Here is a 57,671-nt window from a genome sequence, read left to right as displayed (position 1 = left end):
TCTGGGATCGAAGGTGGGATTTTTCAGTTGAGGCAGCATCCTCATCCCCTTCTCCATTTCCGAAGAGCATAAAGGACATACCGGCGTGTAGTCGAACGTAAAATTGTCCCGCATCCAGCCGTTGCAATCCTCGCTGGTGCATGACCAGACCGGGGTGTTCTCCTCGGGAATTTCCTCCAACGGTTTTTTACGGTAGCTCATCATTTTCCTCCTCAAAATGGATGTTGGTCAACCAATTCGGCAAGCAGCCAAACGCCGCTTGTATGAGCTGAATAAAAACGGCTCCTGGCGCTATTGGGGCACACCAAGAGCGTTGAGCCTATCAAAAAAAATCACACATTGAAAAAAGTTCCATCCGCAAAAGCGGCACCCTTTCAATACGTGAAATATCACGTTTTCAAACCATCTATTGGTTCAATTATAACGGTTTTCCAAATAGAAAGCAAATCTCCTGATATTTCAAACCTCCTCCCTTTGCCGGGCTGGACAGACGCGCCGGAGAAAATTATAATGACTATTGAACTCTGCAGTTGAATCGTTCAGGGGTGCTGGAATCGGCCGGCTGAGATTGTATCCCTCCAAGATACTGACCCTTAAACCTGATCTGGATAATGCCAGCGTAGGGAGCCGTCATGGATGGAATGATTTTGGATGTTTTAAATTCCGCCCGCCGATCAGCGTCCCGAATCCGGGACGCTTTTTTATTGTCCGGACCTTATGGCCATAAAGCTTTCGGGCGCCTTCAGGTTATAGATGAACACAACTAGCGGAAATTTAACGAAATGAAGGAGAGAATGGCTGTGAAAAGAAAAAAACGGACTTCCCTGGCGGCGGCCCTATCCTGCCTCCTGCTGGTCCTGGCCGGCTGCGGCGGCCAAGCCGCCGGCGGCAGCGAAGGCAATCCGGCCGCGGGTGCCGCCGCGGACAATGGAGGGGCCAAGGCGCCGCGCGACGTTAAGCTCGTGCTCGACTGGAGCCCCAACACGAACCATACCGGTTTATACGTCGCCAAAGAGCTGGGATATTTCAAGGAGGAAGGCCTGAACGTGGATATCGTGCTCCCCGGCTCCGGCGGCGCGGAAGCGATGGTCGCTTCCGGCGAGGCGCCGTTTGGCGTCAGCGTGCAGGAGAACGTCACGCAGAGCCGGACGCAAGGCGTTCCGCTCGTATCGATCGCGGCCGTCATTCAGCACAACACCTCCGGCTTCGCCGCTCCGGCCGGCAAAAACATCAAATCGCCGAAGGATTTTGAAGGCAAAACGTACGGCGGTTGGGGATCTCCGGTAGAAGAGGCCGTCATGAAGTCGATCATGGACCTGGAAGGCGCCGACGTCGGCAAAGTCAAATTCCTCAACATCGGGGATGCCGACTACTTCACCGCCGTGAAGCGCGACATCGACTTCGCCTGGATTTTCTACGCCTGGACCGGCATTGAAGCGGAGCTCCGGGGCGAGCCGCTCGATATGCTGTACGTCAAGGACTACTCCGATAAGCTCGACTATTACACGCCGGTTATCGTGACGAACGAGAAAACGATCGCAAACGATCCGGAGCTGGTCAAATCGTTTATGCGCGCCGTGTCCAAAGGATACAATTACGCCGCCGATCATCCGGACGAAGCCGCGCAAATTTTGCTGAAGGCGGTGCCTGAACTGGACCATGACCTGGTCGTCGCCAGCCAGAAGTGGCTTAGCCCGAAATACCGCGATGACGCGGCCCGCTGGGGCGAGCAGAAAAAGGAAGTATGGCAGAACTACTCCGACTGGATGCACGAGCGCGGGCTGCTGGAGAAGCCGCTTGATGTCGGCGCCGCGTTTACAAACGATTTTTTGCCTGCCGAGTAAAAAGAAAAATAAACCCAAGAAAGGATGCTGAATTTTATGCCAAATGCACTGCTTAGCATTCAGATCATTCCGAAAACGCCAAACGGCGAAGACGTCATTCCGTATGTCGACCGCGCAATCGAGGTCATTCAGGCCTCCGGGGTCAAATATCAGGTGAATCCGCTGGAGACCACGATGGAGGGCGATTTGGACGAGCTGCTGGCCATCGTCAAAAAGATGAACGAAGCCGTTATCGAGTTTGGCAGCACCGGAATCATTTCGCAGATTAAAATCTCCTACAACCCGCAGGGCGTCAGCATGGATAAGCTGACCGCGAAATACCGCCCATGAATTTCCGCAGCCTGTGGAACAGCGTATGGCCGCCGCTTGCGGCGGTCATCCTGTTTTTGCTTGTTTGGCAAGGGGCTACGATCTTCTTCAATATTGATAAATGGGTTTTGCCCAGCCCGCTCGACATCGGCCGCGAAGCGGCTGCCGAGGCGGCCGGTTTAAGGGAGCATACCTTCGCTACGCTGCGCCTGATGCTGGCCGGATTCGCCATCGGCACGCTGGTCGGCCTGCTGGTCGCTTTTGCGCTGCATTATGTGCCGTTTCTGAAAGCATCGCTTTACCCGCTGATCATCTTGAGCCAAAACGTGCCCAGCATCGCGCTGGCTCCGCTGCTTATGATCTGGTTCGGCTTCGGCATGCTGCCCAAAATCATCGTCATTACGCTCGTCTGCTTTTTCCCCGTGGCCGTTGCCGCCATGGACGGACTGGACCGCACGGACCGGGTGATGCTGAACTACATGCGGATGATCGGGGCGTCCAAAGGCCAGATTTTTCGCAAACTGGAAGTCCCCCATGCCCTTCCCGCCATCCTCTCCGGCGTAAAAATCGCCGCGACCTATAGTGTGATGGGGGCCGTTATCGCCGAATGGATCGGCGCGGACAAAGGGATCGGCTACTATATGCTGCTGCAAAAATCGTCGTTTCGCACGGATAAAATTTTCGTTGCCATCGCCATCATCGTCGCCATCAGCCTGGCCATGTTCGTCTGCGTCGCCCTGCTGGAAAAATGGCTGGTCCGTTACAAGCCGGCGAACGGGAAAGATCATTAAAGCATGCGCCGTAAAAAAACAACCATCATCCGTTTGGCGGAAGAAAGGGGAGGTGCCCGCATGAATGCTCATATCGGAGAACAAACGGCTGCCCCGTTAGCGCTTGAGGTGCGCCATATCCACAAAACGTTTCGTGAACGTCGCAAGGAAGTTCCCGTCCTGCGGGATATTTCGCTGGAGGTGCGCGCCGGCGAATTCGTCTCTATCATCGGCCCGTCCGGCTGCGGCAAAAGCACCTTGTTCCACATTGTCGGCGGTTTGACCGCCCCCGGTCAAGGAGAGGTCTATTTGCAGGGCGCCAAGGTGACCGGACAGCGCGGCCACATCAGCTATGTGCCGCAGCAGCCGGCGCTGTTCCCGTGGCGCAGCATCGAGGACAACGTCGTGCTGGCGCGGGAGATCGCCGGAATGAAGCGCGCGGGCTCGCGGAGCGAAGTGCGGGAATGGCTGGAGAAAGCGGGGCTGGGCGGCTTTGAAAAAGCGTATCCCCATACGCTGTCCGGCGGCATGCAGCAGCGTGCTTCCTTCCTGCGGGGCTTGCTCGCTCCCCAGGAGGTGATGTGCCTGGACGAGCCGTTTAGCGCGCTGGACGCCTTGACGCGCAGCGACATGCAGCGCTGGCTGCTGGAAATGTGGGAGGAAAACAAACGCTCCGTCCTGCTGATCACACACAGCATAGACGAAGCGCTGATGTTGTCGGATACGATTTATCTGTTTTCGGGCCGTCCGGCCGGGGTGCTGCATACCGTCAAAGTCCCCTTTCCGCGCCCGCGCCGCGAGGATGTGGCCGAAGACCCGCTGTTCCTCGAGCTGAAGCGCGACATCGCCCAGCGCATGGCCGCGGAACAGCAGCGCCAAAATTAAAGCATCGAATAAATGTTCAGCATGTCGTCGGACAGCTTCATCAATGCGTGAACGATGTCGGGGTCGAATTGCGTCCCGCTGTGCCGCAGCAGCTCCAGCTTGGCCTCGCTCATCGTCAGCCTTTTCAGGCGGTAATGCCTGTCCGATGTCATGGAATCGAACGCGTCGACCACGGAACAGACCCGCGCGTTAAAAGGAATCTCCTCTTCTTTTAAGCCGTCGGGATACCCGCCTCCGTCCCAACGCTCATGATGCCATCGAACGACAGCGACAATATCCGGCCCAAAGGCCGGATTCACCTCCACCAACTCGGCGCCAACCACCGGATGAAGCTTGATGATATTCCACTGCCGCTGCGTCAAAGGCCCGCAATGCTCGATAATGTCGCGCGGTATCATCGTTTTTCCGATGTCGTGCATGAAGCAGCCCCGTATTAAACTGTCCTTCTCCGCCCCGCCGATGCCCAGCGGCTCCGCAATCTTCTCCGCAAGCATGGCTACCCGTACGCAGTGATGATAGGTTTCTGGATGTTTTCGCATGAGCATGTCAAACCACTTCACCGTATCGGGGTTATTATCCGTATACAAGTCATCCACGAATTCATTCGGACCAATCAACAAGTTTTGCCCCCTAAACCCTGTGTCGTCACTTGCCCGTCATATTCCTAGGTGGTTTTTCTAACATCAACGCTACAGGTCAATAAGAAAAAATCACGATTTTCCGTCAACTTTCACCGCGCATCACCTCATAATTTCAGAGCCAACGGTCAAAAAACGGTAAATGTCGTACAATAACAATTATGCGACATCAATCAGGAAGAAACTGGTCGAAATGTGGCAAGGATTGTAATTCATTTATGTTACATTATAGGACAAAAGAGCGAAATTTGCATTAAAATTAGTCCGAAAATAGAGAAAAAGAACTATTGTTTTTGTTCTATAAACTCCATCAGGCAGTCCTGAACGAAGTCAGGCGCCGCTTTTTTCATCTGCTCCACGGTGTGAAGATAGCGCTGTGTCGTGTTTATATGCGCATGTCCGAGCGTTTCTTGCACTTGCTGCAGCGACGCGCCCTGAAGCAGCGCCAGCGTTGCATTCGTATGACGCAGCCAGTGCGGTGTCGGTTCTTTACTGATGTTGCTCCGCTGAGCTGCCCGTTTAATGATGCGTTCGATTTGCCTTGGCGTAATCGGAAAAAGCCGCAACTCCGCTTCTGGTTCGTCACAATTCGACAAATTTTGAGCGTGTTGCTGATACAATCTCCATAACTGCGGGGGAATTTTGACCTCTCTGCTTTTTCCCCTTTTGGCGTGGGAAATCGTTAACCAGATCGAGGTCTCCATCGGATCGGTATGAAAGTCTCCCCACTTGATCCCGGTGAGTTCCGAAACGCGCAGGCCAAGCAGCACAAGGGACAGGCCGATGAGGTAATTCCGTAGGCTCTCTTTTCGCAAACTGTTCAGCAGCCTGCCTACTTCGTTCCGCGTCAAATAATGCTTCCGGCTCGTTACCACCGTCGTCGGGATGCGGATGTTTAGAGTCGGATTATGATCAAAAATTCCTATGCCCCGGTCGCTTCCCCATTTATAAAAAGACTTCAAAGGCGCTATGAATGCGGCGACGCTTGCGGGGGCCAACGGTTTTCCGGACTCGCGGTAAATGCCGTGCGTCAAATAAATTTTGTAAGCTTCGATTTCCCTCCAGGTCACATCCTTAAACGGCATGCCCGATAAAAAACGCCTGAATTGTTCCAACGCACGATAGTAATTCCTACGTGTATTCGGCGCGTTTGAGCAAGCGGTCAAAAACATTTGGATGATCTGCTCGTCGTGATAGTCTTGATTTGAAAAATGGAACGGATATTGTTCAGTAACTGCCGTCAAAAAATTCTGTTGCATTATCTTGTGTACCTCCTGTTGGCGATGTATAGTGTCGCATAATTGTTATTGTACGACATGAATAATCTTGTCATAAGAAAATATGTGAGATCACGGTAAAATCCGGTCGGCAAGGTAGTTTTCATGGATTGCAAAGCGGTGCTCCGCGCTGACACATGCCTACATAAAGAGGTATAATTAGGGGCATATACCACCGCTTGAAAGAAGGAGATAAAATGTCCTCCAAACTGCCGGGTTTACCGCTGGAAGCGCAGTGGCCGAAAATTGATGCTCACGTTCATATAGATTTGTATGACGAGGCAGACCGGGAGAAGCTGCTGCAGGAGATGCCTGAAGACAAGGTGGAGGCCGTGATCGCCGTATCGATGAACCTGGCTTCCTCCCGGCTCAATTTGTCTTTCGCCGAGCGATATCCCGGCCTCGTTTATCCGGCGTTCGGTTATCATCCCGAACAGCCCGTGCCGACCGAAGACGAAGCCGACCGGCTCTTGAACTGGATGGAGGAGCATGCCCGCGAAATGATCGCCGTCGGCGAAATCGGGCTCCCCTACTATCTGCGCAAGGAAGCTTTAGAAGAAGGCAGGCCTTTCGATCTTGAACCTTATCTTGAGCTGCTGGAGAGGCTGATGCTTGCGGCAAAACGCTGGAATAAACCCGTTGTGCTGCACGCCGTTTACGAAGACGCCGAGCTCGTCTGCGACATGCTGGAACGCCATGGGCTGACTCGGGCCCACTTCCATTGGTTTAAAGGGGCGGAGCATACGGTCCGCCGCATGGCGGATCGCGGCTACTACATCTCGTTTACGCCGGATATTCTGTATGAGCGGGACATTCAGGAATTGGCCGGCGTCTATCCGGCAGACCTGGTCATGGCCGAAACCGATGGCCCTTGGCCTTTTGAAGGGCCTTTCTCCGGCCGGCTCACCCGGCCGGCGATGGTGGGGCACGTCGCCGCCGCCTGGGCCGGCATTCACGGGATTGCCCCGGAGGAAGCCGCCGCAGGACTTTACCGGAATACCCGCCGTTTTTACGGGATATGACTATGACGTTTCCGCGGCGGCGTTCTTCTGGCGCCGTTTAGCGTTGGCCCAGGGGCCATGGACGGGCGGGCTCCCGCCTCGCTGCAGTTAGGCGCACTTTTGTCTCGCAACGGACCGGAAAGCCGCTATTCGCAAAATCCCACTAGCGTCGCACCCCATCTGATTTGACGTTTTCCAGCTGCACTAATATTCTAACGGTTGCCACAAGCGCTATTTGCTCCAATGTCGCCGTTTTCAAATTCTAACGGTTGCCATAGCGCTTATTTAGCTAAAACCCGGCTATTTGGGCTCAGATTTGAGCTGATAACAGCGCTCACAACCGTTAAAAGTTAGAAAGGGGCTTTTTTGGCAAAATAGCGACTAATACAACCGTTAGATTCCCGTGCACATTTTCGCCACACCACAGCAATGCCTTCGGCAAATCGCTAGTAAAACACGAAAAAACCTGCAAACACTCTGCAGGTTTTTTCATGGAAAACTATTTTAATTCAAATCCCCGCTCCCGTAAAAACTCACGCATGTGGAGCCGTGACGGTTGCGCGAGTTTTTCCGCCATCAGCACGGACCAAGGCGTATCTTTGGCCCCGCCTGTCCGCTCGCGCAAATACTTGGACATGTTTTCGTCATAGGCGGCAACGAGCTCTTCTTCCCGGGCAGCGTCATACCCGTTCCAATGCAATACGGCTTCCTGCGGAAGCCGCGGGCGCCTTCCCGGCTCCTGGTCCGGAACCCCAAGGCACATCCCGAATAAGGGGTAAACCAAATCAGGCAATCCGAGCAACTCGGCCACTTCGGCGCTCCGGTTGCGGATTCCGCCGATATACACGATGCCCAGACCGAGCGATTCCGCGGCTACGGCGGCATTTTGCGCCGCCAGCGCGGCGTCTACCGTGGGGACGATGAAGTTTTCCACCGAACCTTCATATGTTTCCTGTGAGGGAAGATGGCGCTCCGCCGCGTTTTTCAATCGCGACAAATCCCCGCACCAGACCAAAAATACGGGACACTGCTCCACGTAAGCCTGGTTGCCGCACAACGCGGCCAGCGTTTTTTTTCGCTCCGGGTCGTTCACCGCGATGACGCTGTAAGCCTGCACGTTGCTCGAGCTGGAGGCCATTTGCGCCGCGGCGACGATCGTTTCGACCTGCTCCCGGCTCACCGGCTGCCCGCTGAACTTCCGGATCGAACGGTGGGCCATAAGCAGCGATATCGTCTCGTTCGACTTATTCATGCTTTTTCACTCCCCATCCTGTTATAATAAACTGAACCGCCTGCATCTATTTTCCAGTCCCATTATGAAACTTTCATGACCGATAAGCAAGCCGGAGGAGACCCGTGCCGGACACCCTTCAAAAGGAAAGCCGTGCCAAAAGGTTGAATTAGCGGCAGCATCTTATTTAGACCATTGAGCGCATTTACAGAAACATCGAGACCGTGCTATACAGCAAATACACCGCCATTCCCCACACAATCAGCGCGGAGATCCGGTTGATGACCGCTTGAATCCGCCCGCCGCGATCGAGGCCCCCGAGCATCCTCCCCGCCATAGCCAGGCCGAAAAACCAGATCCAGGACACCAGAATCGTCGCCAGCGTGAACGACCATTTGGCGCTTCCTGCGTATCCGAGCGAACTCGTTCCGATCACACCGACCGTATCGAGGATCGCATGCGGATTCAGCAGCGATACCGACATGGCGAACATCGCCTGCTTGCGGGCGGGCAAGCCGGAACCCTTGTCATCAGTCTGACGCGGCGCGGTCCGCCAGATCGACCAGCCCATGTAGACCATAAAACAGGCGCCTGCCGCAAACAGTGCCGTTTTCAGCCAAACGGCCGACAGAACGATCACCGACACACCCAGCACTGCCAGCAGAATCAGCGCCGTATCGCATAAGGCCGCCGTCAAAACAGCCGGAAAAGCCCGGACCAGCTTGCGTCCCGAAGCTCCTTGGTTAAACACGAACACATTTTGGGCGCCCAGCGGCAAAATCAGTCCCAACGCCAGCACCAGGCCGTGCAAGGCAGCTCCCACCATAAGGCGCACCCCCTTCCTATCTTCTCAGACTTGACCGACGAAACTTATTGTACCTTGTAACCCGCCATCTGGCTCCATCCATTTGGTTGGCTATCAAACCAACCAAACCGTATAATGGAGTATAAAGTAACCGGGTAGGACAAGCGATTCCAACCGGATAGGAGGACCAAAACGCGATGGAGCAACCTTTATGGCAGCCGGACCGCCATTCGCCCGTTCCGCTGCACCGGCAGATCATGGAGCATTTCCGCGATAAAATCGCCGGCGGGGAATGGCCGGTAGGCACCCGCATCCCTTCCCAGCGCGAGCTCGCCAAAAGCCTCGGCGTCAACCGCAGCACCGTGGTCGCCGCATTGGACGAACTGACGGCCGCGGGGATGATTCAGGGCGGCAAAGGCGGCGGAACCCGCGTCACCAACCAAACCTGGGGCGTGCTGGCCGCGGCCCCTCCTCCGGATTGGAACAGCTACGTAAGCGCCGGGACGCAGCGCCCGAATCTTCCCGCCGTGCAGGAGATCAACCGGGCCGAATTCCAGCCCGGCATCATCCGGCTCGGGACGGGGGAGCTGTCGCCCGAACTGCTGCCGCAAGCGGAGATGAGCGAGCTGCTGCGGCGCATGGCGGACCGTATGCCCGGCCTGGGCTACGGGGAGCCCGCTGGGGATCTGCGGCTGCGCGAAGCCATCGCCGCCAGGCTGAAAAAGCTCGGAATCGCCGCCTCCCCCTCATCGCTGCTCATCGTATCCGGCGCGCTGCAGGCGCTCCAGCTCATTTCGGTAGGGCTGCTGCCGCGGGGGGCCACCGTTTTGCTGGAGCGGCCGTCCTACCTGTATTCGGTTCCCGTTTTCCAATCGGCCGGCATGAAGCTCCGGGGCATCCCGATGGACGCGGAGGGGCTGCGGGCCGATCTGGTCGCCGCCTATGCCAAACAGTATAATGGAGCCCTGCTGTACACAATCCCGACGTTCCACAACCCGACCGGCACGGTCATGAGCGAAAAACGGCGCCGGCTGCTGCTGGAAAGCTGCGAGGCCGCCCGGCTGCCGATCGTCGAGGACGACGTGTACCGGGACCTGTGGCTGGATGCGCCGCCCCCGCTCCCGCTCAAGGCGCGGGACCAAAGCGGCGGCGTTTTGTACGTCGGCAGCCTGTCCAAAACGCTGAGCCCCGGGCTGCGCATCGGCTGGATTGCCGGCCCCCCGCCCGTTGTCGAGCGGCTCGCCGACATCAAGATGCAGAGCGATTACGGCTCCAGCGCCCTGTCGCAGCAGGCCGCCGCGGAATGGCTGGAAAGCGGGATGTACGACGCCAGGCTGGAGCGGCTCCGCTCCGCGCTGCGGACCAGAAGGGATCAAGCTTTGTCCGCGCTGGAGAAACACTTCGGCGGCCTGGCCACCTGGGAAGCACCGCACGGCGGCTTCTACATTTGGCTGAAGCTGAATGCTTCCCTGGCGCCGCGTAGGCTGTTCGACGCCGCGCTGCAAGCGGGCCTCCTGATCAACCCCGGGCATCTTTACGACCGGGAAGCCAACGACCGGCTGCGCCTTTCTTACGCCTACGCCGCGCCGGGCGAGCTTGAGGAGGGCATCTCACGTTTAGCGAAGATCGTCAGATCGCTGTTGCGCTGATGAGCAGGACGCGACTTGAATTCAGCAAGGAATAGAATGGAATGGAATGGACAAAACCAGGCTGCCGAGAAACCTCGGCGAAAAAGATAAGAACAAAAAATGCCCCTATTTCGGCGATATCACCCATTTTGAGTACAATAGGGGAATTTTATGTCGCTATTTTCTCGAATCGCAAGGAAATACCCGCGGTCTGGACCATTCGCAGGTATATAAGGACAAAAATTTCCGTTAATGGCGATGAACATGGCAGGCTCCAAAAAATAAGAACATAAAGTTCCGCTATTTTGAAGGCCGACAGTTGGTAGTCATCGTCGTTCCAGCGGCCGGAAGCGGATCATCAAATGCCTGTATTCCCGCAGAAATTTCAACACTTACCAAAGCCGGCGGCAAAGCAAACAGGCCCTTCCCTGAATGGGAAGAGCCTGCCGCCCCTAATCTGGCCTAATATGTCCTAATCCGTCCTACTCCGTCCGGGTCAGCCGAACGGCCATATACGGTCTGCCGGGCAGGTCTACGCGGAACGTTCCTTCAAACGAACCGGCAACTTCGGTAATCGTCATATTCCACGTATCGATAATGTCCACTTTATACCGGACGCCCGGCCGCAATTGGAATATTCTGAACTTCGGCCGATTGAAGCCGAAATAATACATATAGTACTCATCGCGGATTCCCGCGCAAGGCAGGTCCCAATCGGACTTCACCGGCTCCCAGCGCTGCCCCGGCGCCTCCTCCACCAGCCGGCGCAAAAAGCCGATCCGCGCCGGGCTGTCGCCGACCAGCTTCCCGCCTTTGGACCACCATAATATCTCTTCAGCGTTCAGGTACGTTTCACCATGGCCGACATATCCGCCGCGGATCATCCCTTCCCAGCAGCGGCGCACCATTTCCTCGCCGGTGATATTGCCCCAGCCCTGGTCGATATCGCCTTCGTAGGCGCATTCGTCGATGACGACGGCCTTGCCCCAGCGCTCCCGCCACTCCAGGGTCGCTTCCGACGTTTTGTACACATCGATACGCTGCAGGCTGGAATGGGTCACCCAAGGCTTGCTGTGGTCATAGAAGGTAAGGCAGTTGTGATTGGACAGCAAATGTCCGTAGGGATCGTTCTCCTGGATAATTTGGGCGTAGCGTTCCCAATCCTCCGCGCTTTTCGCCCACATCAGGTCGTATTCGTTGGCCAGCGACCACCAGACATTCCGGTACGCCGCCAGACGGGCCACAATGTAGCGCAGATAAAGATCGTCTCCCTCCCGGTCCATTTCCGAAAATCCCCAGCGGTCGTACGGATGAAACAGAATTAGATCGGCCTCGATCCCCAGCCGCCCCAAATCGGCGATCCGCCGCTCCAGATGCTCGAAAAAGGCCGGGTTGAACACGCTGAAATTCCAGCCCTTCTCCAAAGAACCTTCATACGCATACAGCTGCGGTTCATTGCGGTTGTACAAATATGACTTGGGGAACACGCACATGCGTATTTTGTTGAAAGGCGATCCGGCCAGCGATTTCAGCGTCTCCTGTTCCAGCTCTTCTCCCTGGTGCGTCCAAGCATAACAGGTCGTGCCGAACGGCAAATACGCCGTACCGTCTTCATAAGCAAAATGGAACGTATCCTGCACGCGCACCGGACCGTGATTGCCGGCGGCAGGGGGATCGCAAACAAACGTCCCTTCCAGCCCGTCCAGCGCCTTGACCGTGCTCTCGGTCCGGTACGTCCACCCCCCTTCCCGGTCGGGCATCAGGCGGATTTTATAGCTTCCGTCCCCGTTGTAAAACCCCGGAACCCGCACAAAGCGGCTCCCACCGTCATAGCTGAACACTGCGGCCAACTCCACATCGGTATAGGGGTTGCCTTGCGACGGCCCTTTAAGCTCCAGCTCAAACACGTCCCACTTGGCCGCACGCTCCGGCGAGCTGACCACGCCGCCCCCTTCGACCCGCACGTCCGCAAGCCGGTCCTTCCCGCTCCCCGACTCGCGACTCGGCGCGGCGGCTTCGCCGGAAGGCACCCCAGCCAGTTCCCGCAGCAGCGCATCCCGTTCCCCGGCCGGAAACCCGAGCTCCATCCGCCGTTCCAGAAACTGCCCCAGCGTCATCATTTTATAAGTAAACGCGATATGCTCCTCTTCGGCAAGAAACGGAAAATACTTGAACAAGACCGATTTGGCGGGCTTGTCGGACCATATCCGTCCCATGCTGGTTTGCTCCATAATCTTCATATGCAACCTCCTAAAAGTTTTGTGAGCGTTACTTCTTTGAATAAGCTTCGAGCAAAACCTGCTTCGGAAACATAGGCTCTGGTTTTACGGGTCTCGGCGGGCTGCTCAGTTTGACCATCCCGTCCCATCCCGCCGTCCCATTCCGATCCGTTTCGATCGTGCAATTCCGTTTCGATCCGTTCAGATCCAATCCGTTCCGATCCGGTCGCTCGCTTGCTTTCTTACCTCCACCCCGCTTTCTAACCCTTCACCGCTCCGGCCATCCCCGACACAAAGTATTTTTGGAAAAATAAATACACGGCCAAAATCGGCACGATCGAAATCAGCACCGCCGCGCTAAGCAGCGTATAGTTCGTGGAATGCTGCCCCTGGAACGTAAGCAAGCCCGCAGTAACCGGCTGCATCGAATCTTTCGTGATAAATATTTGCGCCAGCAAAAATTCATTCCATGTGGACAAAAAGTCGAGAATCACCAGCGTAGCTATAGCCGGCATAGCAATCGGCAAAATAATCCGGAAAAACTTGCCCAGCTCCCCGCACCCGTCAATGTATGCAGCTTCGTCCAGCTCCTTGGGAATGGAGCGGAGAAAGCCCCGCAGCACCATGATGCCGAAGGGAATGCCGAAGCCGATATACACGATAAAAATGCCGGGATACGTATTTGCCAGCCCAAAGTGATTCAGCATCATGTTCAGCGGCACCAGCGTAGCCTGGAACGGGATCATCATCCCAATCAGAAACATGGCAAACAGCGCGTCCGCCCATTTAAACCCCATCCGGGTCAGCGCATATGCGGCCAGCGCCTCGACGAGAATGCCGAGCGGCACCTTCACAACCGAAATGAACAGGCTGTTGCCGATATAAGGCTTCATTTTATCCCAGGCCTCGGCAAAATTGCTCCACGCCAGCGTCTCCGGCAGAGCGTATACGGGATTTCGCATCAAATCGGCGTTGGACTTCAGCGCTGTCATGGCGATGAAAACAATCGGAACCAGAAATATCACCGCCAGGCCAAACAGCAATATATAGGAAACTGCCCGCGAAGCGGCGGATTTTTGCGTTTCTTCCATCGGAGACAACACCCCCTTTCCGTGAAAATCATACGTGAGATTTCCGGTTTGTGTAATATACGTAAGGAATGATCACGACCATCGCGACAAATACAAGGAACCAGGAAATGGCCGAGCCCACACCGATGTTGTTGAATTTGAAGGTCTGATAATACATCCAGGACGACAGCACCTGCGTGCTTTGGGCCGGTCCTCCCGCCGTCATGCCGTAGATGATGTCATATACTTTCATGGCATTAACCATCGTGGTCGCGAAAACGATCACAAAGGTTTCGCTAAGCAGTGGAATCGTGATAAAGCGGAAAGATTGGAACGGCTTCGCCCCGTCGATGAGCGCCGCTTCATAGCAGTCCTTCGGGATGCTCTGCAGCCCGGCGAGAAACAGCACCATCGGCAGTCCCACGCCCTGCCACACCGCGGCGACAAACACGGCGTACAGCGCCGTTTTAGGATCGGCCAGCCAAGGATGGGCCAGACTTCCAAGCCCGATCCCTTCGAGCACCGTGTTGATGAACCCCCGCGTCGGATGGTAAAGCCAAGTCCACATGAGTGCAACGATGATTCCGGACAATACATAGGGAAAATAAAATACACTGCGGAAAATCGATCTGCCCTTCAAACTCCTGTTGAGCAGCAGCGCCAGCAGCAGGCCGAGGCCGATAATGATCGTCAGCGAACCGGCCAGCCATAGCACATTATTTTTTAACGCGGTTCCGAATACCGTATCCTCCGTTAATAGATAAATATAGTTTTGCAGCCCGACAAACGTTTTCTTGGGAGAAATTCCGTTCCAGCTGTACAAGCTAAGCTGCAGCGTGTATAGAGAAGGTATGACAATAACGACAAGATAAATGAGCAGCGCCGGCAGCAAAAATGTCCACGGCTTCCAAGCCTTCAGTTTCATAAGCGCCTCCCTCCAAATCCGGTAAACGGCTTTCAGGGCGCGGCCGGCAGGCCGCTTCCCTGAAAGCTAAGCACCAAACGCCTATCGTTCTAGTTGTTTTTATACGACTCGGCGGCTTTCTGAATTTCCTTGGCCGCCTGCTCAGGCGTCCATTCGTTCAGCACGACGGCATCCTGAGCCTCAAACAGCTTTTGCACCACCGTCTGCGGCAAAGCCTGGTCCGCGATCAGGAAGTTGCCTTCCCCGATCATCCCGGCCATTTCGGAAGTGTGCGGCGACTGCGCGGATGTTTTGAACTGCTTCAGGGCCGGCGAACCGTACTGGTCGATATACTGATCCACAACTTCTTGACCGGTAATATATTCGCCCAGTTTTACGGCAGCCTCCTGCACCTTCGGATCGGAGCTTCCGTTGATTTGGAACATTTCCGCAAAGCTGGACATCCGCACCGGCTGCTGATCGTTCGGGAATTTAAAGATGCCGAACTGATTCGGATCGGCCCCCGCCTGGGCAAAGCTCAGATCAACCCATGCCCCCTCCAGCGCAAAACCTTGCTGCGCGCTGTAAAGCGGCGTCTCCGCTTCCTGCGGGTCCAGCGTAATGAAGCCTTTTTCGAAATAACCTTTATCGGACCATTCCTTCAGCTTGGCAAAAGTTTGCACCACGGCCGGGTCGTCCCAAGAAGCTTCCAGGGCGTTCAGCTTGTCATGGAGTTCCGGGCCGCCGTAAAGTTCGATCAGCTGCTCAACCCAACGCATCAGCATCCAGCCGCCCTTGCCGCCGACGGCAAAAGGTGTAATCCCACCCTCCTTCATCGTTTGCAGTTGGCCTTCAAACTCGGCGAACGTGGTTGGCGGAGTCAGGTTTAATTTGGTATACAGCTCTTTCGGATAAAATACCCCCAGCGAGGCGAGATGGAACGGTACGCCCGTGATTTTCCCGTCGAATTTGACCAGGTCGAGCGCCGCGGGGTTGTAAATCTCGTCCCATTTATGCTCGGCCGCGATTTGGGTCAAATCCATGGTGAGACCGTTTTCAGGATAAAATGAACCAAGCGACCCGCCCCAAGTAAACCACATGTCCGGCAGCGTCTTTGAAGCGGCGGCTACCTTGAGCGATTCCTTCAGCGGGTCGGTGCCGTAGAAGGTGGGCTCCACTTTGATGTCCGGATTTTTGCTCTCGAACTCTTTGATGATCGGTTCCAAATAAGCCTGTTGATCATTCAGCACCCAGATCGTCACGGCCGTCTGGGCCTTCTCGCCTCCCGCCCCGTTTCCTGCGGCGGCGTTCTTCGATCCGGCGCCTCCTCCGCAGGCCGATAACATCAATACGATCGCCGTCATCGCCGCCAGTACTGCCGTTAAGCGTTTTTTTCTCACAAGCGTCCCCCCGTTATATATGATGTAAGTTTTCGGTATGCAAGCGCTCCGCTTGTTTACCTGCTTTAAGTCTACTATCCGAGGGCCGCAGCCGGGTATAAGCAGCGTTTGTCATTTCGTACACTTCGCGTACGCATTATGGCCGTCCGCCGCCTTTCAATGACGGTCCGATAGACGAATCCTGTTTTTTGGTATCTTTTTTTGCACTAACTAACGGTTCCGGTATTCTAGCGGGGTCATCCCCACCCGTTCTTTAAACAGCTTGCTGAAATAATGCGGATTCGTGTAGCTGAGGATTTCGGCGATTTCATACACCTTTTTGTTCGTTTCCCGCAGCAGCTTCTGGGCGTGGATGATTTTGTTGCGGATCACGTATTCGCTGAAGCTTTCGCCCACTTCCCTCAGAAAAATGCGGCTTAAATAACCCGGGCTGATCGGAATGGAGTCCGCCACCTTCTGCAGCGTAATATCCTCCAGCAGGTGGCCATCCACATATTCCTTCGCCAGGCGGATATGCAAACTGTCGCTCTGCTGGTTCACCGGAAACTTCAATTCGGCTTCCAGGTAAGCCTCGGGAATGTGCTGCGGGTCCCCGTAAACGGAGCTAAAGGAATAGACGATCGAGGCGTTGAGCAGCTCGAAGATTTTGCTCCGCAGCCGCTCCAGGTACTGCTCCCTGCCGCAGCGGCCGCCCGCCCCCGACTTCGGCACGGCCGGCGCCAGCCAGATGATTTCCCGGCGGCCCCGGTGAAAGACGAGTCCGCCAAAGTCCCGGCCCACGTATTCTTCAATCAGATATCGGATCGAGATGAATTTCAGATGATCCTTGGCTTCCCCCGCAGCGATTTGATCCGCGGCATCGCCCCGCAGGCGGATAGCGGCAAGCCACAGCCCTTGGGACAGCGATCCTTCCGGCGCAAGCTCCGGCACCAGCATTTCCCGCGGATAAGTATACGTATCAAGCAGGGAAATCAGCCAAGCGTTGCGCTCCTCCTCCGGCCATGCCGGGAGCGTCCTGGACGTGTTTTGCTCCAGCAGCTTGACCGCTTTTTGCAGCGCCCCTTTCACTTCCTCCTCGTCCATGGTGGGCTTGTGGAGATAATCGAGCGCGTTCAAGCGAATCGCTTCCTTGACATAAGGAAAATCGTCATAACTGCTCAAATAGATCATTTGGATATGCTGCGGCCAATGGCTGCGGATATAGCGCCCCAGCTCGATCCCGTCCATGCCCGGCATGCGGATATCGGTCATCACGATATGGATCTCCTCCGACTCCAGCACTTTCACCGCCTCCTCGCCGTTGGCGGCTTCAGCTTTCCAGCACACGCCCTGCGCCTCCCAATCCACCATATACCGCAGCCCCATTCTGACGATGGGTTCGTCCTCCACAACTAGCAGATTCCACATTTCTAATCCCCCTTTTCAAGTCCCCCATTTTAGCTACTCAGTCCCCGGCTTCCTCCAGCCTTCCCGGTCCTGAAAACCCGGCTTTTTGAACTCGCGCTTCAACGGTTTATAGGGTATTGTCATGATCACGGCGGTCCCCGGCTCCAAGCGTTGAACGGCAAGGCCGTATTCTCTGCCGAACCACAGCCGGATGCGGTCGTTGACGTTGTTGATGCCGATATGGGAAGCTTCGTCCCCGGACCGCTCCTCCAGCAGGCGCGCGATCTGCTCCTCCGCGATCCCGACTCCGTCATCTTTGATTTCAAGGCAAAGCTTGCGGCGGTCACGCTCCAGCAGCGAAACTGTTACGCGGATCGCCAGCTTGCGGTCCAGTCCCCGGGAACCGTGAAAAATGGCATTCTCCAATATCGGCTGAAGCAGCATCGCCGGTACCCCCGCGTCCAGCAATTCTTCAGGCACGTCCCACTCGACGGCAAACGTATTGGTGTAGCGCAGATCCATCAATTGCTCGTAATCCCGCAGCAGATCGATCTCCTTGGACAAGGGCATGAGCTCATCGTTCAGCTTTAGATAGGATTGGAGCAAACGGTTCAGGGCATGGATCAGCTTGGCGATTTGCGGGGACTGCTGCAACATGGCCAGCATCCGGATCGAGTTGAGCGTGTTGTACAAAAAATGCGGCTGAATCCTCACCCGCAGCGCGTACAGCTCGGCCTTTCGCTTCTGCCGCTCCTTCTCCGCGATCGATTGGACCAACTCGTCCAGCCGCCTGACCATACGCGCGTAACTCAAGTGCAGCTGCCCGATTTCGTCATACCGGGTCGGCGCTTCCAGAACCTCGAATTTCCCGGTCTCGACGCTCCGCATGGAGCGGATCAGCCGGTTGATCGGGCGCGAAAGATTGCCGGCGAGCAGCCAGGATACGAGCGCCGAGGCTACCGTCAAAAGGGCGGCGATCACAAGCGTATATTTGCGTATGGTGTTGCTGCCCTGCAGGATCACCTGCTGGTTTTTGCCCACGTAGATCGTCCAGCCCAAATAATTGTTTTTTCTCACCACACCGCTGTACTTCACCCTCCGGTTATCGACCTTGCTCTCCGCCGTCCAGACGCCGCCGCTCGCGCCTGCGTCAAGCGGACGTTCCAGCAGACGCGCGGCAACTTGTTCATCCGAAGCGTAGATCAGCCGATGATTTGCGTCGACGACGGTCACGGCGGTATCCTGCAGCCCGGAGGAATCAATGATATTTTCGATGAAATCGGGAGAAATATGAATGGCGATCACCGCGAGCGGACGCATTTCCTCGTCCAGAAGCATTCTCGATACGGTGACGGCCTCGAACGATCCCCCTTCGAATTGCCCCACCTCATGCAAGCCCGAGACGACGAAGCCGCCTTTTTTCTCCAACGCCTCTTGATACCAGTCTTCCTGCTTCACGTCGTAGGCCCGGTTGATGGAGGAACTTCCACTGAGCTGATACCCGCTGATCCGGCCGTTGTTGCCGTACAGAACCATCGCTTTAATCGATTTGTTAATCGAAGGATACGCGCTCATTAAACGAATCAGCTGCCGCTGCGCGTTCAGCTCGGCCGACCCCCAGTCCTCTTCGGGAACGTAAGGCCGATTAAAAATTGTAAACGCTTCCGGCATATAGTAAGGCAAAATGCTGAAACGGTCGAAATCGCTGACTTGTTTCTGAATCGCCGAAATCAACTGTCCGGCAATAACCTGCAGATCCTGCTCCGTCCGCATCATCAAGGTTTCCGAAGACTTCCGGTAGGCGATCGTTCCCACCAGAAGCACCGGCAGACTGCTGACGACGATAAGCACGAGCAACAATTTTCTTTGATAAGATAAGCGCTTCCAAAACATGACTTCAACCCCCAGCTGTCAAAAGATATCCCGATCTTATCATAGAAAAGGAACAACGATACTCCCGAGCCGATCCCCCCTGCATGTTGTCCCCCATGCTGAGGGTTTAAAAGCTAAACCAAGCAACCCATTTAAGACTAAACAAAACCACCTATTTTAGTTCAAAACATAATTACGACCTAAAAATACAATTAATACGACGATTAGTCAATCATTATTCCTTAATTTAAGTTTATATACAAGGATAAACAACTAAATAGTTTAGAGGCCCAACTTTTGAGGCATGAGATTGACAAGCAGGCGTTATGGGATTGACAAGCAGGCGTTATGGGATTGACAAGTCGGCGTTGATATAACTGGCGATTCTAACGGTTGCCATAACCACTATTTGTTCCAGAAACATTGATTTCAAATTGTAACGGATGCCATAGCGCTTATTTCACTTAAATCCGGCTATTTTGGCTTAGAATCAGGCAAATAACGGCGATCACAACCGTCCCTCGTATTTAAGAAGTTTTCTCACGAATACTCACTTATTCGCAGGATTTCGCTACCTTGAAAAGCGAAGAGATGGGGGAGCTCCGGACAAAAAGCCGTGGTTTCTTGCAAAAGGGTGTGCAGGAACAGAAGTCGTGCATCTTTGCACTTCTCCAAAAAATGGTTTCCTGCACCCTCCACTCGGCCCCTGGAGGTTCACCCTCCCATGTCTCTACGGGTCTTCGCCCTTACATTCCTTCGTTGTACCTGTCCAAGGCGTGGAGACCGATTGCGTTTAAAAGATGGGTCATTTGCCCTTACGGTTGCGAAACTCGGTTCTGTGTTGCTTTCTTTGTTCGAATCCTGCGAACGAGTCAATCTTCGTATGACGACGGATTATCAGCCAGGCTCGGTTACGTCAATAGATTTAGGCTAGGCGACTCGGTGGACCGCTATCTCGGAGCGATACGGTTCCCCCTTCTGAACCATGCCAATGAGGATTCGAGCGAGTTTGCCGATTAACTTGGTGATTGAAGCCATCTTCTTCATTCCTTTCTTCAGGTTGTACTCATGCCATCGCTTAAAGTCCGGATGTTGGCCAACCAAGCCCAGCACGCCCAGGTAGAGATACTTGCGAAGCATGCTGTCCCCGCGCTTGGAGAGCTTGATCTGTCCTTTGAACTTGCCCGAAGTACGTTCCGCTAGATTCAGACCGGCCCGGCGCAGCAGTTGACGCCCATGGGCATAGTTACGCAAATCTCCGGCACAAGCCAGAAGGGCCGCGATCGTTATGGTTCCAAGGCCTTTAATACTTCGCAACTGCCCAGCTAGCGGAATACAGCCTAGTAACTTCTTGACTTCCTGCTCGATCTCCTCAAGCGACTTGACGGCATATTCATACGCATCCAGCAAACGCTGCAGGTCACGCCGCGCTTCTTCAAGTGCCTGTATATCGCCGATACTATGTGCAGCCACCAGAAGAAGCCGGGCGGCCTTCGCTTTGCCACTTACTCCGCCCGCACGTTTCATCCCTTGCTCACGCCAAGCTTCGATCACGTCATCCGTACGAAGACCCTGCAAGTCGGACGGCAACGGAAAGGCGCGGAGCGACGCCAGAGAACGCAAAACTGTCCAATCCGGGAAGACCGAACGGAATTCCGGAAACTTCAGATCGATCCAGCGGATAATGCGATTTCCCAGGCTCACCTGCTGCTTGACCCAAAATTCTCGATCACTCATAACCGCCTTGAGTCGTTTGAAAACAGCCGCCTCTGGCGTATAGTCCGTGTAGAAGCCTCGGCTAACTACGTCGGCAATGTTCAATGCATCCTTGGGATCGTTCTTGGACGGGCAATTGTCGCGATTTTCCTTATTACGATGCACTGTTACCGGGTTCACCAGTACCACCGTGATCCCTTGCTCCCGTAACCAATTCGCGAGATTGAACCAATAGTGGCCTGTGGGCTCCATGCCGACGATGAGTGAGGATAGATGGTGTTTGTCCTGTACGTCACACGTCCAGCGCAGAAGCTTCTCAAAGCCTTCCCGCGTGTTTGCGAACGACAGATGGCGTGGTGTCAGGACACGCCCCCGAAAATCGGTCACTTGGGCGGCATGAACATCCTTGGCGATGTCAATCCCGATGATCGCATGCTGCATGGTAATTCGTTCAATCCGTTGATTTGTGGTTTGAATTCGAGTAGACTTCATAGTAAGCGCCTCCTGATAGGTTTTAAGGGCTTTTGACCCGTCGACACCCCTATCATACGAGGCGCTCCTGTTTTTTTCAAAGACGAAATCTTAACCTACACAGGAATGTTTAGAATTTAGAAAAGGTCTTTTTTCGCAAAATAGCCGCTGCTACAACCGTTAGATTTTCGGCGGGCGATAGTATCGCTCGAAAACCTGAACTTTTGCGGGAATTCTGGAAATTATCAGGGATACTTGTTGTTGTCAGCCCTTTTTTAAAATGAACAATTTACATTTTATTGCAAAAGTGATATCATAAAAATATCAATACAATATGACTTTATTATTTTGAAGGAGTGTTCCCGTATGTATAAGGAAAAAGAAATGTCTTATTTGAACGGCTTTGCCGCCTTGCTGTTTATCCTGGCACTCGCGGCCGCCGGCGTCTATTTGATCTCGCTTTCCGGCGCGCTGCCCGTGATTGGCGGAATCGCCGCCTGCGCCATCGCCTTCGTGCTGCTCACCGGCCTTACGATCGTACAGCCGAACCAGGCGGCCGTCGTGACTTTTTTCGGACGTTATCTCGGCGTCATTCGCAAAAGCGGATTATACCTGGCTGTCCCGCTCTCAAGCCGCCGGAAAGTTTCGCTGCGAGTCCGCAATTTCAACAGCGCGAAGCTGAAAGTCAACGACGTGAACGGCAACCCGATCGAAATCGCAACCGTCGTTGTTTTTGCGGTCGTCGATTCGGCGAAAGCCTTGTTTGAGGTCGATGAATACGAAACGTTCGTGGAAATTCAGAGCGAAGCGGCCCTACGCCACGTCGCCAGCAAGTACCCTTACGACCAACCGGACACGGCAAGCTTCTCCTTGCGCGGCAATACCGAAGAAATCGCGGTGGAGCTGACCGATGAACTGCAAAACCGGCTGGCGATCGCCGGCGTTAAAGTGATTGAAACGCGCCTCACCCATTTAGCGTATTCGACCGAAATCGCCAGCGCCATGCTGCAGCGGCAGCAGGCCGAAGCCATCATCGCCGCGCGCGAGAAAATCGTCGACGGCGCCGTCACGATGGTGCAGATGGCGATCGAACGCCTGCAGGCGGGTCAGGTCGTGGAGCTGGACGATGAGCGCAAAGCCGCGATGATCAACAACCTGCTCGTTGCCGTCGTTTCCGACCGTTCCGCCCAGCCGGTCATCAACACAAGCACGCTTTACTAAAAGGACGCCAATCATAATGGCCAGCAAAAAAAGCTTCCCTCTTCGCCTTGACCCGATCCTGTATCAAGCTTTGGAACGCTGGGCAGCGGACGAATTCCGAAGCGTAAACGGTCATATCGAATACCTGCTGCGGGAAGCGTTGCGCCGTGAAGGCAGGCTGCCCTCAAACCGGGCGCCGGGCAAAGAGGAGGAGAAGCATGACGCAGACTAAACAGATTCGCAAACCGTGGTGGGAGTCCAAATCGGCGGCGCTTTTGAAGGAATTTGCCAAAACCGGCGGAGGCACGTACGCGGCCGCGAAACTTCATGGGCTGAAATATACGAGACAGCATGTGCGCGTCAGACTTCCCCACGAGCTTGGGGAATGCATCGTCACCTTGGCCGACCCCAGCTCCAGTTCCTCCGGCCAAGCGCATGTTATCGGCATAAAATACAGCTACCGGCCCCGCCGCAAGCTGGAGTTCGATCTTTGCTCCGCCAAGCGCCCGGCGCCCGGCTTGCTTTCCGGGCGTTTGCGGCCTGCCGCGCTGCCCGATTCCGCCTTGAACAAGCGGTTCCGCGCGCGGGCGTCGCACCCCGGCCTGCTGCGCCCCGTCCTCAAGCAGGACGGCCTGGCCGAGGCGCTGGAACTGCATCCGGGCGCGCACATCAAGCTCCGGCTCAAAGCGCACGAAGCGTCGCTAAGTTTTTCGGAAAGTGTCAAACACCCCGATGTGCCTGCGCTCGTCAGCAGTGTGCAGCTCATGAAGCTGCTCATCCAAGGGCTTTATGAGCAAGGGGTCATTTATGAAAAACCATAACCTGATTACCATAGAAAATAACGCCGCGCGGCGCCTCCGCTCCCCCGGTTGCATGTCTTCATGTTTTATAGCAGCTTGTTCACCGTATTCGCTAGATTCCAGCGATCTAAGCGGCATAAGCTTATTACCCACGCCCCTCTCATTGGAGAAATTCCAATAGATTGGCGGATACTGAACAACAAGCCCCAGGCGAAGCCGATATGGAACGGCTATCGCTTGGGGCTTGTTAATGCCAATCTCCTTCAGTTTCCTGCTTTGGCCCAGCCAACTGCCAGGCTTACAGCTTCACTCTTTGCAACCGCAGCGCGTTCAGCACCACGGATACCGAGCTGAGGGCCATCGCCGCGCCGGCGAGCCAAGGGGCGAGGAAGCCCACGGCCGCCACCGGGATGCCGATCGTGTTGTAAGCGAGCGCCCAGAACAGGTTCTGCTTGATGTTGCCCATCGTGCGCTTGCTCATCGCGATCGCGTCCGGCACGCCCTCAAGGTCGCCGCGCATCAGCGTCACGTCGGCGGCCTCCATCGCCACATCGGTGCCCGTACCGATGGCGATGCCGACGTCGGCCACAGCCAGTGCCGGGGCGTCGTTGATGCCGTCGCCGACCATCGCCACCTTCAGGCCGCGCTCCTGCAGCTTTTTGACTTCGGCGGCTTTGCCTTCCGGCAGCACCTCGGCGAGCACCTCGTCGATGCCGACCTCGGCGGCGATCGCCTTCGCCGTGCGCTCGTTGTCGCCGGTGATCATGACCACGTGAAGCCCCATCGCCTTCAGCCGCGCCACCGCGGCTTTGGACGTGTCCTTCACGGTGTCGCTCACGGCGACCATGCCGGCGTAGACGCCGTCCACGCTGGCGAGCAGCACGGTGTTGCCGGCGGCTTCCAGCGCCGTCATCTCCGGCAGCGCGGCGGAGACGTCGACGCCTTCCCGCGCCATCAGACGGCGCGTGCCGGCGAGCACCCGGCGCCCTTCTACGGCCGCCGCAATACCATGCCCCGGCACCGCCTCAAAGGCGGTCGCCTCGGGCAGATCCAGGCCGCGCGCCCGCGCCCCGGCAACGACCGCATCCGCGAGCGGATGCTCGGAGCTGCGCTCGGCGGCGCCCACGAGCCGGAGCAGTTCCGCTTCGTCCCAGCCCCCGGCCGGGACGACTTGCCGCAGCTCCGGCTGCCCCCGCGTGATCGTGCCGGTCTTATCCAGCACGATTGCGTCGAGCCCTTGGGCGGTCTCGAGATGCTCGCCGCCCTTGAACAGGATGCCGTACTCCGCGGCCCGCCCGGAGCCGGCCATAATCGACGTCGGCGTCGCTAGCCCTAGCGCGCAAGGACAGGCTATCACGAGCACGGCGATCGCTTTTTCCAGCGCTTCCGCAAAGCTGCCCGGCGCCACCAGGAAAAACCACACCAAAAACGTCACCACAGCGATCCCGACAACGATCGGCACGAAAATCCCGGAGATCACGTCCGCCACCCGCTGGATCGGCGCCTTCGACCCTTGCGCCTCTTCGACGACGCGGATGATCTGCGCCAGCGCCGTTTCCCTGCCGACCTTGGTGGCCTGAACGCGCAGCACGCCGTGTTTGTTCACGGTCGCCCCGATGACCGGATTGCCTGCTTTTTTCTCGACCGGAATGCTCTCCCCCGTCAGCATCGATTCATCTACCGCGGACGAGCCGCCGGCCACGATACCGTCTACCGGTATCTTTTCGCCCGGCTTGACGATCAGCAGGTCGCCCGGAACAACGGATTCAATCGGCACGACCGTCTCCACGCCGTCTTTGACGACAAGCGCCGTCTTGGCCTGCAGCCCCATCAGCGTTTTGATCGCCTGCGAGGAACGGCCTTTGGCCAGCGCTTCGAACCATTTGCCGAGCAGGATCAGCGTGATCAGGATCGAACTCGTCTCATAATACAGCTGGGGGGTATGCCCATGCGGCATACTCAGGGCGTCCAGGCTCAAATATAGACTGTAAAAATACGCCGCCGACGTGCCGAGCGCGACCAGCACATCCATATTGGCGCTGCGGCTGCGCAGCGCTTTGTAGGCGCCGACGTAAAAGCCTCGCCCGATGATGAACTGCACCGGCGTCGCCAGCGCCAGCTGGAACCAGGGGTTCATGAACAGCTCCGGCGTCCAGATCCACGAGGTGAAGGAGAAATGCCCGGCCATCGCCCACAGCAGCGGAAATGCCAGCACTGCCGACACGATCAGCTTGTTTCTCTGCTTGCGGATCTCCCGGGTCCGGATGTCCTCCGACTCCTGCTCCGAAGGCTTGGGAATGGCTCCGTATCCGAGCTTGCTAACTTTATCGATGATTTGCTCCAGCGATACTTGCCCCGGCTCATACGTCACCTGGGCCGTCTCCAGCGCCAGGTTCACGTTCGCCTGCTCCACGCCGGGAAGCCGGTTTAACCCTTTTTCGATCCGGGCCGCGCAGGCGGCGCAGGTCATGCCGGTAATTTGCAGCATCGCTTGATCGTTGGGGGCCGACAGTGCTTTTTCCATAGTGATTCCTCCATATTTGTTTGCGTTTCGCTTCAATGTACCCCCACGGGGTATATTTCAAACAAAAAAATCCCCGCTTATTCCGGGCCTGATCAAGCGGTTATCCGTATCAGACTCGAAGCGGTTTGACTCAACTTAGGTTTTTGCATTAAACCACGTCATATCCTTGTTCTTCGATCGCTTCTTTAATCTGGTCCACCGTCACTTTGCTTTCGTCGAAAGCAACCTCTACTTTTTTGCCCGCCAAATCGACCTTGCCAGTGGCGCCCAATCCCGCAACGGCTCCTTCTACCGACTTAACGCAATGATTGCACGACATGCCTTCCACGTTCAACGTAATATTTTGCATGATTCCTGCCTCCTAAATTTTTGATATTTTACTTCATTAACTTATTGACCGTCACCAGCAGCTCATCCACCACTTCCGTCTCGCCGGCTTGAATCCGTTCGATGACGCAGCTTCTCATATGTCCCTCGAGCAACAGCCGGCCGACGCTGTTGAGCGCGGACTGGACGGCGGCAATCTGATTCAGAACATCGTCACAGTAAGTATCTCTTTCGATCAGCCCTTTGATTCCGCGAATTTGTCCTTCGATCCGGTTCAATCGGCTGGTCAGGTTGCTTTTCAAGGCTTCGGAATGGTGGCTTCGCCGAACCGTTTTGCCCTCGGTTTTGCCCTCAGCTTTGCCCTCGTTCTGCACTCCGTGGTCTTCACAATGGTGTGTATGTTCCTGAACATTGTCCGCCATACGTCTTCTCCTTTCAAACCAGCATAACTTGTTGTGGTAAACTCATTATAATATACCCCCACGGGGTATGTAAAGAGGCAGATGCAATTTTTCTCAGCTTGCCCTGTAGCGCTTGATTTCACGCTTATTCCCTTGTTTGTTCCATAATTCAAGCCCTGTATCCGATAAAAAAGTTGGCGTTCAACAGAGGGATGCTTCGAGCGAAGATTTACAAGTGGTTGGAGCTTTACAAGTGGTCGAAGTTTTACGATCAGTCGAAGTTTAACGTTTGGTCGGAGCTTTACGATCAGTCGAAGCTTTACGAAATGCAAAAGTGCAGGCGAATTTCGTCGAAACTCCTCGAAACAGGTGGGTCAAATGCAAAAGTGCAGTTCAAACTCAGCCATTCAACCATATTTTACCATATTCACTCTACTCAACTGCACTTTTGCATTCCATACGTCTCGGGAGCAAGAAAATTGCGATATGAGATGCACTTTTGCATTTGATCCTTGCAAAACACTCCTTATTACTGCAAAGACTGCTTATCACCACAAAAACTACTTATCATCACAGAGGTTACATATCACCTCAAAGGCTTCTTATCATCGCAAAATCCTCTTCCTATCACCACAAGGCGCTTCTAAATCATCGGCCAAGCAACTAATGCCCCAGCTTCTTCAAGCCCCACATTCCCGTACTACACCTACTTTCCCTGCTATAACAAGCAAAAAACCCGCCGCCACCTTGTAAGGTGACAACGGGTTTTCCTGTACACAATTCCTGCACACAATTCCTGCACACAATTCCTATACTCGATTCCTGAACACAATGTTATTGATAACCCCAAATCATCGCGAACAAGGTGCCGAAAACGGTGACCAGGCCGACGAACAGGGCGTAACCGATGTTGGTAAACAGCGCGGCTTTTGTGCCGCCCTCGCTGATATGCATGAACAGGAACAGCTGCAGTGACATTTGGATCGCCGCGCAAATGAGCAGGATCGTGAGCCCCACCGCCATCGGCATATCCCAGAAAACTACCGACAACGCCACAACGGACAGAATCAGCGAAAATACATATCCCATGACGTGCTGAACAGGAAATAGCTTTTTCATGTCACATCATTCCTTTCAAATAAACGAAGCTGAAGATGAAGATCCAGACGACGTCGAGGAAGTGCCAATACAGCGAGAAAATAAACGATTTGTTCGCAGTATCCAGCGTAAAGCCTTCGCGTTTCACCTGAATCATCAACCCGGTGCCCCACAAGAGGCCCAGCGTCACGTGGGCGCCGTGCGTGCCGAGCAGAACGAACAAGCTGGACAGGAAGGCGCTCGTTTGCAGCGTCGCCCCTTCACCAACGTACGTCACGAACTCGGTAATTTCCACGCCGAGGAAGCCGAGGCCCAGCAGCAGCGTGATGATGAAAAAGGACATAAACGCCTTTTTCATCCCGAGCCGCATGCTGTGTACCGCCAGCCCGCAGGTGAAGCTGCTGGTCAGCAGCAGGAACGTTTCGGCGAGCACCGGCCCGATTTCGAAAATTTCTTTCCCGTCCGGGCCGCTGCCCGTACGGTTCCACAGCGTGAGGTAAACGGCAAACAACGTACAGAACAGCACGATTTCCGCGCCCAGGAACAGCCAGAAGCCGAAGATCCGGTTGCTGTTCTCTTCTGTCTGGTATTCAAGCGGCAAAGAATGATCTATTTTCATGCGTGTTCACCCCGCAATCCTGCTTCCGATTCTCTTCGCATCAAGGCTTCTTCGGTTTTTTTGATTTCCTTGACCGGAATGTGGCGTCCATGATCGCGCTCGAACGAACGCACCGCCAGCATGACGATTACGCCAAGGCCGGCAATGATCGCCGGAATCCACCAGCTGAACACCATGAAAAATCCGAAGAAGAAGAATATAATCCCCAAAATAATCGGCTGCCCGCTGTTGTTCGGCATATGAATCTCTTCGATTTTACCGTTGTACAGCGGCTTGCCGGTTTTCTTCGCTTTCCAGAACGGATCAAGATCGTCCACTTCAGGCACCACCGCAAAGTTGTACTCCGGCACCGGACTGTGCGTGCTCCATTCCAAAGTGCGCGCGTTCCAAGGGTCGCCGGTTTTGTCTCTTTCAGCGTACCGGAAGCTCCAGTAAATGTTGTAGACCAGCACGATGAAGCCAATCGCCAAACCGACGGCGCCGATCGAGGCGATCAAGTTCAGCGGACCGAAGCCGGTGCTTTCCGAATACGTGTACATCCGCCGCGTCATGCCTTTGAGTCCCAGGAAGAACAGCGGCATAAACGTGACGTTGAAGCTGATCGCGATGATCCAGAAGGCCAGCTTGCCTTGGCGTTCGTTCAGCCGGAACCCGAACAGCTTCGGGAACCAGTAGTAGAAGCCCGCGATCACGGCGAACACGGTGCCCGGAATCAGCACGTAGTGGAAGTGGGCCACCAGGAACATCGTGTTGTGGTATTGATAGTCGGCGCTCGCCATCGCCAGCATGACGCCGGTGACGCCGCCGATCGTAAAGATCGGGATAAAGGCGAGCGAATACAGCATCGGCGTCGTAAATTCGATCCGCCCTTTGCGGAGCGTAAACAGCCAGTTAAAGATTTTAACCCCGGTCGGCACCGCGATTGCCATCGTCGTAATCGAGAACACGCCGTTGACCATCACGCCATGGCCCATCGTATAGAAGTGGTGCGCCCATACGATAAACGACAGCAGCGAAATGACGACCATACTGAATACCATGGATTTGTAGCCGTACAGGTTTTTGCGCGAAAACGTCGCAATGATTTCACTATAAATCCCGAATGCGGGCAAAATAACGATATATACCTCCGGATGGCCCCAGACCCAGAACAGGTTGGCCCAGAGCATATCCATCCCGCCGTTGGCCATCGTAAAGAACTGTGAGCCGAACAGCCGGTCGAACATCATGAGCGCCAGTGCCACAGTAAGCACCGGGAATGCGAACATAATGATGACGCAGGTAACCAGCACTGACCAGGTAAACATCGGCATTTTCATCAGCGTCATGCCCGGGGCGCGCATTTTCAAAATCGTAGCGACAAAGTTGACCCCGGTCATTAACGTACCGATACCGGCGATCTGCAAGGCGATCGAGTAATAGTTATTCCCTACCGTCGGGCTGAACTCGATGCTGGCCAGCGGGAAATACGCCGTCCAGCCGGCATCCGGGGAGCCCCCGATGACGAAGGAGATGTTAAACAGCATCGCCCCGGCAAAAAACAGCCAGAAGCTGACCGCGTTCAGCCGCGGGAACGCGACGTCGCGGGCGCCGATTTGCAGCGGCACCACGACGTTCATGAGCCCGATGACAAACGGCATCGCCATAAACAGGATCATGATAACCCCGTGCGTCGTAAAAATCTCGTTATAGTGCTGCGCATCCAGCAGCCCGTTTTCCGGGACGGCCAGCTGGGCGCGCATCAGGAGCGCATCCACGCCGCCGCGGAACAGCATCAGCAGAGCGCAGATAATATACATGATCCCGATACGCTTGTGGTCGACGGTCGTCAACCATTCGCGCCACAGGTAGCCCCACTTTTTAAAATAGGTTAATCCGATGAGAATCGCCAGCGACGCAACAACGATGCTGACCATGGCGCCGTAAATCATCGGTTCCCCAGTGACGAAAAATTCGTCCCATTTCATGTTAAGCTACTCCCTTCCCGTTGATTAGTTATGCGTCGAATGATCCATCGTAGAGTCGTTCATGTCCGACATATCCATGCCGGGCATATCCATCCCGGAATGATCCATTTCGGAGCGGTCCATTTCTTCGGAACCCGTCGTACCTTCCTCCGAGCCGCCGTGATGATGCCCGGCGTTTTCGCCCTCCGGAGCCGGTTTGAACGACAGATGCGTGGACGAATACGATTTGCGGCCGACAAATTCCGTGTTCAGCAAGGAATCAAATTCCTGTTCCGTCAGCGCAGGGGCCGTCGTTTTTACATCCTTCACCCATTTGTCGAAATCGGACGGAGACATTGCCAAGGCTTCGAATTCCATATGGGCAAAGCCTTCGCCGGAGAAGTTGGAGTTTTTGCCCATGTAGGAGCCCTCATGCTCGGCAACGAGGTTAAGCTTGTTGACCATGTCGCTCATCGCGTATTTCTGGCCGCCCAGCTGCGGAATCCAGAAGCTAGTGATCGGCCCGTAAGAATACAGGCGGAACTCTACCGGCCGGTTCGTCGGGATATTTACGTAGTTTACCGTTTCAATACCTTCCTCCGGATAACTGAAATGCCATTTCCAGTTGGAGGACGCCGCATAGATCACCAGCGGTTTCTGGTCCTCGTAGCCTGCCGGCACCTTTTCCACGGCGGCCGTACTGCGGACCGTCACGACCGACAACACCGCAACGATGATGATCGGGATGGTGATCCAGGTGATTTCCAGCCATTTGCTGCCTTCCTCATGCGGCGGCTCATAATCCGCAGGCAATTTGGAAGCACGGTATTTCGACAGCATGTAGATGTACAGAACATAAACAACAAGCAAAATAAACGCCATCGTAATAATAGAGAAAATAATGACGTCAGATTGGGTCTTGGCCACCGGCCCTTTCGGATTCAAAACCGTTAACGAATCGCATCCGGACAGCAGCGCAAGAAGGGCTGAAAATACTACGAGCAGCAACCCTTTCCTTTTCATAGGACACCGATACCCCTTTCTTCATTGTGAACCTTCGTTATGAACGTTTTGAACGTTGTGAACGCCATCACGAACAAACCGTGACAGCTATCGTCTTTCAGCTAATTTAATGTTAGGGAAGGGAACAGCGAATAACAATTCATAGAGATAGTCATTTATGTAAATTATTTCTATTTTTGAGTGTGATAATAGTCCTTTACACCTCTAGCAATCCCAATTAAAGCTCGTTTTCGGCGAAATTCCGGCAAAAAACGCGATTTTGATAAATGTTCACAATGGGGGCTTGTTCTCGAATAGTTCGCAGAATTGTCATAATAGTTTTGATTATTCGTGATTTTATTCACATTATTCTCTCTTTTGTCCTCTTTGCTAACGCCGCAAAAAAAGGCCGCCCTCAGGATCTTTCAAGATCCGCAAGGACAGCCTGTTCTTATTTTTCGTACTTTTTTTGTTTAACGCACTACAGCAATTCTTTGCGAAGCTGCTCCGGCGATTTCGGCGACAGCAGACCGAACGGGATATCGAATACGGTTTTCGCCCCCGACTCCCCGGCTTGCGACAGCTTGTACACCGCGCGGGCGTATGCTACGAGCACGCTGGCCGTAAACTCCGGGTTGCTGTCCAGCTTCAGACCGAACTCAATCAGCTGCGTGCTGTCCTTACCCGTCCGTCCGCTTCTCAGCACCATGCCTCCATGCGGCATCGTGGAATGGTTTGCTTTAAGCTCTTCTTCGCTGATGAAATGAACGGTAGTGTCATAATCCGAGAAATAGTTCGGCATCGTTTTGATCTCATGCTCGATTTTGGCCAGGTCGGCCCCTGCTTCGGCAACGACATAGCATTCGCGCAAATGCTTCTCGCGCGTGGTCAGTTCCGGATTCTCGCCTTTACGGACACGTTCGACCGCCGCTTCTACCGGAATCGTGTATTGCTTGCCATCTTTGACGCCCGCAACGCGGCGGATCGCATCGGAGTGGCCTTGGCTAACCCCTTTGCCCCAGAACGTGTACTCTTTGCCTTCCGGCAGCACGGCTTCGGCAAGCAGCCGGTTCAAGGAGAACAAGCCCGGATCCCATCCCGTGGAAATCACGCTGACCGTTCCGGCCTTCGTCGCCGCTGCGTTGACTTTTTCGAAATATTCAGGGATTTTGGCATGCGTGTCAAAGCTGTCGACCGTATTGAACAAGGCCGCCAGTTCCGGTCCTTGCTCCGGCAAATCCGTGGCCGAACCGCCGCAAAGAATGAGCACGTCAATGTCGCCTTTATATTTTTCGATTTCGGAAATGTGCACGACGCCGCCGGCCGCCGCCACCTCATCCGGTTTTCTTCTTGAAAAAATAGCCTGCAGCTGGAAATCGGGATTCTGCTTTAGCGCCAGTTCCACACCCCGTCCCAAATTTCCGTATCCTACGATACCCGCTTTGATCTTCGTTGCCACTTGCCTTCCTCCTCCAAATGTAGACTCTTACCCATTGTAGCTTACCCTTGGCCTATTTTAAATAGTTAACACGTAAAGTTAGCATGAATAAGGACATTAAGTGTCTTTATTTCGGCGATCCCGTCCATTTGAGAGAAATAGAGGCATTTTATGTCGATATTTTCTTAAGATCGTAAGGAATGCCCGCATTATGGACTATGTATAGGAAAATAAGTACATAAAATGCCGCTAATGGGGATACACATGCTAGGTTTCGGATAATAAGTACATAAAGTGTCGCTATTTTAAGTGCCGCTATTTTGCAGGGGGACGGTTGGCCATTCCAATTAGCAGGCAGTCAGGCTGGTAAACGCTGATTTGGAGGTTGACCCATCGTTTAGACTGGAGAACAGACCCGCTTGAACCTTCACACAATCGACAAAAAATCAGATCAAGGTTAATCCCATATAGCCCGTTATAGTCATATTCAAGTTTTGACAACTATTGTAAAATAGTATTTATTGTGAAATTTATCATTGACTTTTTTGATAAAGGCAGGGGGATGAAGTTGAAATCACGATGGTGCAAATGGGCCTTGCTTATCGGGTTGGCGTGTTTCGTTGCGCTAGGCATCCGCCCTTCCGCCGTGCTGGCCCATGCCTACGTCGTTTCCTCGGCGCCTGCGGCGGATGAGACGCTGGACGAGGCGCCAAGCTCCGTCCGAATCGAGTTTAACGAGCCGATCGAAGCAAGCTTTTACGAGTTGGACGTGATCGGGCCGTCCGGCATTAGCGAGGCGGCGGGCGAGCCTGTGTTCGATCCGGAGCAGCCGACCCGGCTAAGCGTTGAGCTGAAGCCGGATCTGCCGGAGGGAGTGTACGCGGCCAAATGGAGAGTCGTTTCCGGCGATGGACACCCCGTCTCCGGGACGATTTCTTTTCAAATCGGGCAAGGGGCTGCAAACAGCGTACCCCAGCACAGCGCAGCCGATCAGCGCAGCTTTCCCGGCTGGAGCCTGCTGGCGGTCCGTTGGCTGTTTTACGGCGGTATGGCCTTGTATTTGGGAACTCTTGCGTTCCATTTATGGCTGCTGCCAGCCGGAAAACGAACAAGTGTGGTGCGGGAACGGCTAAAACGGCGCAGCCGTATGGCACTGCTGCTCGGATACGCCGCGGCCGCGGCCGGCGTTCTGCTCAGCCTGCCGCAGCAGACCGCCAGCGATGCCGGTGGCGGCTGGAGCAATGCGTTCGATCCCGACAGACTGCGGGAGACGCTGACTTACACGAGCTTTGGCGAGATCTGGGAGTACCAGGCCGTGCTGCTCGCCGTATTGCTTGCGGCAACCATACTCCTCCTGCGCGCCTTCAGCAACAAGACCTGCCCGGGCAGGCTGCTCCTTGCCCTCGCTTTCGCGGCCGGCCTTGGCCTGCTGCTCGCCAAAGCTTTTATCGGCCATGCGGCCACGGCCTCGGTGAAGTCCGCCGCCGTCACGGCGGACTTTCTGCACTTGGCCGCCGGGCTGATCTGGCTCGGCGGCGTGGGCGCGCTGGCGTTTTTGCTGCCGGCCGCTGCCGCCCGGCCGAAGCCGCTGCCGGCGGAGGCCCTCGCCGGGTCAGCACACGCACCTGCGACGACGGAGCCCCTCGCCGGGTCAGCACGCGCACCTGCGCCGGCGGAGCCCCTCGCCGGGCCAGCACGCGCACCTGCGCCGGCGGAGCCCCTCGCCGGAACGGCACACGCACCTGCGCCGACGGAGCCCCTCGCCGGGTCAGCACGCGCACCTGCGCCGGCGGAGCCCCTCGCCGGAACGGCACGCGCACCTGCGCCAGCGGCGGACCCGGCGGCGGACCCGGGCGCGGCTACCGGCGGCTTGTCCGGCAGGTCGGACGCCCCGCCCTCGGCTACCGCCGCGGATTCGCCGCAACAACCGCTTTATTGGCACGCGGTCCGGCGCTTCTCCATGCTGGCCGCCGGCTGCGTCGCCGTCCTGATAGCTACCGGCGTGTACGGAAGCCTGCTTCATGTGCCTACCTGGTACGCGCTTTTTCATACGGACTACGGCAAGGTACTGCTGGCGAAAATACTGCTGACCTTGGTTTGCCTGGCGCTGGGGCTGTCGGCTTTTCTGCGCGGACGCAAGCCCTCCCGGCCGCTGGGAGCCGGGGTTTGGACGGAATTCGCCCTCGGCTTGGCCGTTCTCGTGCTGGCGGCGCTGCTGGCCAATCTGCCGACCGCCGCGGCCAACCCCGGACCGGCCAAGCTGACGAACCAGCTCCCGGACGGGTCGCGCGTGACGATCAACATTACGCCCAATCTTGTGGGGGCCAATACGTTCCGTGCGGAAATCGTCGGGTCTGACGGCCAGCCCCGCCGGGATATCGAACAAGTTACGCTGACGTTGACCTCCAAAGAAATGGATATGGGCGCCGCCGAAATCAGGTTTTCCGGCCAGCAGCTTGGCAGCGATCTGCCCCAAGCTCAGGCTGACGGGATCATTACGATGGGCGGCCGCTGGAATATCCGGGTCCATATCCTGCTGAAATCGCTGGACACCCTGGATTACGATACGGAGCTGCGGGTCGGCAGTAAATAATCCACTAAATCATTAATGCAATGAATAAAAGGAGAGGATCAACATGTTTAGAGCCATTCCATTACGTATACACCGTTTATGGTTCGCTGTCGCTTCAGCGGCCGCGGCCACCCTGCTTTTCGCCGGCGTCGCCAGCGCGCATGTGACCGTCAGTCCCGGAGCATCCGCCCCCGGGGCCTGGCAAACGTACACCATCAAGGTCCCCGTCGAAAAGGACATCCCCACGGTCAAGGTTGCGCTAAAAATACCGGACGGCGTTGAGTTCAAGCAATACCGGCCAATTCCGGACTGGGACGTCGAACTGACCAAAAACGATGCCGGCGCCGTGACGGCGGTCACCTGGTCCGCCGAGGACGGCGGAATCGGGCCCGGTGAATTCCAGCAATTCGACTTCGTGGCCAAAAACCCCGGCAAGGCGGCCGAAGTGGCTTGGGACGCCTTCCAGTATTATAGCGACGGCAGCGTGGTGGAATGGACCGGCGGCGAAGGCGCCGATTATCCGCATTCGCTGACGGTAATCAGCGCGGAAGCTGGAGGCGCGGCGAACGCCGATGCCGGGCACGGCCACGACAGCAACGCGGGCAGCGCGAGCGGCGCGCCTGAAGGCGCAGGCACAGGAGCAAGCGGCGGCACAAACGGCGAGGGCACTGGGGCGAGCGGCGACGGCGCAAACGGTGCCGGGAACGCGAACGCCGGTAGTGCGAACGCCGGGAAAGCTGGCGCCCAAAGCGGCAGCACCAACGCGGACGCAGCCGCAGCCAATTCCGCCGCGGCGCAAAACTCCGGCACGTCCGGGCTTGAAACGGCAACTCTGGTGGTCTCCATCGCCGCCCTGCTCGTATCGCTGGCCGCATTGTGGCTCACCCTCCGCTCTAAGCGGAAACCGGCTTGACCGTTGACGCTGCGCCATGAACCTCCGTTGCTTCACGGCCGGATAATCATAGTTGTATTCTCATGAAGCATTTACTATAATTTTGTATTAACAATATGGAGAGGAGGCGAAAAGCGATGAGAACGGTAGTTGCACCTGCTTATACGGAATTATCTGTAAAAAAATCCGGCAAATCGGGCTTTAACGGGACCCGTCTGTCCATTTTCCAGCAGCGTTTTTACGTCCAACCTTATACCAAACCCGGGCCGGAATCGCTTTTCGCCACCTTGCTGTAAATCCGAATAAACGCGGAAGCAAAACCAGGCGCCGGCTTACGGCGCCTTTTTGTATGCATATTAACATATTGGAGTGAGAGACCTGAGCAAAAAAGCAGTAGATTTTGCCTCCTAAAAATAGAAATCCATTATTTTTAGGAGGCGTATCATCATGAAACCAAATATGAAGTCCAAAGCAGCATCGACGCTTTTATTAGCGATATTCGCACTCTCTGTTCTTGTGGCCGCGATCACCGTGGATATGGTTAATCCGGTGCTCTCTCTGATCAGCAAACAGCTGGAGGTGTCGGAGGCTCAAGTAAGTTGGGTAGTCAGCGGCGCAGCGCTAATACTGGCGATCGGAGTGCCATTTTACGGGCGAATGTCGGATTACTTCGAGCTCAAGAAGCTGTTTGCTTTCGCCGTATCGGTCCTGTCGTTGGGAAGTTTGCTTTGCGCTCTCGCCCCGAACCTGCCCCTCCTCGTTTTGGGGCGGATGGTTCAAGGCGCCGGGATGTCGGCTATCCCGGTTCTGTCCGCCATCACCATTTCAAAAGTGTTTTCACCGGCAAAACGAGGGGCGGCGCTTGGCGTCATAGCCGGATCCATTGGGGTCGGCACCGCGGGAGGCCCGATTTTCGGCGGCGTCGTCGGTCAATGGCTAGGCTGGCAGTCGCTGTTCTGGTTTACGTTTCTGCTATCCGCAATGATCGTGATCGGTACGCTCCGCGTATTCCCGGCGATCCAACCGGAGACGGAAGCCGCACCGCGGCGAAATTTTGACCTGATCGGAGGAATATGGCTTGGACTTTCGGCCGGATTGCTTCTTTTTGGCGTGACCCAAGGTGAAGCTGCCGGTTTTGCTTCGTTTTCTTCCTTCGGCAGCCTGGGGGGATCGCTTCTGGCTTTAGCGGGATTTATCCGGCGCATTGCCACCGCAGAGCATCCATTTGTACCGCCGGCCTTGTTTAAAAACAGGTTTTATGTCAGCGCGGTAATTGTGATTTTCTTTGCGATGTTCGCTTATTTTGCCGTACTGGTTTTCGTTCCGCTGTTGGTTGTGGAGGTAAACGGACTTTCTCCCGGACAAGCGGGGATGATCCTATTGCCTGGAGGCGCGGCCGTGGCGGTTCTATCGCCGTTAGCGGGCCGTCTTTCTGCTCGCTGGGGCAACAAACGTGTGATTATTTCCGGGGTGGCGGTGATGGGGATTTCAACCTTTTACTTGTCCGCCTTTGCCGCAGGTGCTTCTCCCGTTTGGGTTTGTCTCGGCGTTATGGGCGTGGGAATCGCCTTTGCGCTTACGAATTCCCCCGCCAATGACGCGGTCGTATCCGCGCTGGCCAAAGAACAGGCCGGTGTGGGCATGGGCATATTCCAGGGGGCTGTATACCTTGGAGCAGGTGTGGGAGCCGGCATGATCGGGGCTTTTATTTCCGCCCGCCGGGAAGCCGTGAATGCTCTGAATCCCCTGTACCTGCTGGACGCCGTCTCTTATTCGGACGCCTTTTTGGCGGCGACCGCCAGCCTGTTTATTGCCTGGATAGCCGCCCTCGGCTTGCATCACGGTAAATAAAGCAAAAACAGCGGTATTCCAAGACTTCATGCCCGAAGCCTGGATGCCGCTGTTTTTTGGTGGCAAAGGGCGATAATCCGGCAAACCACCGCGTTACTTCACGCCAAGCGGCCTCTTGTCCACCGGCCCGCCTCCGGCGGATTTTCGTTCCGGCGCCACGCCCAGCAGACAGAGCAACGCAAGCAGCATCCCCAGCGAAGCGCTGACGAACAGCGCCGGGTAACCGAACGCGTCGATCAGCCAGCCGAGCAGCGGCGGCGAGGTGATGGCGGCCAGCGATGATACGAAATAATAAATCCCTGTGCGGGTGCCGATGCTCTCCTCCGAGCCGGTCGCCACCACCCACGGATACGAGTTGATGTTAATGAACGCCCAAAAAATCCCCCCGACGATCAGCAGTATCCGCAGCCAAAGCACGGACTCCACGAAAACGACCGCGCCGAAAACGACGAACAGCCCGGCCGCCCCCAGCGAAATGATCGGCTTCTTACCGAACCTGGCGCCCAGCCAGCCGCTCGGCAGCGCAAACGTCAGGAACGCCAGCGAGAAAAACGTAAGCGAAAACGACGCTTCGCTGTCGCTCATGCCGAGCTGCTTGGTGCCGTACAGCGTAAACAGCGCTTCCACGCCTTGATACGCCACAAACCAGAAAAAAATCGCCGCCAGGATCAGGACGGTCGTTTTGTCCAGTTGGTCCTTGATCCGCACCGGGCGTTTTGGCTCGGCGGATACGGCGGATGAGGCAGATGCGGCAGATGCGGCCCCACCCCCGGCTCCTGAAGAAGCATAAACCGCCGGCTCCCGGATCACCGCCTTCAGCACCACCATGCAGACGAGCATCACGATCCCGGCAAACAAAAAGGGCACGTAAGAGCCGATCCCGTACAGCTTGGAGCCGAGGCCAAAAGCGAGCACCGAACCGATTCCGCCCATCAAGTTGATGATCCCGTTCGCTTTCGTCCGCAAATGCTCCGGCGTGATGTCCGGCATCAAAGCGACCGTCGGGGCCCGAAACAAGCTCATCGACAAGTTCATCAGCACCATAAACAAAACGAGCGTAACAAAGCCGGTATGCAGCGGTATCAAAGCCGCAAATACGGCGCCGAGCGGCATGCCGATCAACAGATAAGGCATTCTGCGCCCGAACCTGGTAATCGTTTTGTCGCTGCGGTGTCCAATCCATGGCTGCAGCACGATGGCGAAATAGTTGTCGATCGTCATCATGAACCCGATCAAAGCGGCGCTTTTCGCATAATCGTCCAAAAACAGCGGCACAAATGCGTTATACAGCGCCCAGGTCAAGCTGATGCTGAAAAAGCCCAGTCCCAGCAGCCATGTTTTTTTCATCCGCTCACACTCCTAGTTTGGCCAGCAGTTCGGCCAGGACATCGGGATAGTCCGTAATGATGCCCGCCACCCCGGCCTGAATCAGCGCGCGCATCACTTTGGGATCGTTCACCGTAAACGGGTGATAAGCGACCCCGGCCTCTTTGGCCGCCGCAACCAGCTCCGGCGTGAGCGCATACTGGTACGCATGCAGCGCGTCTGCCCCGATCCGCTTCGCGTAATCCCAAGGCTCGTACAACCCTTCCATATACAAAATGCCGGTGCGGATGTCCGGAGCGATTTTTTTGCACTCGACCAAAGAATAATGATTAAAGCTGGAAATGATCGTCCGCTCGGCCAGGCCAAAACGCCGCACGGCGTCGATGACTTTTTGTTCGATGCCGGGATACAGCACAACGCCTGTTTTCAATTCCAGATTGATGATTGTATCCGTACCTCGCACCAGTTCCAGCAGCTCCTCCAGCGTCGGGATGCTTTCCCCCGCGTAGTTCTTGTGGAACCAGGAGCCCACCTCGCATTGCCTCGCTTCCTCCAGCGTGATGTCCTTGATCCACTCCGGCGTCCCCGCCGTCCGCTGCAGCGATTCGTCGTGGATGAGCACAAGCTTCCCGTCCCGGGTCATTTGCACATCCGTCTCGATTCCGGTAGCCCCCAGTTCAAGGGCCCGGGCAAAAGACGCCATCGTGTTCTCCGGGCAATGCCCCGCCGCCCCGCGGTGCGCAAAGTTGATGATCTCGGCCAATGGTGATTCCTCCTTGGGATATTTACTTAAAATTATTATAATCCATCCTCCCAATATAATCCTGCAATGTTAGACCCATATTAAAATGGGCGCCACCCATGGCGATCCGATTGGAAATATCCAACTAAAGTTGAAAATTTGGCATAGATGCGCGGCCTGATTGGATATATCCAATAGAATGGAGATTCAATGGCAACTGCAGCGGTTTGATTGGATATTTCCAATAGATGCGGCTCAGCAGGATACAAAATGGGCAGCTTGAGCGAAATCTATTGGATTTTTCCAATGAGAGTGCCAAATTGTGTTTGATATCCGGCGATCTATTGGATTTTTCCAATGACGATGCGAAACAAAGGGTACCGGCGCCAACACCAGCGACGAAAAAACCGGAGAACCCGCACCGCCTTCCAATCAGGCAGCCGTTCTCCGGTTTGCGCCCCAAGGTATGCTCCTTGCCCGCCCTCTCCTATTCCACCTTCATCCACGCCCGCAATTCGGCGTTCAGCGCCTCGGCGTCGCGGAGCGCCCGCTGATCGTTCAGTATGTCTCCCGGCTTGCTGCCTTGGCCGATGATGTACCCCGCAAACGGCATGCCAACGAAGTCGAACGTATACTGCAGCTGTTGGATGACCGGCAGCGCCTTGATCCGCGGGTTATCCCCGCCGACCACGACGGCGTAAGCCGTTTTGCTTGCGAGCGCCGCTTTGAAAGCGTAGCGCGGATCGCGCAGGCTTTGCGACCAGCGGTCGATGAAGTTTTTCAAAATGCCGGAAACGCCGTACCAATACACCGGGCTGGCAAACACAAGCACGTCGTGCTCCAGCGCTTCCCGGATCATCTCTTCATAATCATCGTCGACCGGATCGAACCCGCCCTCCCTATGCCGTTGATCGTGAATCGGTTTGATCTGTTTGGCGCGCAAAACGATATTCGTATAGGGAATCCCCTCTAATACCTTGTTCGTTAATTGCTCCGTATTGCCCCCACTCCTGGTGCTGCCCTGCAAAACAGCGATGCGCATGCCCACACTTCCTTTCCCTATCTACTTTTCAGCCTATCCGCTCATTTTCCGAATATACGCCTACCCTATTTTTATACGATGTTTTACATCTTTATGACATTGAGATGCAATTGCTGGCGCTTTTTCACGAATTGTGAATGAAGGATGTCCGCCCCGTTCCGCAATATAATCCCCGACCTTGCGCCGAGGAACCAACCCGACCAAGGTCCAGTTCACAAACCGTCTCAGGCCCGTTATGTCCGGCCGCAAATCCCGCTAGAATAAAAGCATGAACAGCGGAAGCAACACGAACCGCCAACCCGATTTTAAAATTAATGTTCAAAAAGCCGGCTTGCAGCCTTACTGCTTTCGTGATCCAAAGCCGACTTTTTGAATCACCTCAAATAAAAGAAAGCGAGTGGTTATTTATGAGAAAACTTTACCGTTCCTCCACGGACAGACAAATTAGCGGCCTGTGCGGCGGCATCGCCCAATGGCTGGGGGTCGACGCAACGGTCGTGCGGCTCGTCGCCCTGATCGCGGTCTTTTTCAGCGCCGGAACCGTCGTCGCCCTGTACCTGATCGCCAGCCTGATCGTGCCGCGAGAACCGTTTGCCGGACTAGGATACGACGAACCGTTCACCAACTACTAATCGAAAACTAATCTAAGGAGAGATGATCATGAGCAGCATTTTTGACAGAATCGCCAACTTAGCCAAAGCGTCCATACACGAAGTGTTAAACAAAATGGAAGACCCGGTGGTCATGACCGGACAGTACCTGCGCAACCTGGAAGACGACCTGAACGATATGGAAAAAACGATCAAGGAACAGCAAATGAACGCTGCCGTGCAGGAAAGAAAAAGCGCGGACATCGCCCATTTGGCCAAGCAAAGCGAAATCCGCGCGCTGACCGCGCTGGAGAGCGGAGACGAAGTTACGGCGCAGCACGCCGCGGCGGAGAAGCTGCGCTACGAGGAGCAGGCGCAGCAATACGCCGCCGCCGCCAGCGAAGCCCGCGAGCGCGTGAAGGAGCTGGAGCTTCGCCTGGAAGAAGGCAAGGCGGAATACGACCGCCTGAAGGAGAAGCGCAACGAGTTGGCCGCACGGGCCCGCAAAGCGCAAGAGCGGAAAGCGGAGCAGAAGCCTAGCATCAGCCGCGGCATTGAAAGCGGCACGGCGGCCCGCGGCTTCGAACGCATGGAAGAGAAAATCCTGGAATGGGAAGCAAGCGGCCAGCTTTCCGGTTCCGGTTACGGAACCTCCCCTGCCGCCGCCGGCGCAGACGCCGGCATTCCTACCCCCGCCGTCAACGCGGAGCTGGAACGCCTCAAGCAGCAGCTATCGGCCCGGCACTCCTGAGCCGTTCATATAGAAAACCGCCCGGTGTAATCACCCGGGCGGTTTTTGCGCGTTGACAAGCCAACTCCCGCGAAATGCAAAAGGGCATGCGAATTTCGTCGAACTCCCTCGAAAATGGTTCGCCAAATGCAAAACTGCAGTTCATTTCCGGCCAAAAGATACTTTTATATCCCACGGCCCGAAAACAGATGCACTTTTGCATCTCAACCGCTCCTAAATGGCGTATGTCGGGAAAATCAACTGCACTTTTGCAGTTGATCCCGTATTGATCCAGTGGAGCGGCGTTACTGCCAAAAAAACAAACGGGGAGGCAAAACGCGCTGCCTTAAAAGAAAAAAACCGGCAAGGCTTGAATGCCTGCCAGTTTTTTTTCGATTCGGCGCCTGCAAAATTATTTCCCTTCTTTGCCGGACTTGAACACTTCGCCGATCGCGCCCAGGCTGCCGAGCGTTTCGATCGCGTTGGACGGGATGAACACTTTGTTCGCCGGTCCTTTGGCCACTTCCTTCAAAGCGTCGAAGGACTGGTAAGCCAGCACCTCTTCCGTCAATGCGGCATCGCGGAGCATTTCGATCCGCGCCTTCTCGGCTTCCGCCACCGCCTGAATCGCCTTCGCTTCCCCCAGCGCTTCCAGTTCCTGCGCCTGCCGCAAGCCTTCGGCTTCGCGAATGCGCGCTTCCTTGTCGCCTTCCGCCTTGAGGATTTTGCTCTGCTTGTCGCCTTCGGCGCGCAAAATCATGTCCTGCTTGGCGGCCTCGGCTTCGAGCACAATCGCCCGTTTGTTCCGCTCCGCCTTCATTTGTTTGTCCATCGCTTCCTGAATGTCGATCGGCGGCTTGATGTCGATCACTTCGACGCGCTCGATCCGCACGCCCCACTTTTCCGTCGCTTCATCCAGCGCAATGCGGATTTCCGTCGAAATTTTTTCCCGGCCGGACAACGTTTCATCGAGCTCCAACTTACCGATAATTTGCCGCATCGTAGCGGTGGTGATGTTCCGAACCCCGTATACGTAGTCGGAAATTCCATACGTAGCTTGTTCCGGATCGACCACCTGATAGAAAATAATCGTATCGATTTCCACCTGAACGTTGTCCTTCGTAATTACGGTTTGCGGCGGCACGTTCGTCTGTTGAATCCGCAAATCATGATACAGGCGAACCTGGTCGATCACCGGAATCAGGATGTTCAACCCCGGCGTCAACAGCCGGTGGAATTTACCGAGCCGTTCGACGACGCCCACCCGCTGCTGCGGCACAATTTTGATCGTAAGCGAAATAAAAACGACCACGACGACAACAATAATTACAAGAATAACCCACGGCATTAAGAAATTTCCTCCCATCGTTCTACCTCGATAATCGTACTGCTGCGCTTCAGCACCCGCACCCGCTCATCCCTGCCGATCGGCACGGCGGACTTGGCGCTCCACGTGTCTCCTCCAACCTTGACGATGCCGTATTGCCCCTCTTCAATCGGTTCCACGACGATGCCCTGTTTGCCTACCAGCTCGGTGCCGACATCCTTAAACCCTTTCGATGCGCGAAACTTTCGCGACAGCGGCTTGGTAAATATGGTCAACCCTAAAGCGACCAGACAGCCGGCCACCACCTGCAAAACATAAGCCTCGGGGGCTATCCAAGCCACGATCGCCGCCACCAGCGCCCCGATGCATAACCACAGCAAATAAAACGTCAGCGTCATCATCTCGAACACCAGCAAAGCTCCGGCGGCGATCAGCCAAATGGCCCACATTTCCATCCCCCTGTTGCACCACCTTTCCGCATTATAATTATATATACGGCGACCATACCAAAAAGTATCAAGAAATGGAATGGTTATTTAGCAATTTTGCGCATAATCGAGGAAATTCCCGGTTTTTTGGAGGAAATTGTTGCTTTTTTGTCATAATACGCCGTGCCGCTTCCTAAGTCTAATTCCCGTCAGGTGCTGTGGAGGTTCTGAGATACTGTCCGGTTAAAGATTCGCCGCAAGCCGCAATATCCCTGGGCACGCCTTCATACAATACCCTGCCTCCCTCCGCCCCCGCGCCGGGGCCCAGGTCGATGATCCAATCGGCCTGGCAGATCACTTCCGGGTGATGTTCGATGACGATCAGCGTGTTGCCCTGGTCGGCAAGGCGGTTCATCACGCGGATAAGCCGGTCGACGTCCGCCAGATGCAGCCCGGTGGTCGGTTCATCCAATACGTAAATATTGCCCCGTTCCTCCAGTTCAGCCGCCAACTTGACCCGCTGCAGTTCTCCGCCCGACAAAGTGCTGAGGGGTTGCCCCAGCGCAACGTAATCGATCCCGGTTTCCCGCAGCCTTTCCAGCGCCGGCAAGATCTCTTTTTCTTGAAAAAAAGACAGCGCCTCGGCGACGGTCATAGTCAAGATGTCGCCAATATTCCGGCCGCGTAGCAGGTAGGACAGCACTTCCTCGCTGAAGCGTCTCCCCCCGCAAGCTTCGCATACGGTCGCCACCGTATCCATAAAAGCGAAATCGGTGTAGATGGTTCCGAGCCCCTTGCAGGCCGGGCAGGCCCCTTGCGAATTAAAGCTGAAAAGCGCGGGGCTGACCCGATTCGCCTTGGCGAACCGCTCCCGGATCGCATCGAATATGCCCGTAAAGGTGGCGATATTGGACCTGTTCGAAGCGCCGATCGCCCCTTGATCGACGACGATCGCTTCGGGATAAGCCTGCGCAAACGCACGGCGGATCAATGTGCTTTTGCCCGATCCGGCCACTCCGGTAACGGCGGTCATCACCCCTGCGGGGACCCGGACGCTTACCTCTTTCAAATTGTTGAGGCTCGTGCGCGGAATTTCCAGCCATCCGGCAGGCTGCCGGACCTCGCTTTTGAATGAAAGCCGGCGCTTCAGCAGCCGGGAGGTCAACGTATCCGCCGACATCAGCCCGCCGAGTTCTCCCTCGTAGACGATCCTTCCCCCGCCCGTCCCGGCGCTCGGTCCCATTTCCACGATATGATCGGCGATCCGGATCACGTCCGGGTCATGCTCCACGATCAGCACCGTGTTGCCTTTATCCCTTAATTGCCGCAGCAGCCGGTTGATCCGGCCGACATCGTGGGGATGCAGACCGCTGCTGGGCTCATCCAAAATATAAAGCAAATCGCTCAGGCTGTTGCCGAGTTGGCGCACCAGCTTGATCCGCTGCGATTCCCCGCCCGACAGGCTGGACGTTTCCCGGTTCAAACTCAAATAACCGAGCCCGATCTCGATCATGTCGGCCAGCCGTTTGACGATCGCCTCGGTCACCGTGCGGACCAGCGGTTCGCGGACAGTACGCACAAAATCAATCAGCTCGTTGACCGGCATGCTCGCGCAGTCCGCAATGTTTTTGCCGTTGATTCGGCATGTCAGCACGTCGGGCTTAAGTCTGCCCCCGCGGCACGCCGGGCATATCCCCTCGGACGCGATCCGTTTGATCGCTTCCTTGTAAAGGGCGTTATCCCGGCCATCCTTGTGCAGGAAAGACCGTTTGATACGGGGGACGACGCCTTCGTACAGCGAAGTCGGCGGCCACTCTTTCGTCGGATTCGCCGGTTTGAACCCCGTTTTGTACAGCAGCGTATCCATTTCTTCCTCGGTGTAGTCCTTCAGCTTTTTGTCGTTGTCGAACAGTCCGGTGGCGGTATATCTTTTCCAGCGGAAATCGCCGGGCTGAAAGGTGGGAAACAGGATCGCTCCCTCGTTCAGCGATTTTTCCTTGTCGATCAAGCGGTCGATTAGAATCGTTTTCGCTTTGCCCAGCCCTTCGCATTCGGGGCACATCCCCTGCGGATTGTTGAAGGAAAAAACGTCGGAATAGCCGACGAAAGGCTCTCCCTGCCGGGAAAACAGCAAACGCAGCAGCGCATAGATGTCCGTGGCCGTGCCAACGGTCGATCTGGCGTTGCCGCCGAGCCGCTTCTGATTGATCACAATCGATACCGGCAAATTGGTGATGCTCTCCACCTCGGGCTGCCCGTAATGGGGCAGCCGGTTGCGAACGAAGCTGGAGTAAGTTTCGTTCAGCTGCCGCTGTGATTCGGCCGCGATCGTATCGAACACGAGCGCCGACTTCCCCGAACCGGACACGCCGGCAAACACCGTAATCCGTTTTTTGGGAATGGAGACACGAACGTCCCGCAAATTTTTTTCTCTGGCTCCGATAACATGAATGCAATCGTGATTGTGCATGTTTTCTTTCCTCCTCTGGATGATTCGCTTAAAATAGAATAAATTAAAACCATGACAAAAGTTGTCATGGTTTTAAAATTCGGAGGGAATCGCATGTCCAAAGCAAAACTGTTGTTCGATCTGATCATGTATGTCAACGCCAAGCGCAGCTTTACCGCCCAGGAAGTCGCCGACGAATTCCGGGTTTCCGTCCGCACGGCCCACCGGTATTTGACCGACCTGAGCGAAATGGGCGTCCCGCTCTACACCGAGCCGGGCCGAACCGGAGGCTACCGCTTGCTCCGCGGCAGGATGCTGCCGCCCGTCATGTTCGACGAAGACGAAGCGTTCGCCGTTTTTTTTGCGTTTCAAACGTTGAAGTATTATCCGTCGCTGCCCTTTGACATCAACGTAAAATCCGTCTCCCGCAAACTGTACGCGAACCTGGCCGACGATATGAAGCGCAAAGTGGACCGCCTGGAGGCGGTGACCGCGATTTGGAACCATAGGCGCAGCGTCGCTTCGCCGTTTTTGAAACAAATTATCGATGCGGCCGCGGACCGGCATGTGCTGAAAATCGGGTATGCTTCGAAGAAGGGGGACACGGAGCGGGAGGTTGAGCCGCTAGGGATTTATGCCCACGACGGCTTCTGGTACATGCCCGCCGTCGACCGGAGCACCGCCGATATCCGCCAGTTTCGGACAGATCGCCTTTTGTTTGCCGAAGTGCTGCCGGAAACGTTCGACCCGCCGGTTAGTCTGGCCGACTGGTTGGAGCAGCTCTCCGGCCAGCCTTTAAAAAAGCCGGTGCGGCTATACGTCGAGCTGACCCGGGAAGGCATGCGGCAGTGCCGCAGCCAGCCTTGGCTGGAACCGTATATCACGGCGGCCGATCCGGACCACGGCTATATCGATGCCGTGATCGACGAGAGCGAAGCCGAGTTCACCGCCATGTATTTTTTCCAGTTGGGACCCGACGCCAAAGTGCTGGAACCGCGCGAAATCGTCGAGCGAATCCGTGAGCGGGCGGGGGCGCTGGTCCGTCATTATGGATAAGGACGGCTAAAAGCAGATAAGGAGGATGAAGATGGATAAGGATGGTTATGGATGGTTATGGATGGTTATGGATGGTTATGGATGGTTATGGATGGTTATGGATGGTTATGGATGGTTATGGATGGATGAAGACGGTGAAGTCGGTGAGGCCGGTAAAGGCGGGTAAAGCACTAGCGCTGCTACAAACATCTGACATCTGACATGATAACATTTCTAACCGCAAATCGAATTTTAACGGTTACCACAACCGCTATTTGTGCCAAAAACGTTGATTTCAACTTTTAACGGTTGCCACAGCGCTTATTTCACATAAAACCGGCTATTTCCACCTATATTAAGGCAAATAGCGGCGTTCACAACCGTTAGAATTTGGAAAAGGCCTTTTTTCGCAAAATAGCGGCTGCCACAACCGTTAGATTTCCGGCGGGCCCAAATTCCGACTCGATAACCTGAGCTTTTGCGGAAAATCTGGAGTTTCAGGGCTACAAGTTGTCTTGTTCGAAATTTAATGCAACGCTAGTGCAGATAAAGACAGATAAAGGTGGATAAAGGCGGATAAAGGTAGATAAAGGCCGGCTCCCTGACGGGAAAACCAGCCTCTTCGCGGTGAAGCTCGCCCTCCCGTCGGCCCTCCCGTCTACCCGGAAAAAACGGCGTTGGCGGCATACCAATGGATGATTTCGTTGCCGTACAAGTACACGAGCAAGGTACCGAAGGCCAGATAGGGGCCAAATGCCAACGTCTGACCGTGCTGCCTGCGGCCCAAGGCCTGCAGCAGCAGAATCGCCACGGCGCCGGTGACAGCCGCCGCCAATAAAGCGAGGAGCACGCCGGGGAAACCGACGGCCCAGCCGAACACGGCCAGCAGCTTGACGTCGCCCATCCCTATCCCCCGGCCGGGGGTGAGGGCAGCGACAAGCAGCAGCAGGCCGCTGCCGCCAAGCGCGCCCAGCGCATGGCTCCACAGCGGGCCGCCGCCGGCCAGCGGCACGGCGGCGAGCAGCGCGGCGCCAAAGCACAGCAAGGCGCCGTTGGGGATGATTCTCGCGGTCAGGTCGGTGACCACGATCAGCACGGCCAGGGCGGTCAGCAGCAGGCCGACCGCCCATGCGCCCGATGCACCGAAACGCAGGTGCATCAGGGCGAACATCGCCGCCGTGGCGAGGGCGGCGGCGATGTCTCCGGCCCGGCGCCGCCGGCCGGAGGGGGTGGCGCCGCCGCCGGCCACTGCCGCAGCGCTCACGCGTGCGCTTCCGCTTTCACGCACGCTGCCTCCGCCCGCGCCGCCTCCACCCGCGACGCCTCCGCTCGCGCCGCTTCCGCCCGCGCTGCCTCCGCTCGCGCTGCCTCCGCTCGCGCCACTTCCGCCCGCGACGCCTCCACCCGCGACGCCTCCGCCCGCGCTGCCTCCACCCACGCCGCTTCCGCCCGCGACGCCTCCGCCCACGCCGCTTCCGCCCGCGACGCCTCCGCTCACGCCGCTTCCGCTCGCGCCGCCTCCGCTCACGCCGCTTCCGCCCGCGACGCCTCCGCTCGCGCTGCTTCCGCTCGTGACGCCTCCGCCCGCGACGCCTCCGCTCGCGCCGCCTCCGCTCGCGCCGCTTCCGCCAGCGATGCCTCCGCCGGCGGGCAGCAAGCCCCGCCGCGCCACCAAGCGGCGCCCGAGCCGCGCCAGTCCGACGCCCACGGCCAGCCCGGCGATAAAGTTAAGCGCCGCCAACATTATCGTTTCCATAACCTCTCCCAAAACAGTGCCGTATGTGCCATGGCTGCCAGCATATTTTACTAACCCCCTAAAATAGGCTCAAACCCAAAAACGTAGCTTGTCCACACAATCATTAAAACTTCCAGTGAAAAATATAAGGACAAAAAATGTCTTTATTCCGGCGATATCCATCCTCTTGAGAGAAATAGAGGTAATTTATGTCGCTATTTTCTCCAATCGCAAAGAAATGCCCGCGTTCCAAACAATTCCTAGGAATATAAGGACAAAGAATGCCGCTATTGGGGATGAACATGGCGGGCTCCGGATTATAAGTACATAAAGTACCGCTATTTGGAAGGCCGACGCTTTGTTCGCACCAGTAGCCGCCTATCAAGCACCGATTTCTAGGTTCAGCAATTAGGCCACTACATTCGCCTGGTGTTAACGGTTCGACGGTTCGACCCCTCCCCCGCGGCTGCGCCTTTCTGATCGTCAAGCACCGTTGGTGGTTTTGAGCCGAAATTCCCTATAAGTTAAACATCGGTATAAACAGTATGATCATACAGCAGCGCGGCAAACGAAGGCAACAAGTCAAGTCAAGTAAGGTAAGGTAAGGTCAAGTAAGGTCAATTCAAGTAAGGTCAGGTCGAGTCGAGTCACGACCAGTTCACTCCCCGCCTCAATCGGTCCATTGTCATCTCTCTTCCTCCGCTTCGCGGATAATCTCCTGAAGGGTGGTGTGTCCCTTCAGCACTTTTCCAATACCGTCCGCCAACAAGGTGGTCATGCCCGTTTCCCGCGCCAGCCTCCGCAGTTCCTTTGCGGATTGTCCGCTTGCGATCCCGGAGCGCAGCTCGTCGCTGACAAACAGCACTTCATGCACTGCCATCCGGCCCCGGTAACCGCTTTTTCCGCAAGCGGCGCAGCCCGTTCCGCGATACAGCTTGTCCGCTTTGAAGCCCAAACGCTCAAGGTATAGAAGCTCCTGCATATCCGGCGCGTATCCGGTTTTACAATCGGGACAAACGCAGCGGACCAGCCGTTGGGCGACGACTCCGATCAGCGAGGAGGCGATCAAGTGCGGCTCGATCCCCATCTCCCGCAGCCGGACGAGCGCGCCGACCGTATCGCTTGTATGCAGCGCCGACAACACGAGCTGGCCGGTTAATGAAGCGCGGATGGCAATTTCCGCGGTTTCCGCATCGGGGATCTCCCCAACCATGATAACGTTCGGATCCTGCCGCAAAATAGAGCGAAGGCCTTTGGCGAACGTTAATCCGGCCGCGGGATAAACCTGCATCTGATTAACGCCGTCAAGTATGTATTCCACAGGGTCTTCGAGCGTGATCACGCTCGTCTCTTCGCGGTTCAGATGCTGCAACACGGAGTAAAGGGTCGCCGTTTTCCCGCTCCCCGCCGGTCCCGCCAGCAAAATCATGCCACGCCGCTTTCCGGCCATGCGCCGGAACAATTCGAGATTTTCCCCGGTCATGCCCAGCTTGTCCAGACTTTGTATCCCTCCGGATGGGTCAAACAGGCGCATCACGATTTGTTCTCCGTGCACCGTCGGCAGCGATGACAGGCGGACATCGATCGGTTTGCCGCCGACCGACAGCTTGATGCGTCCGCTTTGAGGCAACCGGCGTTCTTCAATGTTCAAATGGGCCAAAATTTTCAGCCGGGCGGTGATGACGCTCTGCATCGATTTCGGAATGGAGCGCCCTTTGCGCAGTTGTCCGTCCACGCGGTAGCGGACCGTCAGTTGGGCGTCCATCGGATCGACATGGATATCGCTGGCGCCAAGGCGCACCGCCTGTTCGATCATTTGCTGAACGAGGCGGACTACCGGGGAGTCTTCGTCCAGTATCATCGAGTCTTCCACCTCGATCTGGCTGCTCCCCGCCCCTTCGTGCCCGGAATCCTGCTGCCCGTATAGCCGGGCGATCCCCCGCTGCAATTCCCCCCTTGAAATAATAGCCGGTTCGATCGTAAAACCAGTGCTTATCCGCAAGTCTTCAATAACGAATAAATCCAGGGGATCGGCCATGGCGACCATTAGCTTCCGGCCGTCCACGCGAATCGGCAGCACCTGGTGCCGCTTGGCCATCTGCTCCGAAACGACCTCGGTCAATTTGGGGTCGGTCTCAAGCCTTGCCAAGGTGGCGTGCGGGATGCCAAGCTGAAATTCCAGCGCCTCGATGAGCTGATGCTCGGTCAGGACCCCCTGCTCCAGCAGCACATCACCGAGCTTTTTGCGGGAACGCTGCTGCTCTTCCAGCGCGGTTTGCAGCTGCGCTTCCGTAATCATGCCGGATTCCAGAAGAAGTTCACCCAATCTTTTTTTGATTGTGTACATGGCTTACCCCATCTCCATGGAAAATTTATCATATAAGCTTCGGTGCTGAAAACCGGCCTTTTTGAACACACACTTTATGTGTTGCATACACGAAACTTCGCGAACAAAACCAGTTCTTAAGTCCCATAAAAAAACAGCGCAAATTGTCGCGAGATTACCCATCCGCTGAATATTTATGTGCTTCGGCATAGTTACGATTATAAACCTTTCAATTATTCAGCGCTATCATTCGATAGTATATTATACCTATTTCGGGCAACGGCGATCCTCGCAAAAAACGTCTATCAACGTCCCTTTAAGTCCGGTAGAGTTTACACCCAGCCAGATTTGCTTAAGGTCTGGAGCTGAGTTTATCGATTTTCATGGGAAGAAGGACGGGCCGATGGGATGGGATCAACTGCAAAAGTGCATTCCATTTTCCGCATATTACCGTTTTAGAGTGGTTGAAATGCAAAAGTGCATCTCTTTTAGGGCGATCCGATAAAAAAGTAACTTTTGACCCGATATGAACTGCACATTTGCATCTGAACCACCTGTTTCGAGGAATTTCGACGAAAATCGCCTGCACTTTTGCATTTCGTGCGACTTCCCCTCGGCATAGCGTGCTACTCCCCTTCTGCATAGCGTGCGACTTCCCCTCGGCATAGCGTGCTACTCCCCTTCTGCATAGCGTGCTACTTCCCCTCCGCATAGCGTGCTACTCCCCTTCTGCATAGCGTGCTACTTCCCCTCCGCATAGCGTGCTACTTCCCCTCCGCATAACGTAAACGTGGCGAGAGTGGCATATAGTTCCTTCCACACAAAGATTTCAACACGTTCAAGTTCCCGAATCACGGCTTGGAGCCCCGCACTTAAAAAAAGCCGCCCCCGGAATGGAACCGCCCCATCAAAAGGGGCTGTTCACAAACCGGGAGCGGCTTTTATCAGCGCTTTATTACGCCTGCACGGCATCCAGATCAACCGAGCGCTTGAACGCTTCGGAGTCGTTTTCGCCAAGAATTTTGCCGGTGATGACACCGGCGGCGATGGAGTCGTTGACGTTCAGCGCCGTCCGTCCCATATCGATGAGCGGTTCGACGGAGATCAGCAGACCCGCCAGGGCGACCGGCAAGTTCATCGTCGATAGCACGATGAGCGAAGCGAAGGTCGCTCCCCCGCCGACGCCGGCAACGCCGAACGAACTGATGACGACGACCAGGATCAGCGTCAGGATGAAATCCCAGCTCGCCGGATTAATCCCGACGGTCGGGGCGATCATGACGGCCAGCATTGCCGGATAAATTCCGGCGCAGCCGTTTTGCCCGATCGTCGCTCCGAAAGAGGCCGACAGGTTGGCCACCCCTTCCGGTACGCCCAGCCGCTTCGTTTGCGTCTCGACGTTAAGCGGAATCGTGGCGGCGCTGGAGCGCGACGTGAAGGCGAACACCAGCGTCGGCAGCACCTTGCGCACATACTGTACCGGGTTGTACCCGAACAGGGCCAGCAGGATCAAATGGATGATGAACATGACGATAAGAGCTACGTAAGACGCGCCCACGAACTTGATCAGCTTGAGGATTTCCTCCGCGCTGGTCGTTGCCGTCACGTTCGTGATTAACGCCAAAATCCCGTACGGGGTCAATCGCAGCACCAGCGTAACGATCCGCATGACGACCGCGTAAACGGCATCCACCATTTTGCGGAACGTATCGGCCTGCTCCGGTTTTTTCTTATCCAAACCAAGTACGGCCACCCCGATGAAAGCGGAGAAAATGACGACCGCCAGCGTTGAAGTGCTGCGCGCTCCGGTCATGTCCGCAAACGGGTTTGTCGGGATAAAGTCCAGCACCTGCTGCGGAATCGTTTTATCCGCCACATCGCCGAGACGCTCCTCAAGCGCCGCGCCGCGTTGTTGTTCGCGTTCGCCGGCCTGAATTTCGATCGCCTTCAGATCGAAGCTAAGGCTCGTCACGATGCTGACCGTGGCGGCGATCGCCGTTGTGATCAGCAGCACGGCGATAATCAGGGCGCTCATTTTACCCAGGTTTTGTCTCCCTTTCAATTTCATGATGGCGGAAATGATCGACACCATGATCAGCGGGATGACCACCATTTGCAGCAGCCCGACATAACCGCGGCCCACCAGGTTAAACCAGTCGCTGGACCCGGAAATAACGTCCGAGCCCGCCCCGTACGCCCACTGCAGGATGACCCCGAACACAAGCCCGAGCCCAAGTCCGGTAAACACCCGTTTTGTAAAAGAAACATGCTTCTTCTGCATCCAGACCAATAGGCCGATCAGAACCAGCATAACAACTACGTTAATGATGATACGCAAGGTATCCATACAACGTCTCTCCTCCTCAAAATAGTACAAAGTATCGTAATACCGTCCGGAAGATATGGAGCCGGCAACAATTTACAGACGTTATAATATCATAAACACGACTATTTTGATAGGAATAATTTTTCCAGGTTATGTTATCCATTAAATTCAGTCCGCTTACAAAGGCGGACAGGCATAGTATATGCATTCAATGTGGTCCTGAATCATTTCCCCCTCTTGCCTCTCTCCGTTCTTATTCAACTTCTAGCACCTCTAAAAGGGTACATATTCCGACGGCTTTTCCCGCTCAATGAGGCTCATGCTTTCCCAGCGGCGCGATTTCCACCTCAGCCGGAGCAAAATTGTTTTCACCCACTCATCCGCGATAAACGCGGCATACACGCCGACCATGCCCCAGCCCCAATACACGCCCAGCACATAGGAGAGGGAAACACTGACGAGCCAGACCGACGCGACGCTGATATAGACCGGAACCTTGACATCGCCAGCGGCGCGCAGCGCATTGATAAGAATAAGGTTCCCGGCGCGCCCGGCCTCCAGCAACACCGCAAGCCACAATAAATGAACCGTAAGCCGGATCGTGTCCCCATGGCTGGTGAACAAACCGACCAGAAAACCTGAGCATGAAGCGATCAGCAGGGCTGAACCCGCAGAGACGAGCGCAGCGATCCAGGCATAATTTTTACCGCGCTTATAAGCCTCATCGTAAAGCTTGCCGCCGATGTATCTGCCGATCATGATCTCCGTGCCTAAAGCCAAAGACAACGTAAACAAATTGTTGAACATCCCGAGATTTTGCGCGTATATTTTGGCCGATAAGGCCTGGGTTCCCAAAAGGGCGATAAACGAAGTGATGCAGATTTGCGCCATGGTGGAAAAGAAGCTTTCCCCCGCCGTCGGGATGCCGATTTTAAACAATCCTCCGGCATGTGCCCGAACGTCCTCTATCCGCATTCCCTTTATCCGCCACTTGAAATCCGTCCTGGCCTTTAACATGATGAAGAGAACCGCCAGGCCGGCCATCCGCGACAGCACGGTTGACAAGGCTACCCCCGAAACTCCCGAAAAAGGCGAGCCGAGGGAGCCGTACAGGACGGCGAAATTTCCGCCCAAATTAACGGCGTTCACTCCCAAGGCGACGTACATGGTAACGCGCGTAAATCCGTAGCTCCGCATAATGGTCGATAAAGTGAGCCGGACCGCCTCGGCAAACACAAATCCTCCGGTGATCATCAGGTACGTCCATGCCGAAGGGGCAAGCTCCTCCGGGAGATTCATCCATCCAAAGATCAGGCGGCCGCCTCCCAGCAGCAGCAAACTGACCAGCAGCCCAAACAGCAAATTAAGCACGATGGCTACCGAAGCTACCTCCAGCGCGGACTTATTCCGGCCCGCCCCCAAGCTCTGGGAGATCAGCACGCTCGTACCCGCGGACACAACATTGAACATCAAATTCACAAAAAACAGAATTTGATTCGCCACGCCGACAGCCGTCATCGCTTCTTCGGAAAACCGGCTCAGCATCAACGTATCGATGTTCCCCATCAGCATGCCGAGCAGCATTTCGATAAAAATAGGCCAGGTCAAAGCAAATAACGTAAGCTTGTTTGCTTTCTTCTTCTCCAACCCTCTCACCCGCGTCTTTCGCATTGAATGTATTCATAATCCGATCGTACGAGCCAGGCTGCCGATCCCCAAACGTTCTCTTTAGCTAAACCAGTATCTCGATGTCGGCAAATCGGGACATGTCCTTCAAGAAGCTTGGATAAGAAACGGAAATGCAGCCGCAATTCCGGATGACGGAAGGGGCTTCCAGACTGCTGGCCAACACCGCCGCCATCATCGCGATGCGATGGTCTCCGCAGCTGTCCACGACCGCTGGCTGCAGCGGCCCGCCCCCGGCCCCGACCACCTTGATTTGATCGCGGTCAGACTCGGCGTCTACTCCAAATTGCACCAAGGCTTTGGCTGTAGTCTCCAGCCGGTTGGTATCTTTATCCTTTAAGTCGCCGCAATCCTTAATGATGGAGACCCCGGAGGCAAAGGCGGAAATGGCCGCCAGCAAGGGCACTTCATCGATCAGGCTTTGGATGAGCTCCACTCCTTCGGTTTGTCCCGCAGCGGGAAGGGGCCCCGGACGGCAGCAAATATCGGCCACAGGCTCATTTGAAGCCAGCATCCGGCAGTTCTCCAGGGTTACATGAACTCCTCGTTCCTTTAGAACGTTCACATAGCCCAGCCTGGTCGGGTTTACTCCGACATCGTTGATCTTCAAGTCCCCCTTCTCCTCATTCCGGCGGATTGCATAGGCGGTTAATAAGTAAGCGGCTGACGAAATGTCCCCGGGGACCTGCACCTCCTTGCCGGCAAACGGCCTACCGCCCGTAATGGAGGTAACCTGACCCGCGGTGACGATATCGATGCCGAAATACCGCATCAGTCTCTCCGTATGGTCGCGGCTTTGGCATTGCTGCCGATACTGGGTCGTTCCATCGGCAAACAGGCCGGCAAACAGAATGGCGGATTTTTCCTGAGCGCTTGGCACGGTTGCGTCAACTTCGATCGCTCTTAAAGGATAGGTCCCGGTAATTTTAATCGGAAGGGCTCCCTCCCGCTCGAGATATTTGATTTTAGCCCCCATCTCCATCAGAGGTTTCACCACCCAATCCATCGGCCGCTTTGACAGCAGCCGGTTCCCCGACAATTCCGCCGAAAATGCGCTGCCTGCAAGCAGCGACATTAATAATCGCGCCGACGTAGCCGTATTGCCGATATCAAGTTTCCCGCCCGGCGGCCGCAAGCCGGTCAACCCCACGCCGTCAATCCACAAGTCCTCACCGTCCCAGACCAGCTTCACGCCGAGAAGCCGCAAGGCACGTATACAGCTCCAAGTATCGGCCGACCTTAATATATTGCGAACCACTCCTCTGCCCTCGGCTATAGCGTTTAAAACGACGGCCCGCTGGGAAATCGACTTGTCGCCCGGCACCTTGGCAAATACAAAATCTTGCCGCTTGCGGTTGGACTTGACCCGAATATCGAAGTTTCGCGGATACTTATTTAAGCCGGTTGGCATTTTCCATTCCGATCCCACGCGCGATCACCTCATCGTCCGACATGATTTTGGAGTATCCGACATCCGCTCCGGAGGGCAAGGGGATGATGCGGGTACTCGTTGCCGCGTAGCTGCGGTAGCGCTGGCGTTTGCGTTCAAGGCCCAGATTATTCTCGAAAACGTAAGGATACAGTTCGATATAGCTTTTCTCCCGCGCCAGCCGAATCAGCCTGCTCCCCGTTTCCGTGCGAATCATGACCGTCGAGGTCGGTTTTGAAGGTTTCCCCGTTTTGCTGGAATCGAATATATTGGGATCTCCATCGGCAATCGAAATGTCGGCGACCCCCGACCACCAATCCGGACAGGTCAGGCACCGGAAGGTTTTAAATTTCTTAAACTCTTCCACAAGCCGGTAAAACGGCAAAGCATGCGTTGTCCCGTCT

General features: G+C 55.6%; 49 protein-coding genes and 1 riboswitch (2 of these 50 cut by a window edge). Of the genes, 17 read left to right on the top strand and 32 right to left on the bottom strand.

Annotated elements, in window-relative coordinates:
* Positions 1-201: the 5' portion of a cold-shock protein gene (locus tag NYE69_RS06405; RefSeq protein ID WP_036626486.1), read on the bottom strand. 12 nt of this gene lie to the left of the window's left edge; only the first 201 of its 213 coding nucleotides appear in the window; it begins with the start codon at positions 199-201; its stop codon lies beyond the left edge, outside the window.
* A 330-nt stretch (positions 202-531) separates the two neighbouring features.
* Positions 532-642: riboswitch (TPP riboswitch) on the top strand.
* A 152-nt stretch (positions 643-794) separates the two neighbouring features.
* Between NYE69_RS06405 and NYE69_RS06400 the strand changes: the two genes are divergently transcribed.
* The 4 genes from NYE69_RS06400 to NYE69_RS06385 are packed head-to-tail and all read left to right on the top strand — an operon-like array spanning position 795 to position 3,808.
* On the top strand, positions 795-1,844 hold the full coding sequence (locus NYE69_RS06400; protein WP_115311250.1) for an ABC transporter substrate-binding protein: 1,050 nt from the start codon (positions 795-797) through the stop codon (positions 1,842-1,844).
* Between the two features lie 36 nt (positions 1,845-1,880).
* Positions 1,881-2,174, top strand: a complete 294-nt coding sequence (locus tag NYE69_RS06395; protein WP_036626488.1) for an MTH1187 family thiamine-binding protein — start codon at positions 1,881-1,883, stop codon at positions 2,172-2,174.
* The gene (locus tag NYE69_RS06390) at positions 2,171-2,944 is read left to right on the top strand and encodes an ABC transporter permease (protein WP_316561182.1); all 774 of its coding nucleotides are present in this window, start codon (positions 2,171-2,173) and stop codon (positions 2,942-2,944) included. Before NYE69_RS06395 ends, NYE69_RS06390 begins: the two co-directional genes overlap by 4 nt.
* A 60-nt stretch (positions 2,945-3,004) precedes the next feature.
* Positions 3,005-3,808 carry an ABC transporter ATP-binding protein gene (locus tag NYE69_RS06385; RefSeq protein ID WP_036626491.1) on the top strand — a complete coding sequence of 268 codons (804 nt, stop codon included), beginning with the start codon at positions 3,005-3,007 and terminating at the stop codon, positions 3,806-3,808.
* On the opposite strand, the gene NYE69_RS06380 is transcribed toward NYE69_RS06385, so the two are convergent.
* Together NYE69_RS06380 and NYE69_RS06375 are read right to left on the bottom strand one after the other, a co-directional pair.
* Complete coding sequence (locus NYE69_RS06380; protein ID WP_227872867.1) at positions 3,805-4,428, bottom strand: HD-GYP domain-containing protein; 624 nt, start codon at positions 4,426-4,428, stop codon at positions 3,805-3,807. The genes NYE69_RS06385 and NYE69_RS06380 overlap by 4 nt on opposite strands.
* A gap of 302 nt (positions 4,429-4,730) precedes the next feature.
* Positions 4,731-5,705, bottom strand: coding sequence for a tyrosine-type recombinase/integrase (locus NYE69_RS06375; protein ID WP_036626492.1), 975 nt, complete (start codon positions 5,703-5,705; stop codon positions 4,731-4,733).
* A 215-nt stretch (positions 5,706-5,920) separates the two neighbouring features.
* On the opposite strand from NYE69_RS06375, the gene NYE69_RS06370 reads away from it, so the two are divergent.
* Complete coding sequence (locus NYE69_RS06370) at positions 5,921-6,745, top strand: TatD family hydrolase (RefSeq protein ID WP_051985736.1); 825 nt, start codon at positions 5,921-5,923, stop codon at positions 6,743-6,745.
* 478 nt (positions 6,746-7,223) lie between these two features.
* On the opposite strand, the gene nfsA is transcribed toward NYE69_RS06370, so the two are convergent.
* Together nfsA and NYE69_RS06360 are read right to left on the bottom strand one after the other, a co-directional pair.
* The gene (gene nfsA / locus NYE69_RS06365) at positions 7,224-7,976 is read right to left on the bottom strand and encodes an oxygen-insensitive NADPH nitroreductase (RefSeq protein WP_340925219.1); all 753 of its coding nucleotides are present in this window, start codon (positions 7,974-7,976) and stop codon (positions 7,224-7,226) included.
* A 184-nt stretch (positions 7,977-8,160) separates the two neighbouring features.
* Positions 8,161-8,781: a LysE/ArgO family amino acid transporter gene (locus NYE69_RS06360; protein ID WP_036626496.1), complete on the bottom strand. Its 621-nt coding sequence runs from the start codon at positions 8,779-8,781 to the stop codon at positions 8,161-8,163.
* A gap of 176 nt (positions 8,782-8,957) precedes the next feature.
* On the opposite strand from NYE69_RS06360, the gene NYE69_RS06355 reads away from it, so the two are divergent.
* A complete protein-coding gene (locus NYE69_RS06355) occupies positions 8,958-10,409 on the top strand; it encodes an aminotransferase-like domain-containing protein (RefSeq protein ID WP_340925216.1) in 1,452 nt (483 codons plus the stop codon).
* 461 nt (positions 10,410-10,870) lie between these two features.
* Here NYE69_RS06355 and NYE69_RS06350 read toward each other — a convergent pair whose 3' ends face one another.
* From NYE69_RS06350 to NYE69_RS06320, 7 genes are all read right to left on the bottom strand, one after another.
* A complete protein-coding gene (locus NYE69_RS06350; RefSeq protein ID WP_340925214.1) occupies positions 10,871-12,628 on the bottom strand; it encodes a DUF5605 domain-containing protein in 1,758 nt (585 codons plus the stop codon).
* 239 nt (positions 12,629-12,867) lie between these two features.
* Positions 12,868-13,698, bottom strand: coding sequence for a carbohydrate ABC transporter permease (locus tag NYE69_RS06345; RefSeq protein WP_340925212.1), 831 nt, complete (start codon positions 13,696-13,698; stop codon positions 12,868-12,870).
* A gap of 28 nt (positions 13,699-13,726) precedes the next feature.
* Positions 13,727-14,602, bottom strand: a complete 876-nt coding sequence (locus tag NYE69_RS06340) for a carbohydrate ABC transporter permease (RefSeq protein ID WP_340925210.1) — start codon at positions 14,600-14,602, stop codon at positions 13,727-13,729.
* Positions 14,603-14,691: 89 nt separating this feature from the next.
* On the bottom strand, positions 14,692-15,981 hold the full coding sequence (locus tag NYE69_RS06335) for an ABC transporter substrate-binding protein (protein WP_340925208.1): 1,290 nt from the start codon (positions 15,979-15,981) through the stop codon (positions 14,692-14,694).
* Between the two features lie 210 nt (positions 15,982-16,191).
* Positions 16,192-17,388, bottom strand: coding sequence for a response regulator (locus tag NYE69_RS06330; RefSeq protein WP_340925206.1), 1,197 nt, complete (start codon positions 17,386-17,388; stop codon positions 16,192-16,194).
* Between the two features lie 33 nt (positions 17,389-17,421).
* Positions 17,422-19,260: a cache domain-containing sensor histidine kinase gene (locus NYE69_RS06325; RefSeq protein ID WP_326044800.1), complete on the bottom strand. Its 1,839-nt coding sequence runs from the start codon at positions 19,258-19,260 to the stop codon at positions 17,422-17,424.
* Positions 19,261-20,169: 909 nt separating this feature from the next.
* Positions 20,170-21,447: an IS110 family transposase gene (locus tag NYE69_RS06320; protein WP_326045729.1), complete on the bottom strand. Its 1,278-nt coding sequence runs from the start codon at positions 21,445-21,447 to the stop codon at positions 20,170-20,172.
* 345 nt (positions 21,448-21,792) lie between these two features.
* Between NYE69_RS06320 and NYE69_RS06315 the strand changes: the two genes are divergently transcribed.
* Genes NYE69_RS06315 through NYE69_RS06305 form a run of 3 tightly spaced genes read left to right on the top strand, consistent with a single transcriptional unit; the run spans position 21,793 to position 23,447 of the window.
* Complete coding sequence (locus tag NYE69_RS06315) at positions 21,793-22,647, top strand: SPFH domain-containing protein (RefSeq protein WP_036626508.1); 855 nt, start codon at positions 21,793-21,795, stop codon at positions 22,645-22,647.
* A 16-nt stretch (positions 22,648-22,663) separates the two neighbouring features.
* The gene (locus NYE69_RS06310; protein WP_036626509.1) at positions 22,664-22,858 is read left to right on the top strand and encodes a hypothetical protein; all 195 of its coding nucleotides are present in this window, start codon (positions 22,664-22,666) and stop codon (positions 22,856-22,858) included.
* Positions 22,845-23,447, top strand: a complete 603-nt coding sequence (locus NYE69_RS06305) for a hypothetical protein (protein ID WP_340925202.1) — start codon at positions 22,845-22,847, stop codon at positions 23,445-23,447. Before NYE69_RS06310 ends, NYE69_RS06305 begins: the two co-directional genes overlap by 14 nt.
* 277 nt (positions 23,448-23,724) lie before the next feature.
* Here NYE69_RS06305 and NYE69_RS06300 read toward each other — a convergent pair whose 3' ends face one another.
* The 8 genes from NYE69_RS06300 to NYE69_RS06265 form a co-directional block, all read right to left on the bottom strand.
* Positions 23,725-25,950, bottom strand: coding sequence for a heavy metal translocating P-type ATPase (locus NYE69_RS06300; RefSeq protein ID WP_340925200.1), 2,226 nt, complete (start codon positions 25,948-25,950; stop codon positions 23,725-23,727).
* 148 nt (positions 25,951-26,098) lie between these two features.
* Positions 26,099-26,299: a copper ion binding protein gene (locus NYE69_RS06295; RefSeq protein ID WP_328272035.1), complete on the bottom strand. Its 201-nt coding sequence runs from the start codon at positions 26,297-26,299 to the stop codon at positions 26,099-26,101.
* Positions 26,300-26,327: 28 nt separating this feature from the next.
* Positions 26,328-26,699 carry a metal-sensitive transcriptional regulator gene (locus tag NYE69_RS06290; protein WP_328272034.1) on the bottom strand — a complete coding sequence of 124 codons (372 nt, stop codon included), beginning with the start codon at positions 26,697-26,699 and terminating at the stop codon, positions 26,328-26,330.
* 813 nt (positions 26,700-27,512) lie between these two features.
* Positions 27,513-27,797 (bottom strand): cytochrome aa3 quinol oxidase subunit IV, encoded by a 285-nt coding sequence (qoxD, locus tag NYE69_RS06285; RefSeq protein WP_328272033.1) that lies wholly within the window; start codon positions 27,795-27,797, stop codon positions 27,513-27,515.
* 1 nt (position 27,798) lies between these two features.
* Entirely contained in the window at positions 27,799-28,395 is a 597-nt protein-coding gene (qoxC, locus tag NYE69_RS06280; protein WP_036626515.1) for a cytochrome aa3 quinol oxidase subunit III, read from the bottom strand.
* Positions 28,392-30,362, bottom strand: coding sequence for a cytochrome aa3 quinol oxidase subunit I (gene qoxB, locus NYE69_RS06275; RefSeq protein ID WP_326045755.1), 1,971 nt, complete (start codon positions 30,360-30,362; stop codon positions 28,392-28,394). Before qoxB ends, qoxC begins: the two co-directional genes overlap by 4 nt.
* Positions 30,363-30,386: 24 nt before the next feature.
* The gene (qoxA, locus tag NYE69_RS06270) at positions 30,387-31,364 is read right to left on the bottom strand and encodes a cytochrome aa3 quinol oxidase subunit II (RefSeq protein ID WP_328272032.1); all 978 of its coding nucleotides are present in this window, start codon (positions 31,362-31,364) and stop codon (positions 30,387-30,389) included.
* A gap of 460 nt (positions 31,365-31,824) precedes the next feature.
* Positions 31,825-32,802 (bottom strand): diaminopimelate dehydrogenase, encoded by a 978-nt coding sequence (locus tag NYE69_RS06265; protein WP_326045757.1) that lies wholly within the window; start codon positions 32,800-32,802, stop codon positions 31,825-31,827.
* Positions 32,803-33,349: 547 nt separating this feature from the next.
* On the opposite strand from NYE69_RS06265, the gene NYE69_RS06260 reads away from it, so the two are divergent.
* The 4 genes from NYE69_RS06260 (at position 33,350) to NYE69_RS06245 (ending at position 38,096) form a co-directional block, all read left to right on the top strand.
* A complete protein-coding gene (locus NYE69_RS06260) occupies positions 33,350-35,374 on the top strand; it encodes a copper resistance CopC/CopD family protein (RefSeq protein ID WP_340925193.1) in 2,025 nt (674 codons plus the stop codon).
* Positions 35,375-35,417: 43 nt separating this feature from the next.
* Positions 35,418-36,266, top strand: coding sequence for a YcnI family copper-binding membrane protein (locus tag NYE69_RS06255; RefSeq protein ID WP_340925192.1), 849 nt, complete (start codon positions 35,418-35,420; stop codon positions 36,264-36,266).
* Positions 36,267-36,382: 116 nt separating this feature from the next.
* Positions 36,383-36,541 carry a hypothetical protein gene (locus NYE69_RS06250; RefSeq protein ID WP_340925190.1) on the top strand — a complete coding sequence of 53 codons (159 nt, stop codon included), beginning with the start codon at positions 36,383-36,385 and terminating at the stop codon, positions 36,539-36,541.
* A 151-nt stretch (positions 36,542-36,692) separates the two neighbouring features.
* Positions 36,693-38,096 (top strand): MFS transporter, encoded by a 1,404-nt coding sequence (locus tag NYE69_RS06245; RefSeq protein WP_340925188.1) that lies wholly within the window; start codon positions 36,693-36,695, stop codon positions 38,094-38,096.
* 93 nt (positions 38,097-38,189) lie between these two features.
* On the opposite strand, the gene NYE69_RS06240 is transcribed toward NYE69_RS06245, so the two are convergent.
* The 3 genes from NYE69_RS06240 to NYE69_RS06230 all read right to left on the bottom strand — a co-directional run bounded on the left by NYE69_RS06240 (position 38,190) and on the right by NYE69_RS06230 (position 41,206).
* Complete coding sequence (locus NYE69_RS06240; RefSeq protein ID WP_340925186.1) at positions 38,190-39,443, bottom strand: SLC45 family MFS transporter; 1,254 nt, start codon at positions 39,441-39,443, stop codon at positions 38,190-38,192.
* A 4-nt stretch (positions 39,444-39,447) separates the two neighbouring features.
* Positions 39,448-40,185 carry a glycerophosphodiester phosphodiesterase gene (locus tag NYE69_RS06235; RefSeq protein ID WP_155621400.1) on the bottom strand — a complete coding sequence of 246 codons (738 nt, stop codon included), beginning with the start codon at positions 40,183-40,185 and terminating at the stop codon, positions 39,448-39,450.
* 466 nt (positions 40,186-40,651) lie between these two features.
* Entirely contained in the window at positions 40,652-41,206 is a 555-nt protein-coding gene (locus NYE69_RS06230; protein ID WP_340925183.1) for a flavodoxin family protein, read from the bottom strand.
* 407 nt (positions 41,207-41,613) lie between these two features.
* Here NYE69_RS06230 and NYE69_RS06225 point away from each other — a divergent pair, with 407 nt between their 5' ends.
* Together NYE69_RS06225 and NYE69_RS06220 are read left to right on the top strand one after the other, a co-directional pair.
* Positions 41,614-41,838 (top strand): PspC domain-containing protein, encoded by a 225-nt coding sequence (locus NYE69_RS06225; RefSeq protein ID WP_155621398.1) that lies wholly within the window; start codon positions 41,614-41,616, stop codon positions 41,836-41,838.
* 28 nt (positions 41,839-41,866) lie between these two features.
* The gene (locus tag NYE69_RS06220; protein ID WP_328272269.1) at positions 41,867-42,547 is read left to right on the top strand and encodes a PspA/IM30 family protein; all 681 of its coding nucleotides are present in this window, start codon (positions 41,867-41,869) and stop codon (positions 42,545-42,547) included.
* A 391-nt stretch (positions 42,548-42,938) separates the two neighbouring features.
* On the opposite strand, the gene NYE69_RS06215 is transcribed toward NYE69_RS06220, so the two are convergent.
* From NYE69_RS06215 to NYE69_RS06205, 3 genes are all read right to left on the bottom strand, one after another.
* Complete coding sequence (locus tag NYE69_RS06215) at positions 42,939-43,874, bottom strand: SPFH domain-containing protein (RefSeq protein WP_036626536.1); 936 nt, start codon at positions 43,872-43,874, stop codon at positions 42,939-42,941.
* Positions 43,874-44,308: an NfeD family protein gene (locus NYE69_RS06210; RefSeq protein ID WP_036626537.1), complete on the bottom strand. Its 435-nt coding sequence runs from the start codon at positions 44,306-44,308 to the stop codon at positions 43,874-43,876. The genes NYE69_RS06215 and NYE69_RS06210 overlap by 1 nt, the downstream gene beginning before the upstream one ends.
* A gap of 172 nt (positions 44,309-44,480) precedes the next feature.
* Positions 44,481-46,751: an excinuclease ABC subunit UvrA gene (locus NYE69_RS06205; RefSeq protein ID WP_340925178.1), complete on the bottom strand. Its 2,271-nt coding sequence runs from the start codon at positions 46,749-46,751 to the stop codon at positions 44,481-44,483.
* Positions 46,752-46,844: 93 nt separating this feature from the next.
* On the opposite strand from NYE69_RS06205, the gene NYE69_RS06200 reads away from it, so the two are divergent.
* Positions 46,845-47,786, top strand: coding sequence for a helix-turn-helix transcriptional regulator (locus NYE69_RS06200; protein ID WP_155621396.1), 942 nt, complete (start codon positions 46,845-46,847; stop codon positions 47,784-47,786).
* A 31-nt stretch (positions 47,787-47,817) separates the two neighbouring features.
* Positions 47,818-47,952 (top strand): hypothetical protein, encoded by a 135-nt coding sequence (locus tag NYE69_RS06195; RefSeq protein WP_340925174.1) that lies wholly within the window; start codon positions 47,818-47,820, stop codon positions 47,950-47,952.
* Positions 47,953-48,423: 471 nt separating this feature from the next.
* On the opposite strand, the gene NYE69_RS06190 is transcribed toward NYE69_RS06195, so the two are convergent.
* From NYE69_RS06190 to NYE69_RS06165, 6 genes are all read right to left on the bottom strand, one after another.
* A complete protein-coding gene (locus NYE69_RS06190; RefSeq protein ID WP_340925172.1) occupies positions 48,424-49,029 on the bottom strand; it encodes an A24 family peptidase in 606 nt (201 codons plus the stop codon).
* Between the two features lie 1,156 nt (positions 49,030-50,185).
* A complete protein-coding gene (locus NYE69_RS06185; protein ID WP_155620935.1) occupies positions 50,186-51,847 on the bottom strand; it encodes a GspE/PulE family protein in 1,662 nt (553 codons plus the stop codon).
* Positions 51,848-52,781: 934 nt separating this feature from the next.
* Positions 52,782-54,173 (bottom strand): L-cystine transporter, encoded by a 1,392-nt coding sequence (locus NYE69_RS06180; RefSeq protein ID WP_155620936.1) that lies wholly within the window; start codon positions 54,171-54,173, stop codon positions 52,782-52,784.
* Positions 54,174-54,425: 252 nt separating this feature from the next.
* Positions 54,426-55,799, bottom strand: coding sequence for an MATE family efflux transporter (locus NYE69_RS06175; protein WP_196427563.1), 1,374 nt, complete (start codon positions 55,797-55,799; stop codon positions 54,426-54,428).
* 85 nt (positions 55,800-55,884) lie between these two features.
* Positions 55,885-57,267 carry a 3-phosphoshikimate 1-carboxyvinyltransferase gene (gene aroA, locus NYE69_RS06170; RefSeq protein WP_340925168.1) on the bottom strand — a complete coding sequence of 461 codons (1,383 nt, stop codon included), beginning with the start codon at positions 57,265-57,267 and terminating at the stop codon, positions 55,885-55,887.
* Positions 57,230-57,671: the 3' end of a Coenzyme F420 hydrogenase/dehydrogenase, beta subunit C-terminal domain gene (locus NYE69_RS06165; protein WP_340925166.1), read on the bottom strand. It continues 791 nt past the right edge of the window; the window shows 442 of its 1,233 coding nt (coding positions 792-1,233); the start codon falls outside the window, past its right edge — the gene reads right to left on this strand; the stop codon is at positions 57,230-57,232. The genes aroA and NYE69_RS06165 overlap by 38 nt, the downstream gene beginning before the upstream one ends.

The sequence above is a fragment of the Paenibacillus sp. FSL R5-0527 genome, from assembly GCF_038008055.1.
Taxonomy (GTDB): domain Bacteria; phylum Bacillota; class Bacilli; order Paenibacillales; family Paenibacillaceae; genus Fontibacillus; species Fontibacillus macerans.
The sequence above is the reverse complement of the archived record's forward strand: the minus strand, read 5'-3'. Positions and strand labels throughout refer to the sequence as shown.

Excerpts from the sequence above, each read along its gene's own strand:
- NYE69_RS06255 (WP_340925192.1), top strand. The coding sequence starts at position 35,418 with ATGTTTAGAGCCATTCCATTACGTATACACCGTTTATGGTTCGCTGTC.
- NYE69_RS06340 (WP_340925210.1), bottom strand. The coding sequence starts at position 14,602 with ATGAAACTGAAGGCTTGGAAGCCGTGGACATTTTTGCTGCCGGCGCTG.
- NYE69_RS06290 (WP_328272034.1), bottom strand. The coding sequence starts at position 26,699 with ATGGCGGACAATGTTCAGGAACATACACACCATTGTGAAGACCACGGA.
- NYE69_RS06245 (WP_340925188.1), top strand. The coding sequence starts at position 36,693 with ATGAAACCAAATATGAAGTCCAAAGCAGCATCGACGCTTTTATTAGCG.
- NYE69_RS06200 (WP_155621396.1), top strand. The coding sequence starts at position 46,845 with ATGTCCAAAGCAAAACTGTTGTTCGATCTGATCATGTATGTCAACGCC.
- NYE69_RS06295 (WP_328272035.1), bottom strand. The coding sequence starts at position 26,299 with ATGCAAAATATTACGTTGAACGTGGAAGGCATGTCGTGCAATCATTGC.
- NYE69_RS06390 (WP_316561182.1), top strand. The coding sequence starts at position 2,171 with ATGAATTTCCGCAGCCTGTGGAACAGCGTATGGCCGCCGCTTGCGGCG.
- NYE69_RS06250 (WP_340925190.1), top strand. The coding sequence starts at position 36,383 with ATGAGAACGGTAGTTGCACCTGCTTATACGGAATTATCTGTAAAAAAA.
- NYE69_RS06315 (WP_036626508.1), top strand. The coding sequence starts at position 21,793 with ATGTATAAGGAAAAAGAAATGTCTTATTTGAACGGCTTTGCCGCCTTG.
- NYE69_RS06240 (WP_340925186.1), bottom strand. The coding sequence starts at position 39,443 with ATGAAAAAAACATGGCTGCTGGGACTGGGCTTTTTCAGCATCAGCTTG.
- NYE69_RS06225 (WP_155621398.1), top strand. The coding sequence starts at position 41,614 with ATGAGAAAACTTTACCGTTCCTCCACGGACAGACAAATTAGCGGCCTG.
- NYE69_RS06360 (WP_036626496.1), bottom strand. The coding sequence starts at position 8,781 with ATGGTGGGAGCTGCCTTGCACGGCCTGGTGCTGGCGTTGGGACTGATT.
- NYE69_RS06395 (WP_036626488.1), top strand. The coding sequence starts at position 1,881 with ATGCCAAATGCACTGCTTAGCATTCAGATCATTCCGAAAACGCCAAAC.
- NYE69_RS06220 (WP_328272269.1), top strand. The coding sequence starts at position 41,867 with ATGAGCAGCATTTTTGACAGAATCGCCAACTTAGCCAAAGCGTCCATA.
- NYE69_RS06355 (WP_340925216.1), top strand. The coding sequence starts at position 8,958 with ATGGAGCAACCTTTATGGCAGCCGGACCGCCATTCGCCCGTTCCGCTG.
- NYE69_RS06300 (WP_340925200.1), bottom strand. The coding sequence starts at position 25,950 with ATGGAAAAAGCACTGTCGGCCCCCAACGATCAAGCGATGCTGCAAATT.
- NYE69_RS06320 (WP_326045729.1), bottom strand. The coding sequence starts at position 21,447 with ATGAAGTCTACTCGAATTCAAACCACAAATCAACGGATTGAACGAATT.
- nfsA (WP_340925219.1), bottom strand. The coding sequence starts at position 7,976 with ATGAATAAGTCGAACGAGACGATATCGCTGCTTATGGCCCACCGTTCG.
- NYE69_RS06325 (WP_326044800.1), bottom strand. The coding sequence starts at position 19,260 with ATGTTTTGGAAGCGCTTATCTTATCAAAGAAAATTGTTGCTCGTGCTT.
- NYE69_RS06370 (WP_051985736.1), top strand. The coding sequence starts at position 5,921 with ATGTCCTCCAAACTGCCGGGTTTACCGCTGGAAGCGCAGTGGCCGAAA.
- qoxD (WP_328272033.1), bottom strand. The coding sequence starts at position 27,797 with ATGAAAAAGCTATTTCCTGTTCAGCACGTCATGGGATATGTATTTTCG.
- NYE69_RS06375 (WP_036626492.1), bottom strand. The coding sequence starts at position 5,705 with ATGCAACAGAATTTTTTGACGGCAGTTACTGAACAATATCCGTTCCAT.
- NYE69_RS06195 (WP_340925174.1), top strand. The coding sequence starts at position 47,818 with ATGGATAAGGATGGTTATGGATGGTTATGGATGGTTATGGATGGTTAT.
- qoxB (WP_326045755.1), bottom strand. The coding sequence starts at position 30,362 with ATGAAATGGGACGAATTTTTCGTCACTGGGGAACCGATGATTTACGGC.
- NYE69_RS06180 (WP_155620936.1), bottom strand. The coding sequence starts at position 54,173 with ATGGATACCTTGCGTATCATCATTAACGTAGTTGTTATGCTGGTTCTG.
- NYE69_RS06205 (WP_340925178.1), bottom strand. The coding sequence starts at position 46,751 with ATGCACAATCACGATTGCATTCATGTTATCGGAGCCAGAGAAAAAAAT.
- NYE69_RS06185 (WP_155620935.1), bottom strand. The coding sequence starts at position 51,847 with ATGTACACAATCAAAAAAAGATTGGGTGAACTTCTTCTGGAATCCGGC.
- NYE69_RS06215 (WP_036626536.1), bottom strand. The coding sequence starts at position 43,874 with ATGCCGTGGGTTATTCTTGTAATTATTGTTGTCGTCGTGGTCGTTTTT.
- NYE69_RS06210 (WP_036626537.1), bottom strand. The coding sequence starts at position 44,308 with ATGGAAATGTGGGCCATTTGGCTGATCGCCGCCGGAGCTTTGCTGGTG.
- qoxC (WP_036626515.1), bottom strand. The coding sequence starts at position 28,395 with ATGAAAATAGATCATTCTTTGCCGCTTGAATACCAGACAGAAGAGAAC.
- NYE69_RS06305 (WP_340925202.1), top strand. The coding sequence starts at position 22,845 with ATGACGCAGACTAAACAGATTCGCAAACCGTGGTGGGAGTCCAAATCG.
- NYE69_RS06385 (WP_036626491.1), top strand. The coding sequence starts at position 3,005 with ATGAATGCTCATATCGGAGAACAAACGGCTGCCCCGTTAGCGCTTGAG.
- NYE69_RS06350 (WP_340925214.1), bottom strand. The coding sequence starts at position 12,628 with ATGAAGATTATGGAGCAAACCAGCATGGGACGGATATGGTCCGACAAG.
- NYE69_RS06345 (WP_340925212.1), bottom strand. The coding sequence starts at position 13,698 with ATGGAAGAAACGCAAAAATCCGCCGCTTCGCGGGCAGTTTCCTATATA.
- qoxA (WP_328272032.1), bottom strand. The coding sequence starts at position 31,364 with ATGAAAAGGAAAGGGTTGCTGCTCGTAGTATTTTCAGCCCTTCTTGCG.
- NYE69_RS06330 (WP_340925206.1), bottom strand. The coding sequence starts at position 17,388 with ATGTGGAATCTGCTAGTTGTGGAGGACGAACCCATCGTCAGAATGGGG.
- NYE69_RS06310 (WP_036626509.1), top strand. The coding sequence starts at position 22,664 with ATGGCCAGCAAAAAAAGCTTCCCTCTTCGCCTTGACCCGATCCTGTAT.
- NYE69_RS06230 (WP_340925183.1), bottom strand. The coding sequence starts at position 41,206 with ATGCGCATCGCTGTTTTGCAGGGCAGCACCAGGAGTGGGGGCAATACG.
- NYE69_RS06400 (WP_115311250.1), top strand. The coding sequence starts at position 795 with ATGGCTGTGAAAAGAAAAAAACGGACTTCCCTGGCGGCGGCCCTATCC.